This window comes from Serratia sp. UGAL515B_01 (assembly GCF_033095805.1).
Lineage (GTDB): Bacteria > Pseudomonadota > Gammaproteobacteria > Enterobacterales > Enterobacteriaceae > Chania.
Genome location: NZ_CP109901.1, coordinates 690,499 through 748,169, shown reverse-complemented (window position 1 = coordinate 748,169; position 57,671 = coordinate 690,499). Strand labels below are relative to the sequence as shown.

General features: G+C 46.7%; 44 protein-coding genes, 7 pseudogenes and 1 other annotated feature (2 of these 52 only partly in view). Of the genes and pseudogenes, 12 read left to right on the top strand and 39 right to left on the bottom strand.

The features are described from left to right. Together OK023_RS03490 and OK023_RS03485 are read right to left on the bottom strand one after the other, a co-directional pair. A protein-coding gene (locus OK023_RS03490) for a hypothetical protein (RefSeq protein ID WP_317694847.1) crosses the window boundary here: on the bottom strand, positions 1-153 show its start. It extends 183 nt beyond the left edge of the window; only the first 153 of its 336 coding nucleotides appear in the window; it begins with the start codon at positions 151-153; its stop codon lies off the left edge, out of view. Then, entirely contained in the window at positions 107-685 is a 579-nt protein-coding gene (locus OK023_RS03485; protein ID WP_317694845.1) for a peptidoglycan-binding domain-containing protein, read from the bottom strand. Before OK023_RS03485 ends, OK023_RS03490 begins: the two co-directional genes overlap by 47 nt. Before the next feature lie 512 nt (positions 686-1,197). Here OK023_RS03485 and OK023_RS03480 point away from each other — a divergent pair. Next, positions 1,198-1,455 carry a hypothetical protein gene (locus tag OK023_RS03480; protein ID WP_317694843.1) on the top strand — a complete coding sequence of 86 codons (258 nt, stop codon included), beginning with the start codon at positions 1,198-1,200 and terminating at the stop codon, positions 1,453-1,455. 65 nt (positions 1,456-1,520) lie between these two features. On the opposite strand, the gene OK023_RS03475 is transcribed toward OK023_RS03480, so the two are convergent. The 5 genes from OK023_RS03475 to OK023_RS19140 form a co-directional block, all read right to left on the bottom strand. Continuing rightward, positions 1,521-2,218, bottom strand: a protein-coding gene (locus OK023_RS03475; RefSeq protein WP_317694841.1) for an IS1 family transposase whose coding sequence is annotated in 2 segments (ribosomal slippage) — positions 1,521-1,960 and positions 1,960-2,218 — 699 coding nt in all. Because the reading frame shifts where the segments join, the coding sequence is not laid out codon by codon here. Positions 2,219-2,326: 108 nt separating this feature from the next. Next, positions 2,327-4,873: a fimbria/pilus outer membrane usher protein gene (locus OK023_RS03470; RefSeq protein ID WP_317694839.1), complete on the bottom strand. Its 2,547-nt coding sequence runs from the start codon at positions 4,871-4,873 to the stop codon at positions 2,327-2,329. A gap of 98 nt (positions 4,874-4,971) precedes the next feature. Then, positions 4,972-5,652, bottom strand: coding sequence for a molecular chaperone (locus OK023_RS03465; protein ID WP_317694837.1), 681 nt, complete (start codon positions 5,650-5,652; stop codon positions 4,972-4,974). Positions 5,653-5,742: 90 nt separating this feature from the next. Then, positions 5,743-6,267 (bottom strand): fimbrial protein, encoded by a 525-nt coding sequence (locus tag OK023_RS03460; protein WP_317694835.1) that lies wholly within the window; start codon positions 6,265-6,267, stop codon positions 5,743-5,745. A 336-nt stretch (positions 6,268-6,603) separates the two neighbouring features. Then, positions 6,604-6,894 (bottom strand): winged helix-turn-helix domain-containing protein, encoded by a 291-nt coding sequence (locus tag OK023_RS19140; RefSeq protein WP_411569384.1) that lies wholly within the window; start codon positions 6,892-6,894, stop codon positions 6,604-6,606. A gap of 268 nt (positions 6,895-7,162) precedes the next feature. On the opposite strand from OK023_RS19140, the pseudogene tnpA reads away from it, so the two are divergent. The 3 genes and pseudogenes from tnpA to tnpC form a co-directional block, all read left to right on the top strand. Then, positions 7,163-7,399, top strand: a pseudogene (tnpA, locus tag OK023_RS19135) (IS66 family insertion sequence element accessory protein TnpA); the annotation flags it as partial. Continuing rightward, positions 7,393-7,728, top strand: a complete 336-nt coding sequence (gene tnpB, locus OK023_RS03455; protein WP_317694832.1) for an IS66 family insertion sequence element accessory protein TnpB — start codon at positions 7,393-7,395, stop codon at positions 7,726-7,728. The pseudogene tnpA and the gene tnpB, both read left to right, overlap by 7 nt. Before the next feature lie 27 nt (positions 7,729-7,755). Further along, positions 7,756-9,213, top strand: coding sequence for an IS66 family transposase (gene tnpC, locus OK023_RS03450; RefSeq protein ID WP_317694830.1), 1,458 nt, complete (start codon positions 7,756-7,758; stop codon positions 9,211-9,213). A 217-nt stretch (positions 9,214-9,430) separates the two neighbouring features. Here the strand turns inward: tnpC and OK023_RS03445 are convergent, their stop codons facing one another. Beyond that, positions 9,431-9,796, bottom strand: coding sequence for a transposase domain-containing protein (locus tag OK023_RS03445; RefSeq protein WP_317694828.1), 366 nt, complete (start codon positions 9,794-9,796; stop codon positions 9,431-9,433). Positions 9,797-9,998: 202 nt separating this feature from the next. On the opposite strand from OK023_RS03445, the pseudogene OK023_RS03440 reads away from it, so the two are divergent. The 3 genes and pseudogenes from OK023_RS03440 to OK023_RS03430 form a co-directional block, all read left to right on the top strand. Beyond that, a pseudogene (locus OK023_RS03440) lies at positions 9,999-10,802 on the top strand (IS5 family transposase). Between the two features lie 431 nt (positions 10,803-11,233). After that, complete coding sequence (locus tag OK023_RS03435) at positions 11,234-14,278, top strand: autotransporter outer membrane beta-barrel domain-containing protein (protein ID WP_317694826.1); 3,045 nt, start codon at positions 11,234-11,236, stop codon at positions 14,276-14,278. A gap of 145 nt (positions 14,279-14,423) precedes the next feature. Next, positions 14,424-14,567, top strand: a pseudogene (locus OK023_RS03430) (IS1 family transposase); the annotation flags it as partial. Then, positions 14,549-14,662, bottom strand: a sequence feature (AL1L pseudoknot). It overlaps the preceding pseudogene by 19 nt. Before the next feature lie 421 nt (positions 14,663-15,083). On the opposite strand, the gene OK023_RS03425 reads toward OK023_RS03430, so the two are convergent. From OK023_RS03425 to OK023_RS03385, 9 genes and pseudogenes are all read right to left on the bottom strand, one after another. Beyond that, positions 15,084-15,686, bottom strand: coding sequence for a MepB family protein (locus tag OK023_RS03425; protein ID WP_317694824.1), 603 nt, complete (start codon positions 15,684-15,686; stop codon positions 15,084-15,086). Between the two features lie 149 nt (positions 15,687-15,835). Further along, on the bottom strand, positions 15,836-16,864 hold the full coding sequence (gene galE / locus OK023_RS03420; RefSeq protein ID WP_317694822.1) for a UDP-glucose 4-epimerase GalE: 1,029 nt from the start codon (positions 16,862-16,864) through the stop codon (positions 15,836-15,838). Positions 16,865-16,884: 20 nt separating this feature from the next. Beyond that, on the bottom strand, positions 16,885-17,919 hold the full coding sequence (locus OK023_RS03415; RefSeq protein ID WP_317694820.1) for a glycoside hydrolase family 43 protein: 1,035 nt from the start codon (positions 17,917-17,919) through the stop codon (positions 16,885-16,887). Between the two features lie 24 nt (positions 17,920-17,943). After that, a complete protein-coding gene (locus OK023_RS03410) occupies positions 17,944-19,044 on the bottom strand; it encodes a sn-glycerol-3-phosphate ABC transporter ATP-binding protein UgpC (RefSeq protein ID WP_317694818.1) in 1,101 nt (366 codons plus the stop codon). 83 nt (positions 19,045-19,127) lie between these two features. Continuing rightward, positions 19,128-19,949 (bottom strand): carbohydrate ABC transporter permease, encoded by an 822-nt coding sequence (locus OK023_RS03405; RefSeq protein ID WP_317694816.1) that lies wholly within the window; start codon positions 19,947-19,949, stop codon positions 19,128-19,130. A 1-nt stretch (position 19,950) separates the two neighbouring features. Then, positions 19,951-20,841 (bottom strand): sugar ABC transporter permease, encoded by an 891-nt coding sequence (locus OK023_RS03400; protein WP_317694814.1) that lies wholly within the window; start codon positions 20,839-20,841, stop codon positions 19,951-19,953. A gap of 65 nt (positions 20,842-20,906) precedes the next feature. Beyond that, positions 20,907-22,190, bottom strand: a complete 1,284-nt coding sequence (locus OK023_RS03395; protein WP_317694812.1) for an extracellular solute-binding protein — start codon at positions 22,188-22,190, stop codon at positions 20,907-20,909. 82 nt (positions 22,191-22,272) lie between these two features. Then, positions 22,273-23,690 (bottom strand): annotated as a pseudogene (locus tag OK023_RS03390) (carbohydrate porin). 230 nt (positions 23,691-23,920) lie between these two features. Beyond that, on the bottom strand, positions 23,921-25,018 hold the full coding sequence (locus OK023_RS03385; RefSeq protein ID WP_317694810.1) for a cellulase family glycosylhydrolase: 1,098 nt from the start codon (positions 25,016-25,018) through the stop codon (positions 23,921-23,923). A gap of 195 nt (positions 25,019-25,213) precedes the next feature. Between OK023_RS03385 and OK023_RS03380 the strand changes: the two genes are divergently transcribed. Together OK023_RS03380 and OK023_RS03375 are read left to right on the top strand one after the other, a co-directional pair. After that, positions 25,214-26,221, top strand: a complete 1,008-nt coding sequence (locus tag OK023_RS03380; RefSeq protein WP_317694808.1) for a LacI family DNA-binding transcriptional regulator — start codon at positions 25,214-25,216, stop codon at positions 26,219-26,221. 224 nt (positions 26,222-26,445) lie between these two features. Next, positions 26,446-27,426 carry a calcium/sodium antiporter gene (locus tag OK023_RS03375; protein WP_317694806.1) on the top strand — a complete coding sequence of 327 codons (981 nt, stop codon included), beginning with the start codon at positions 26,446-26,448 and terminating at the stop codon, positions 27,424-27,426. A 579-nt stretch (positions 27,427-28,005) separates the two neighbouring features. Here OK023_RS03375 and OK023_RS03370 read toward each other — a convergent pair. The 6 genes from OK023_RS03370 to OK023_RS03345 form a co-directional block, all read right to left on the bottom strand. After that, positions 28,006-28,410 carry a hypothetical protein gene (locus OK023_RS03370; RefSeq protein ID WP_317694804.1) on the bottom strand — a complete coding sequence of 135 codons (405 nt, stop codon included), beginning with the start codon at positions 28,408-28,410 and terminating at the stop codon, positions 28,006-28,008. A 174-nt stretch (positions 28,411-28,584) separates the two neighbouring features. Next, a complete protein-coding gene (locus OK023_RS03365) occupies positions 28,585-29,556 on the bottom strand; it encodes a TerC family protein (protein WP_317694802.1) in 972 nt (323 codons plus the stop codon). Between the two features lie 525 nt (positions 29,557-30,081). Further along, positions 30,082-30,867 (bottom strand): SDR family oxidoreductase, encoded by a 786-nt coding sequence (locus OK023_RS03360; protein ID WP_317694800.1) that lies wholly within the window; start codon positions 30,865-30,867, stop codon positions 30,082-30,084. 30 nt (positions 30,868-30,897) lie between these two features. Continuing rightward, positions 30,898-31,773 carry a 6-deoxy-6-sulfogluconolactonase gene (locus OK023_RS03355; protein ID WP_317694798.1) on the bottom strand — a complete coding sequence of 292 codons (876 nt, stop codon included), beginning with the start codon at positions 31,771-31,773 and terminating at the stop codon, positions 30,898-30,900. Between the two features lie 57 nt (positions 31,774-31,830). After that, positions 31,831-33,876, bottom strand: coding sequence for an alpha-glucosidase (locus tag OK023_RS03350; RefSeq protein ID WP_317694795.1), 2,046 nt, complete (start codon positions 33,874-33,876; stop codon positions 31,831-31,833). After that, positions 33,876-35,627 (bottom strand): solute:sodium symporter family transporter, encoded by a 1,752-nt coding sequence (locus OK023_RS03345; RefSeq protein ID WP_317694793.1) that lies wholly within the window; start codon positions 35,625-35,627, stop codon positions 33,876-33,878. The genes OK023_RS03350 and OK023_RS03345 overlap by 1 nt, the downstream gene beginning before the upstream one ends. Before the next feature lie 673 nt (positions 35,628-36,300). Here OK023_RS03345 and OK023_RS03340 point away from each other — a divergent pair. Next, the gene (locus OK023_RS03340) at positions 36,301-37,356 is read left to right on the top strand and encodes a LacI family DNA-binding transcriptional regulator (protein ID WP_317694791.1); all 1,056 of its coding nucleotides are present in this window, start codon (positions 36,301-36,303) and stop codon (positions 37,354-37,356) included. A 56-nt stretch (positions 37,357-37,412) separates the two neighbouring features. Here OK023_RS03340 and OK023_RS03335 read toward each other — a convergent pair whose 3' ends face one another. The 8 genes and pseudogenes from OK023_RS03335 to OK023_RS03305 all read right to left on the bottom strand — a co-directional run bounded on the left by OK023_RS03335 (position 37,413) and on the right by OK023_RS03305 (position 44,766). Then, positions 37,413-38,873 carry a 3-sulfolactaldehyde dehydrogenase gene (locus OK023_RS03335; RefSeq protein WP_317694789.1) on the bottom strand — a complete coding sequence of 487 codons (1,461 nt, stop codon included), beginning with the start codon at positions 38,871-38,873 and terminating at the stop codon, positions 37,413-37,415. Positions 38,874-39,022: 149 nt separating this feature from the next. Beyond that, positions 39,023-40,762, bottom strand: coding sequence for a 6-deoxy-6-sulfo-D-gluconate dehydratase (locus OK023_RS03330; RefSeq protein ID WP_317694787.1), 1,740 nt, complete (start codon positions 40,760-40,762; stop codon positions 39,023-39,025). 134 nt (positions 40,763-40,896) lie between these two features. After that, positions 40,897-41,652: a TSUP family transporter gene (locus OK023_RS03325; protein ID WP_317694785.1), complete on the bottom strand. Its 756-nt coding sequence runs from the start codon at positions 41,650-41,652 to the stop codon at positions 40,897-40,899. Positions 41,653-41,747: 95 nt separating this feature from the next. Beyond that, positions 41,748-42,551, bottom strand: coding sequence for an HpcH/HpaI aldolase family protein (locus tag OK023_RS03320; RefSeq protein ID WP_317694783.1), 804 nt, complete (start codon positions 42,549-42,551; stop codon positions 41,748-41,750). Between the two features lie 128 nt (positions 42,552-42,679). Next, a pseudogene (locus tag OK023_RS03315) lies at positions 42,680-42,868 on the bottom strand (IS21 family transposase); the annotation flags it as partial. Between the two features lie 382 nt (positions 42,869-43,250). Next, positions 43,251-43,370 (bottom strand): annotated as a pseudogene (locus OK023_RS19130) (IS21 family transposase); the annotation flags it as partial. Between the two features lie 225 nt (positions 43,371-43,595). After that, positions 43,596-44,252, bottom strand: coding sequence for a response regulator transcription factor (locus OK023_RS03310; protein ID WP_317694780.1), 657 nt, complete (start codon positions 44,250-44,252; stop codon positions 43,596-43,598). After that, positions 44,242-44,766 carry a response regulator transcription factor gene (locus OK023_RS03305; RefSeq protein ID WP_317694778.1) on the bottom strand — a complete coding sequence of 175 codons (525 nt, stop codon included), beginning with the start codon at positions 44,764-44,766 and terminating at the stop codon, positions 44,242-44,244. The genes OK023_RS03310 and OK023_RS03305 overlap by 11 nt, the downstream gene beginning before the upstream one ends. A gap of 629 nt (positions 44,767-45,395) precedes the next feature. Here OK023_RS03305 and OK023_RS03300 point away from each other — a divergent pair. Beyond that, positions 45,396-46,295 (top strand): transcriptional regulator, encoded by a 900-nt coding sequence (locus OK023_RS03300; protein WP_317694776.1) that lies wholly within the window; start codon positions 45,396-45,398, stop codon positions 46,293-46,295. Positions 46,296-46,499: 204 nt separating this feature from the next. Here OK023_RS03300 and OK023_RS03295 read toward each other — a convergent pair whose 3' ends face one another. The 4 genes from OK023_RS03295 to OK023_RS03280 all read right to left on the bottom strand — a co-directional run bounded on the left by OK023_RS03295 (position 46,500) and on the right by OK023_RS03280 (position 51,501). Continuing rightward, on the bottom strand, positions 46,500-47,966 hold the full coding sequence (locus OK023_RS03295) for a mechanosensitive ion channel family protein (RefSeq protein ID WP_317694774.1): 1,467 nt from the start codon (positions 47,964-47,966) through the stop codon (positions 46,500-46,502). A 578-nt stretch (positions 47,967-48,544) separates the two neighbouring features. Then, positions 48,545-50,440, bottom strand: a complete 1,896-nt coding sequence (locus OK023_RS03290) for an amidohydrolase (RefSeq protein ID WP_317694772.1) — start codon at positions 50,438-50,440, stop codon at positions 48,545-48,547. Continuing rightward, the gene (locus OK023_RS03285) at positions 50,437-50,715 is read right to left on the bottom strand and encodes a XapX domain-containing protein (protein WP_317697464.1); all 279 of its coding nucleotides are present in this window, start codon (positions 50,713-50,715) and stop codon (positions 50,437-50,439) included. The genes OK023_RS03290 and OK023_RS03285 overlap by 4 nt, the downstream gene beginning before the upstream one ends. Before the next feature lie 105 nt (positions 50,716-50,820). Continuing rightward, positions 50,821-51,501 carry a hydrolase gene (locus tag OK023_RS03280; RefSeq protein WP_317694770.1) on the bottom strand — a complete coding sequence of 227 codons (681 nt, stop codon included), beginning with the start codon at positions 51,499-51,501 and terminating at the stop codon, positions 50,821-50,823. A 591-nt stretch (positions 51,502-52,092) separates the two neighbouring features. Here OK023_RS03280 and OK023_RS03275 point away from each other — a divergent pair. After that, positions 52,093-52,971: a LysR family transcriptional regulator gene (locus tag OK023_RS03275; RefSeq protein ID WP_317694768.1), complete on the top strand. Its 879-nt coding sequence runs from the start codon at positions 52,093-52,095 to the stop codon at positions 52,969-52,971. A gap of 1,265 nt (positions 52,972-54,236) precedes the next feature. Here OK023_RS03275 and OK023_RS03270 read toward each other — a convergent pair. The 4 genes and pseudogenes from OK023_RS03270 to OK023_RS03255 form a co-directional block, all read right to left on the bottom strand. Beyond that, a complete protein-coding gene (locus OK023_RS03270; protein ID WP_317694766.1) occupies positions 54,237-54,551 on the bottom strand; it encodes a hypothetical protein in 315 nt (104 codons plus the stop codon). Positions 54,552-55,059: 508 nt separating this feature from the next. Next, the gene (gene nagZ, locus OK023_RS03265; RefSeq protein ID WP_317694764.1) at positions 55,060-56,949 is read right to left on the bottom strand and encodes a beta-N-acetylhexosaminidase; all 1,890 of its coding nucleotides are present in this window, start codon (positions 56,947-56,949) and stop codon (positions 55,060-55,062) included. Between the two features lie 122 nt (positions 56,950-57,071). Continuing rightward, positions 57,072-57,239: pseudogene (locus OK023_RS03260) on the bottom strand (IS1-like element transposase); the annotation flags it as partial. A 349-nt stretch (positions 57,240-57,588) separates the two neighbouring features. Next, positions 57,589-57,671, bottom strand: the end of a protein-coding gene (locus OK023_RS03255) for a phosphodiester glycosidase family protein (RefSeq protein WP_317694762.1). 4,939 nt of this gene lie beyond the right edge of the window; only the last 83 of its 5,022 coding nucleotides appear in the window; the start codon falls outside the window, past its right edge; the stop codon is at positions 57,589-57,591.

Below are 57,671 nucleotides of genomic sequence, written 5' to 3'. Positions count from 1 at the left end.
TACTTTTTCATAACTCTCAATATCATCTATTTTTATTGTTGTAGCATAAGAGCATCCAATAAGGAAAATGAAGGGTAATACAGCGATAAAATTTGTTTTTCTCATCTTATCTACCATCTGTTGACCAATGTGGTTTATCTTTTGAACCGCCATTATATTTTATGACGCCAAAACTTTTTTCAACTGCATGAAGTTCAATATTCATGCCATCCCTAGGTAGGCTTTTTATCGTTATAACTTTATCGTCTTTGTCTTTGATTTCTAAGTCACCGGTCCACGATATATCCATATCTATAGCATTACCTTCAATATGTCGCCTGGTTAATGCAGGAGCGACATTAAGGTTTATCATGCCATACGCACTCACCATACTTTTAGCTGCATTAGTACTTTTGCTAATGTCTACAGTTCCATCTGCTTTCTGATGAGCCCATTCTATGTTTACACCTGCTCTCGTTGGTATCTCATGAGGTTTTGCTAAACCTTTTGCTATTTTCCATGACCAATGCATAAGATAAGCCCTTTCTGGTGGCCTTAATGTCGCTGAAATCGTAACTTTAGCACCCGCATTCCTTAGAGCTAATAAAAACTCATCGATATTCTTTTTAAACAGCAGACTTAATGTGTTAGTAGAAGTACTGCCTTGGAAACGAGAAACCCACGCTACCCCACTTAGCTCTTTCATAGATAAAAAGTTACCCCTGAAGTATTTTATATCAGAAGATAGATAATGCTGCCTTCATCTATCAAATTTCAAATATTTTGGTTTTGTCTCATTAATAGTTTGTCGTGTAAAGCAGTAACCATTGTCACCAGAATGGTGATAACACATCATTACACCATGCGTTCCTTCGTAACAAGGGTTGCGGTAGGGATAGCCGTTACCGGCTACCCCCGCGCAGATCCGGACGTGCGCTGCTAACGCATCCGGCTCCTACTTCGGGTTCTGGCGTGGAAGCGTTGCATGGGATAAGGGTGCATTATTCGGGGTGACGGGATCCAGCGTTCACACAACCGGCTGAAACGAGCCCAGTTCATTCTGTGTCGCTGACTCCTTCGTCTCAGTGATTTAAGCCACAGACGTTTCACTTCCTCCACAAACTGGGTCAGTGCCCTGATGTTGAAGGGGACGCCATAGTAGTTAAGGTGTCCCTCCACCACCCGCCTTAGCCAGTGGCCGGTTTCTGCCGGCTTTTCATGAAGTCGTTTACGAAGCGTCTGTTTTATGGCCTTCAGTTGCGCAATGCGTCGGCTTCGTCTGGTTTTCCTCATGACTGCCGCCTTACCATTATGCAACTCACCGATGTAGTGGGGGAACCCCAGAAAATCGAACGTCCCCGGCTTCCCGAGTTCTGGTTGTTCTCTGTACTGTTTCAGGGCGTATCGCCCGAACCGAAGCAGGCGGGTTTTCCCCGGATGGACTTTCAGGCCGAACCTGTCCAGTCGCTGTTTTAGCGCATCCAGACATGCCCGTGCGTCACTGTGTTTCTGAAAACCCAGTACAGGGTCGTGACGCAGATTTAGTGGTAGTGGTTGATTGTCAGATACCAGCCTATGATCTTGTCGTGCATTTCTTCTGACTTTGAGAAGCATAGGATTTTGCGGGTAAGCCGCTTAAGATGTGTCCGCAGGTTCAGATTATGTCGCTCTATCCGCTGGGTGTATTTCTTGCTGATAACATGACTGGTTGAGGACAATAAAGTTCGGTATACCGGCCAGGCATCGGTCATGTAGAAGGCAATGCTAAACTGGCTCAGCAAAACCAGAAGACGCTTTAATGTCAGCGCATTTCGTGGGCCAAAGACATGGGCGATGACGCGCTTTCGGATGCGGTCATAGGCATAAAACAGCCAGCGTTGATTCCCTTTACAGCGGACATATGACCACTGTTCATCGGCTTCACAGCAGATAACGACTTCTGCGCCTGGCTCAACGTTTTGCGCTACCTGATGCGGTGCGAGTTTTTTAGATGACGGAAAACGGTGTTAAGACTTATCCGCAGTACTCTAGCCGTATCGCGGCATCCAGAGCGATTAATCATCATATCAACAATCGTTTGGTGGGTTTCGGGTTTCGCCCCGTTGTAGCGGTAGTGGAGCTGAAAGGTCTTCAGGCAATGCTTACAGCGATAGAGCTGCGCCCCTGAACTGGAATGACCGTTTCGGATGACCCCCTGAGTTTCGGAGCAAGGGGGACAAACCACATCAATCTTCGCCATCAATCATCCAAAATGCAAAGAGTACAACAACACTAAATCGGAGTCACGACTCCTAAACGATCACCTTTAATAGGCGGTCAGTTACACAGAATAATTTACGAGCTCCCTTTATAAACAAGTAGCCTCTAGGACTGATACACCAGAGTTATCAGTTGCCTGTTTGGCCAGAGTATACTTCACTTGGCATTGCTGATCAGCATCGTTACCCCATTTCGCTTTTAACACGCCGTTGTCGGCCAGACCAACCAGATAAACCTGCCCTTCGTCCCCCACAATAAAACCCTGTGTGTCTTGCTGAGTGAGTTCGGTCACTATTGCGCCAAAAGGAACGGCTTGTCCCCCCTTACGTATCAGCGTCATCAACATGCGTTGCCCTATTTTGGTATCAAAACTGACTTTGGCAACCGCCCCCCTAGTTGGCACTATCTCTTGCGCTGTAAGGGCCAGTTCAGTATTATCCGGCAACGTTTCCGCATTCAGCTGTATATTATTTTTTTTATACGGACTACTGTAAGGGATAATAGCGTAACCCCGCCAATCGGTTTTTACCCCTCTCTTGTTAGTCACACCAACTCCGCTGGCACCTGGCGCTTTTACTAACACTACCGTTTCTCCCAAAGGCTGGCCAAAGGTCACACCTTCACTGTGTGCAATAACTCCGCCGGACAACGCATAATTCAACCGCTGATTGTTAGGGCTATACGCATACCCTGCAACAGTCTCAGCATAACGCCCGCGATAGTCGAGATTAAGATTGCCACTGTTTCCCATGTCACGACTGCCATAACCTTGTTGCACCATCCAATTCAGGTTCTTATCTTCCAAAGCCGTACCTCTGAAACTCAACCTATTGTTACTGCCGATGTCCCTGCTGCTATTCAGGTAATAGCTGGCATAGCTATTCTTCAGCCAACGATCTAGTGGGACACTGATATTAAAGGCAAAAATTTGATCTCTAGCATAGACTTGTCCATTACGACCACTGGTTGAGGAGCTTTGGTTGTTGCTATAGCTCAGTTCGTAACTGATACCTTGCCAGTAGTTGTTATACTGTATGCCTAGCGAACGTGTCGTGCGTTCACTATTCCAGTAATCTTCACTTATCCAGCTCAAAGACAGGTTACCTGCTTTTTCCCAGAGTTTCTGGTTCAAGGTCAGTTCAGAACGGCTGCGCCGACGTTCACGTACATAGAGATTCTCGCCTTCCCGGTAGGTGTTCAAAACGTCCTGCAGATTGTAATAACCGTCGGTTGAATAACGATAACCAGCAATCGCCAAGCTGGTCCCTGTCTGGGCAATGCTCTTACTGTAACGGAGACGCAATGACTGGCCGCTTTCTTTGGACTGATCTTTAAGGCTTGCCCAGCTCTGGGTGATATCAAGAGATAGACCCCCAAAGTTGCCGAGGTTTTTTCCTATTCCTAAAGCCAAAGACTGGTAAGGATGAGCAAACTGACCACCGCCGTAGACTGTAGTACCTTGTGGCAGGCCATAAATTGCTACCCCTTGACCGAATGGCGTTTTATCAACACTTCCATTGTAAGAACGATACTGACCACCAGTTAATGCGTACTTGAACTGGCCTTCGCGTCGTAAAATGGGCAATGAAGCGAAAGGCACAACGATATGCTGTTCATTTCCATCGGATTCCTTAATGGTTACGTGCAGATCTCCACCACCGCCAGTCGGGTACAAATCATTGATTTCAAAAGCTCCTGGTGACACAAAGCTTTGGTAAATCAGATTGCCGTTTTGGCGGATGGAGATCTGCGCATTGGTACGGGCAATTCCCCGGATTACCGGGGCATATCCTTTAAGGCTGTTCGGTATCATGTCATCATCCGATGACAGTTGTGCCCCACGAAAGGAAACGCCGTCAAATACATCACTGGGCGAGTTACTGTCACCCAGGGTTAATTTGCTTTTCAGTCCAATCAAATTGCGTTGCGCGTAGGTATAAAGAGTATTCCACTCGCCCGGCGCATTGCTGTTTTTGCTCCAGGTCGTATAGTTACGCAGTCGCCATGACCCAACATTAAGTCCTGGACGGAGATTGGCAAACTGATTACTCATGTTGCCCCTACTACGCGTCACGTTATTAGCTCCACTCAACTGATAGTTGAGCAGTAGAGCTGGGATACCATTATCCCATTGGCTTTCTGGTATAAAATCACGCGCTGTCTGAACGATTGCCGCTTGTGGTATGCTCAGCATCAGCTGTTGCCGGGCAAAATCGAAGTGGGTATTGGCTTGCGCAATGGCATCCAGCTTGACACATTTGGTATCAGCATCGCCCAGGTTAGGAAATAGTTCAGTCTTAACCCCCATGGCTTGCAGTTGTTCCAGGGTCAAACAAGGTTGCAGACTTTCTTTGCCCTCAGCCCCCTTTACCAAGCGAAATTCAATATCACGGGCATCCTGCGGTCGATCGTTCAAGGAGATACCAACCCGGTAAGTGCCTGCAGCCAGGTTATTCCCCGCTTCAAAGGCTGACAGATCGCTATTCCCCTGCTCTGGTTCCCCAATCGCCAGCAATGCCGGGTCAAAATACTCCTTTGCCTCACCCATAAAGGATGAACAACCCAGTAGTAGAGTGATTAACCGAGCTAACTGGCTGACTCGTAATGAGGGGGTTGGTATTTGACGCTGGTTCATTGATTGGATTTCCTATCGGCCACACAAACCTGTGCTCAGGTACTTTAGGCTCCCGATGGTAGAGAAACTTAGGGTTTACAAGGTGTTCTGTATAAGGCTTACAGCGCTGCACTGTGTTCCTGACCAAAGGAGCCGTAATCGCTGATAAGCGTCCAGCTTACATTGCCTTCATTCACTCCCGCCGGCAGTATAAAATTCGCTGTGCTGCCTGGTGCAACATAAGTGACATCTTTAATCTGCTTGCCAGCGACTTTGACTTCATAGAAGTTCATATAAAACGGTGTTGGGTTAGTCACTTGCAGTCGATTACCATTACGCTGCCAAGTCAGTTTGCCAGCAACATCTTCAGGTATTCCTTTCACTCCTTCCGGGCGGTAGATCAGCTTGATATTGCTAGTTAGTGCAATTTTTACTTGGTTCTGGTCATTATCTTTGGTGGATGAAGCAATAGACTTGATCGCTATCCAGTACAACGATTCTTTATCTGTTGGCAAATTTCCACTTGCACGAACCACGCGCAAAGTATTCTGCTGTCCGCCGTCAAGACGAAAGAGCGGTGGTGTGATGAGAAAAGGAGGATTTCCGCCACCTTCTATACTGTTTTTAATTTTAGCTTGGACAAGGTATGGCACCTGTTCTGGATTATTGACTTTTAATGAAACTTCTTTTTTATCACCAAGATAAACAAGACGCATAGCGCCAATAATTACTGATGCCTGAACGATATTACTGATGGTAAATATTGTGATAAGGAGTAATAATTTAGTAAAAAACTTCATATTAAAATCCGTATAAGTAATAAGAGGCTGACAAATGAAACGTCAGCCTCAACTCTAACTAACTTGCCTTATGCTGAAGCATACAAATTTTTACTGATAGGTAACTTCAACACTAATTGCAGAATTGATTGAACCGGCTTTAACCTCTTTAGTTGAAACTAAGTCTACTAAAAATGAGGCACTAGCTTCCCCATTAGACAACGTATAGTTACTAACTCCACCAGGAGAAACAACAGCATCATTATTATCTCTAGCCTGAACTCTGACACCAACTCCCTCTGCAGAACCATTGAGTTGATTTAGTGAAAATAAATCACTGTTATCCTTATCTGGACTGCCTTTAATAGTAATTGCAGCTGTATTCATCACTGCCGGACAATTTTGGATAGTAACAGTAAATTCATCACCGTCTACCGACGCGCCTACAGAATCAAAGTCATTTTTATTAACAATACCCATGTCAAGGGCTTGTTTACTTACTGTCGCAGCACAGGTTGTATCCGTGATATCACCTTCTACAGCCATCTTAAAGGTGTTAGCGAATGCAGGTACTGCGGATAGAGAAATTGAAGCCACCAGTGCAGCAATAAGTGTATTTTTTACTTGATATGTCATAATATTTTAATCCCTTTTACAGATTTATTTTTCAATGGAATACTAAAGAGCTGCGTCCATCATATCTATACTCATCACTTTTAAGCTGGATTCATGATGCTTGAGCTTATCAAGAAAATTGATAAGCTCACTACAACCCTAGTGTTGTGACTTTTTAAATACATTTGGTGTGTATTTTCACTATAAAATACAATTAATGTTATTAGGCGCAGCTGTTTAGTGATTTTTAATTTACCATAGCTAATATTAGTCATATTTGTCATGGTATTGCATTACTCTTCACCTCGTAACTTCTCTGATTTTTTATTTTTGTTGAAAATATTTTTTTATCCACATTTAAATAGAGTTTCCTTCACAAAAAATAGGGTGCACGTCATGACCTTTTAAGTAATACCCTATGCCATGTGCATTTGATATAAAATTTTCGGATATACCTATCGATGTGAGTTTATTTCGCAAAACCTTAATTAAATACCACAACCTTTGATTGGTTTGATATTCATCACACCCTCTCCAGACGCTATCCATAATATCATTTTTTAATACAACGGTTTCAGTCTTGTTATCTAATAACAGTAACAACAACCGTAACTGAGCATCATTAAGAGTGACTACTTTAAAATACATTGCATCTTCAGATGTCTCCAATAGCAGTTTAGAATGTAAAACTATTTACCCTTTTATCTGAAGATAATCCCAAAATTTTTTGTCGTGACGCAGATTTATTGATAGTGATGAATAGTCATATACCAGCAGATGATCTTACGTAAGCGTCCGGTAGCCTCACCTTGCTGCAGCTAATAAACCCTTTCATTATTCTCGGTATTGAACAATCTGCTTGAGAATGGACAATGCAATACAGCAAAGAGAATAAACAGCAGCATCTGAACACTGGAGAAAGAGTGGACTCTCCCAATCCGCTTACTGCCGTGAAAATAGCGTGAAGTTAGCCACTTTTCATTATTGGAAAATGCAGGCTGATAAAGCTGTTAAAAGCCCGGTGACTCCTTTTATTCCCACGACAGTGAAAGTGTCATCGGGCATCATCTCAGTTAATACACCTGGCGGGTTATCTATTTCCTGCCAACTACACCAGTTGCCCCAAGTTCTTCAGGCACTCCAGACATGCTGATCCCTGAACACGTCTGGATTGCTCGCCAGCCCGTAGATATGCGGTGTGGGGTGGATAAGTTAACTCAATATGTTGCCGAACATCTCGGTCAGACCTGGCAAAGTGAAGCTGCGTTTATTTTCTGTAATAAAGCACGCACTCGCATCAAGTTGTTGCGCTGGGACAAGCATGGAGTCTGGTTGGCGGTACGTCGATTACATCGCGGTCATTTTGCCTGGCCTCGAGAAGGGGACACCACCTGGACACTGACCACCGATCAATTTTCCTGGCTGGTAAAAGGCATTGACTGGCAACAAGTCGAAGGCCAAATCTTGGCGAATTGGCAATAAAAGTAATCACATAATCGTTTGATTTAAATGATGATATTTAATCAGTGTGGTAATATTGCTGCCATGATGACATTGCCGTCCGACCTGACTAATGACCAATTACGCACGCTGGTGCTAAAACTCCAGCGTGAGAATACTCGTCTGGCTGAGTTGCTGGCTCAGGCGCGTCAAGCCCGGTTTGGACGCAAAGCAGAAAACTTCTCACCCGCTCAGCTCAGCCTGTTGGATGAGGACAATGAGACCGATATCAGCGCGCTGGAAGCCGAACTGGAAAAAGCCTTGCCCGCAGCACCACCGGCTACGGTAAAGAAACCCAAGCGCCAGGCATTACCGGCTCACTTGCCGCGTGAAGAAAGCAGGCTGGAGCCGGAGAGCACAAACTGTCCACAGTGCGGTGATCCACTCCGTTTTCTCCGTGATGAAGTGAACGAGACACTGGATTATATCCCGGCGCAATTTATTGTCAGGAAAACGGTACGTCCACAATATAGCTGCCCTTGCTGCCAGACGGTGCACAGTGCCGAGTTACCGGCACAGGTTATTGATAAAGGTCAGGCTGCACCGGGCTTATTGACGCATATCACCATCAATAAATGTGTTGACCATCTTCCGCTGTATCGGCAAAGCCAAATCTTCGCTCGCGAGGGGATCACACTGTCTACCAGTACCCTGTCTGATTGGATGGGTAAAGTAGGTATTGCCCTTAAACCTCTGGTAGAACGGTTGCAGACGTTACTCTGTGAGCAGAAGGTGTTGCATGCTGATGAAACGCCACTCACCTTGCTGGCAGGTAAAAAAGGCACCGCACAACGTGGTTACCTCTGGGCATACGCTTCACCGGCAGTGGCAGTGGCAGTGGCAGTGGCAGTGGCAGAGCAGCGTATGGTGATGTTTGATTGCCAACCCGGACGCAATGGGGGCTATGCACAGACTTTTTTGACCGGTTTTACCGGTACGTTGGTTGTTGATGACTATGCTGGCTATAAAGCGCTCTTTGCTTCTGGCGCAATAAAAGAAGCCGGGTGCCTTGCCCACGTCAGACGCAAGTTCTTTGAGCAATACAAAGTTAACCATCACCCACTGGCCAAACGCGTACTGGACGGCATCCGCGAGCTGTACAAATTAGAGCGGTTGATAAAAACGCGAACAACCCAAAATCGGCAACGATGGCGAAACCGTTATGCCAAACCGCATCTGGCTACGCTGCATGCACTGTTATTAGCACAACAACATCAAGTTCCGGGTAACTCGGGGATCCACAAAGCCATCCTGCATGCCTTGAAACGCTGGCCAGCTTTACTCTGCTATCTGGATGATGGCGGGATCCCGATTGATAACAACCACATTGAAAACTGCATCCGTCCTGTGGCTTTGGGTAGAAAGAATTGGCTCTTTGCAGGTTCACTGCTGGCCGGGCAGCGCCTGGCCGGTATCATGAGTCTGCTACAAACCGCCAAACTCAATGGTATAGACCCCTTTACCTGATTGAGCTTCGTTCTTACCCATATTCCGACATGGAAAAATAGCCAACTAGACGAGCTGCTACCCTTCGCAAAAAACACCTTCGCCCAACCAGCACCAATAGAATAACCGATGAGTTTATTCACTCAAGGTGAGATCACCGGATGCATACGGCGGTCTTGGGGTTGCGGTAGGGATAGCCGTTACCGGCTACCCCCCGCGCAGATCCGGACGTGCGCTGCTAACGCATCCGGCTCCTACTTCGGGTTCTGGCGTGGAAGCGTTGCATGGGATAAGGGTGCATTATTCGGGGTGACGGGATCCAGCGTTCACACAACCGGCTGAAACGAGCCCAGTTCATTCTGTGTCGCTGACTGCCTGGCGTTTTTAACCGCTCTGGCGGGTTATCATGGTAGCGAGCCAGTTCACTCTCACCGGCAAGGGCTGGCAGTTGGGTAAACACCTGCATCAGGTAGTCAAATGGAACAAGCCCATTGGCTTTCGTCGTTTCAACCAGGCTATATCGACCGCGCACCGCTACGCGTGTAAACGGGTTCAATGACAGCAAACATTCTGGGCCATCGGAGTAGAGTGTCCGTGCGAGCAAAAAATATCTCTTTACGGATTTTGCGGCGCTTACCCATTGAACTCGCTATCCGTGAAGGTGAGTTGCTGATTCATGCCTAACCTCATCCCCTGATGCTAGGGTGTGCCTCGTAACTATTTTTTGTACAATTTAGCGATATTTAGCCGACAAGAGGCTTTTGAATTTGGCTCGTTATGATGTCCCTGATGAGGCTTAGGCGTTCATTTCCACCCTGTTGCCGCCTGAACGTAATCGTGTTAGCAGTGGTCGTCCCTACCTTGAACATAGGCCTGTAATGAACGGGATCTTTTGGGTGCTTTGCTCTGGTGCTCCCTGGCGAGATCTTCCTGAAAGGTATGGCAATTAGAAAACGATTTACAACCGTTTTAATCGGTGGTCAAAATCTGGAGTAATAAATAGTATTTTCAATAATTACTCCAGATTTTGGATGAGAACAAACTCATCAATTGGGATGCTATAGCACTGGATGGCAGCAATATCAGGGCATTAAAAGCGGCAGCAGGAGCTAAAAAAGTACCCCGATGAACTCAAGGAGCATGGACTTGGTCGCTCTCGAGGTGGTTTTGGCGCCAAAGTCCATTTGGCGACAGACAGCTCAGGGTTGCCGTTAAGCTTTTGCCTGAGCGGTGGGCAAACTCATGAGAGTCAATATGCTGAAACGTTGTTAAACCGAGTTGGTATTATTAGAAAAAGTGGACACCTAAAGTCCCGTCCTAACGCCATGTTAGCCAATAAGGGCTATTCGAGCCAGAAGCTTCGTAATCACCTGAAAATAAAAGGCATAAAAGCGGTTATTCCTTTTAAATCGAATGAAAAAGCCAGTCGAGATGGACGCAGAAAACTGGATACTCAGCGGTATAAAAAACGCAATGTCGTCGAGCGGTGCTTTGGGATGTTAAAAGAACATCGTCGCATTGCCACTCGCTCGGAAAAAACCGCCAGAAATGACCTTTGCATGCTTAAATTAGGCTCTGTTCGGTTGTTTTTAAAGCGACTATTGGGTTAAGGGACACAGCCTAAGAATTTCACTATTGACTATATGGAAATATTTAAAGAAGATAGTTTTTTGGTAAAAATATTATTGTAAGCATCACAAACGATAGGCACACATCCATTGAGGAAAATCCTTTCTTCGACTTGTTTATATGCATTAAAATTGCGCCCTGAAATACTCAAACAACTGAAAAATAAGTAAAAAAAACAAAAATATAAGCATTGGCACTATTTGAATTATCCAGGTTAATTTGAAAGTATTTATATTTTTTCTTGAGTAATTGGCTATGTCGTACGAAGGGATATTCTGAAAAGTCAATTACTACGCGTTTTATTACTTGCAAGTATTAACTTTTTTTCTCGTTTTCCCACATATTGAACATATGTTCATTAAATATTTTAAATCAGTAAGAAATTCAGACTTATCAAGGAAATAGTCTCAAGATGGTAAACAACGATCGCTTTTTATCAGTTCCCAAAAAGGGTTTTTCAAAGAGTTATCTCTATAAACTAAAAGATAACCATCAGTGGTTGTTAAGATTATCGCCACTCGCTTTGGCGATTTCATCACTGCTTGCCATCCCAACTCAGGTATTCGCTGCAGATGATAGAATTGTAGAGTCGAGTGGTAGCACTACGACATTGAATGGTAATATTCTGCATTCCGATGCTATCAATGATAGTGCCGCAGATGGCCTTGTGAACGTTTCTGGCAAGAACAGTGTCATCAATGCTGATAACGTAACGATCAGCACTACAGGCAAAAATATCAATGGGTTATATGCGTTCAGTTATGGCCAGGCTAATTTCAACAACGGCCTTATTACTACAACAGGGCAATTTGCCTATGCTTTCCGAGCCTCTAGTAACTCAAACATCACTGTTTCGAACAGTGAGTTGAATGTGTCGGGGCTGAATACTGCTGGTTTGTTTGCAAATGGTAACAGCAATATCGTAGCAAACAATCTGAAGATTACGTCTAGCGGATCAGGTATACAAAATAACGGTAACAGTGTTATTACCATGACAGATGGTACAATCACTGCGGCTGTCGGTGCACAAGCGATAAATGGTAACGCTCTTGTTACTATCAAAAATGTTGACATCAATGCCACTAACTATGGCGCCAACTCTATGCCCGGCACAAACTCGATCCTCATCGAAAATGGCTCTATAAAATCCGGTAACTTTGGCCTATATGCCAATGGTGCGAATACATTGATCGACCTATCTACCGGTAATACCGATATCACCAGCACTAGTCATGCAGCTTATGCTCTGTCAGGTGGACATGTTTTACTCAACGGTGACACGCTGACAACTACTGGTAAAGTAGGGCACGGTTTATTCGCTTTTAACGGTAATAATGACACCGCGCAAAGTCTCATCACTGCAGATGGAACGACGATAATTACAGCAGGGGAAGGTTCCTATGGTGCTTATTCCCGCTACAACGGTAAGATTGAGTTGCGCGATTCTTCAATAGAAACGTCCGGGCAATCGGCCCATAGCCTGGCTGCTCTCGGCAATCATGCGACGATTAATGCCAATAACGTCAATGTAGTAACAGACGGTATGGCGGCTCATACCGGTTGGGTACAAGATGGAGCGACATTGAACTTCACCAACGGTTCAATGCACAGCACCGGATTGAACGCCGCAGCCTTATCCATCGCCAGCAGTACAACTGATATTAGCAGCGCAAATCTTAACAATGTCAGCATCGTATCCGAGCAAGGAACGACAATCAACGCTGACAAAGGGAGTTCGCAGGTCAATTTATCCAATTCGCGTGCTCTCGACAACAATGGCACGTGGCTTAATGTCGCGAACGGTGGTCACACGCAGGTGGCACTAGACACCAGCGAAGTGAGAGGTACTGCACTGACCGCGGAAGATAGCACAAGCACGGTTACGCTAAGTAATGCTTCATTGTGGACAGTAACAAGCGATGCCAATGTGTCGTCTCTAATTAACCAAAACAGTGCCATTACATTCGCCTCTCCTAGCTCTGACATTGCGCAACAGAGTAGCTATCGCGTCCTGAAAACCCATGACTATACTGGCACAGGTGGCGTCATTAAGCTCAATACCTACCTCGAAGGCGATGACTCACCAAGCGACCGCCTACTGATCGACGGTGGGCACGCCTCAGGTAATACTACCTTGCATATTATGGGCACAGGTGGTCAAGGTGCTCTGACAATAGGCGATGGTATTCGTGTGGTTGACACAGCAAACGGTGCAACTACAGATGCAGGCGCTTTTGTGCTGGGCAATCGGGTTGCTGCAGGTGCTTACGAATATCAGTTATACCAAGGCGGACGTCAGAATACAGGTAGAAATGCCAACGATCAGAACTGGTATTTGCGCAATACCGTCATCGTTAATCCACCTGAAGTCGAACAACCAGAAGTCGAACAACCAGAAGTCGAACAACCAGAAGTCGAACAACCAGAAGTTACTGAACCAAAAGGCAATGTGCAGGAATTACCAAACTATCGACCTGAGGTACCAGTCAGCATGGTTGTACCAGCACTAGCCAATCGCCTGGGAGTCGCTATGCTGGGTACCTATCATGATCGACAGGGTGAGGACCTACGCTATAGCAAAGCCGATACGCATGCTGCTTGGGGACGTATCTTCGGCGAAACCGGCGATCGTGGTCACAAGTCGGGTAACATGAGTGAACGCTATCAACACTTTGAACAGAATGGGCCAACCTATGATTTTGATCTCTACGGCTTCGAGACAGGCTTCGATTTGTTGAACAAACAGGATAAACAAGGCGTTTGTGATATGGCTGGCATCTATATCGGCGCATCAAGGATTGACAGTAATGTCGACAGTGTCTTTGGTGGGCATGCTGGTACTGTTGCGATGAAAGGCTACTCATTAGGTGCTTATTGGACGCACAAAAACTCCAAAGGCGCTTATGTTGATGCCGTCATGCAGGGCACAATCTATGATGATATTGATATCAGAACGTATGCTAGTAGCCGTTCCAAAACTGATGGGAGCGGGTTTGCAGCATCGTTGGAAGGCGGCTATCCTTTTGCCCTTGATAATAACTGGGCAATCGAACCACAGGGACAGGCAATTTATCAGCATGTATCGCTGGATAACTTCCATGACGACTACGGCCAGGTACAATACGGCAGCACGGATACGTTGGATACACGTATTGGTACCCGTCTGACCAAAACCGTGATGACTCAGACTGAAGATAAGGTCATTATGTGGGGGCGGGCTAACCTGTGGCACAAGATGGGTGCAGATGCCAAAACCACATTCCGTGATCTCAATGGCAATAATGCGGTCAGCCTAGATACAAAGCTAGGTAGCACTTGGGGACAGGTTGGTGTAGGTATTTCAGGTCAAATTAATAAAAACTGGACAGTCTTTGCCACAACTGATTATAACCATGCTCTTGATGGCGGTAAGGGCAGCAGTGTTAGCGGTCGCCTCGGTGTTAAAATATCATGGTGATTTAATATCATCTTAACTTCATTAAGCATGAAGCGCCCCAGAAACTCTGGGGCGCTATTGCAAAATAGAAGACTGAATTGATTTTTGGGATGATGCCTCTAATGAGTTGAATCTGATGTATAATGTAGGCTTCTGAGGTTCTCTCATGGCTAGAGTTAATGCCTGTTGTACGTGCTGTCAGTCTGCTCAGATTTACCACCATAGTCAGAACCCTAAAGGCCATGACAGATTTCGTTGCAGTGACTGCCACCACCTCTTTCTGCTCACTTACACAATATCCAGCTCGCGGCAGATTGGCCCGCTCCCGTATTCGCCACTCAGGCGTTCGATAAGTGGCATTATTTTTTCCAGTGTCGCTCGAACTCCGCCGGAGCAAAATAAGCCGAGACCTGGCTTGCTGCGAATGCCGTTTTGTTAAGGCACCACCAGGCCCGCAAGGTATCGTAATGGCGGCCTATCTTGGATGAAATGGCGGGATGGCTTCCTGCTCAGAGACATATTCATCGCGATGTTCCAATAGCATTCTTACGGCACGTTCACGCAACTCGGATGGATAACGGTTTGCGGATTTTGATGTGATTTCGGATCTCCTTTCATTGAGCGTTTAGTCTCCAAGAAACCCAAGGTGGTTCATTTTTTGCCAGATCGATACCGAGGGTTGTCATCTTCATGATAGACTCTCCCAGCTATTAAATGGTCGTGTTTGACACAGTCCCATATTGGCACACTGATGCTGTTTAAGTGGGGGGAGCGTCCATTCCATTAGAGCCAACTCGTGTCGCACCACAGGATTACACATAGCCCCTTAGAAAAGACTATCTATTGTTAGGGGGTGTCCCTTAACCCAATTATCTAGTGTTAGCAACGCCTTGAGCTTATTAAAATTGACTTCACCGGAAGCTGCTGAAACGAAGTGCTGCAACTGCCATTCTTGCGTTGTAATCGCTTGTTTCACAATGGGTTTAACCCAAGGAGCATAAACGCGAATGGCTCTTTTCCCCTCTTTGCCCTTCACTGACATGACCCCCTTTTTCGCCAGCACATATTTGTTGAAGATAAAGAGACCCCGATGAGTATGATCAAAGACGCTCACTAATACGAACTCAATGCCATCGTCATAATCGATGGGCATAATCTCATCCTGTGCACGCGGTCTTTTCCACATGGTCACAAATTGCCCGAGTTTAGTTGGGGTTGTATTAGCGACGCGGAATAAGACTCGCTTGCCTTCCACCTCAAACTGACAGGCGCCATACTCGCCGCTCTCAGTTTCTCGTTGAGGTTGCGATATGCAGATCCCGGCGGGCAATAACACGTCGTTTATTATATCGGAAAGTTGAACGGGAATGCTCCCCTTCATCGGATCGGCAAACCAAGTCCCTTCAACGTCTTTACTATTTCCCAACATACCTAATTTCCCTCTTTCGCCTCAGTGTAGCGATCAGCAAAAGTTCGATTTATCCATAGATGCTCGCCTCCTGTTTGCCAAGCTAAATATGCCAATAACCATGAGTACATTACTCGGTATTCAACCCTGAATAGCATGCTAAATTAAATTTAGCGATCATGGTGATGATGATAACCCTTCGGATTTTTATTTTGCCAATTCCAAGTATCTCGCATCATGGTATTAATACCACGAGACACTTCCCAACCGAGTTCCATCTTGGCTAACCCTGCATCGGCCCAGAAAGCAGGGAGGTCACCATCACGACGCGGCAATATCTGATAAGGAATAGTCACACCCGACGCTTTTTCAAAAGCCTGTATCATTTCCAATACTGAGTACCCAACCCCGCTCCCCAGATTGTAGGCCCTAAAACCTCTGAGTATTCGCAACTTATCCATCGCTATACAGTGTCCTTCTGCCAGATCCATGACATGAATATAATCACGTACCCCTGTACCATCCCTGGTAGGATAATCACCACCAAAAACCCCCAGTTTTTCCAGTTTGCCGATTGCTACCTGCGCAATATAGGGCAACAAATTATTGGGTATACCATTTGGGTCTTCACCGATCAGGCCTGACTCATGGGCACCGACAGGGTTGAAATAACGTAAAGCAATAGTTGAGAATTGAGGCTCGGCTTTGGCAAAATCTTGCAGAATGTGCTCAATAAACATTTTGGAAGTGCCATACGGGCTGGTAGTACTGCCGATGGGAGTCGTTTCGACATAAGGAACTGGGGAATTTGCGCCATAGACGGTTGCTGAAGAACTGAAAATAAGTTGATGCACATTAGCCCGGCGCATTTCATCCAAGAGAGTGAGAGTCCCAGAGACGTTATTTTTATAGTACTCCAAAGGGTTGTGCGTGGACTCGCCTACCGCTTTCAGCCCGGCAAAATGGATCACTGAAGAAATCTTATGGCAATCAAAAATATGCTTTAGGCATGTGTCATCCTGAATATCGCCCTCATAAAAAATCACCTCTTTTCCTGTTAATTGCTTCACTCGGCGCAGTGACTCCTCAGACGAATTCGACAGATTGTCTAGAACTACCACATCCTTATTCAGCTCAAGTAGTGATAGAACAGTGTGGGAACCAATATAACCAGCACCACCTGTGACTAAAATTGTCATACTAACTCCCTCTATTTGATTTAATTCGGCTTGGCTTGTTGCACTTGAGAACCAATGGCTTGCCCAAAAGCAGGAAATCCATTGGACTGCCAGCCAAAAGGCTGCATATGAATTTCACGCGCCCAGCCCGCGCCTTTGAATTTTGCTACGTGGTAAATCAGCCAGGATTGTCCACGATTGTCGGTAAAAAAGCCGTTATGTCCAGGGCCATAGACATCGGCGGCTTCATTCTTGCTAAAGACCGGCGTCGGATGCTTGCTCCAATTGGCCGCTACCATCGGGTCGCCCCCTTTGAAAAGCAGCAAGCCAAGGCAATAATCATCTGTCCAGCTTCCGCTAGCTGAATAGACAATAAACACTTGGCCTTTAGAATTGATTAATACCTGAGGGGCTTCGTTAACCAGTGGTGTTCCAACCTGTTCCCACGTAAATTCTGGCCTGGATAATTCGACACGCTCACTAGTTAATTGCCATGGTGTCCCCATTCTGGCGATATAAAGACGTTGCTGTTCATTAGTATCACCTTCCCAACCCGACCAAATAAAGTAACGTTTTCCTTCAAACTCGAAAATAGTGCCATCAATAGCCCATTTATCACTGGCATCTGCTATTTTTCCTGACTGGGTTGCCGCAGGATAATGATATTCACTGAACGGATCGCTATTTTCTGATTGCAGCACATACATGCGTTGTTGGGTCATATCACCTGCAGACGCGGCAAAATAGATGTACCAACGGCCATCCAGATAATGTAACTCAGGTGCCCAGACGTGCTCGCTATTCACGCTATTGGGTTTAGGCATCCAGACGACTTTCTGTTCAGCATTATCCAGCTCGCTCAAATCCTTTGTGCGCCATAGCGTAATATTGCTCGCCGTGGTTTGGGTGTAGTAGTAATAACCATCAGTATGACGAACCACCCATGGGTCTGCTCCATCACTCAGTACGGGATTAGTAAACGTTGTGTTTGCCTGTAATGACATGATATTTCCCATCATTAATAAAAAAAAGACCCCCATCCAATGCATTAACGGATGTTTCATATTCTTTTGCATCTGTATACATCCTTCAGCATAACGTCAGTTACGTAGCGTTTTACCGTCTTTATCAAACAGGTGAATATGCTCAAGCGCGATCGACAAAGAAATAGCTTCATGGCATTCGGGTATACGGGAGTCGGTATTTATTTTTACCAACAGCAAGGGGTCTACGCCGGGACATTGAACATGCAAAAATGCTGAATCCCCGAGATTCTCAACCAACGAAACGTGGCCTCGAAGATGACATTCTCTACTATTCTCCCCCACTACAGTAAGGTGCTCCGGGCGGATACCCAACTTTATTTGTTGATGTTCAGTGCAGTCAAACCTGGCCTTGGCAATCTGAATAGGGGCATCATTCCCTAGTTCAAGATGCCATACGTCATCTTTTTCTGCGTTTACTCTGGTTGTGAGAATATTCATTCTTGGGGTTCCCAGAAAAGTCGCAACAAACTCGGTAGCAGGACGTTGATAGAGCGCGACCGGGGAACCCACCTGCTCGATATATCCTTTATTGAAGACTACAATCCTATCGCCCAGGGTCATGGCTTCCACTTGGTCATGGGTGACATAGATCATGGTGGTGCCCAATTTCTGATGCAAGCGTGCCAACTCTGTGCGCATTTTCCCTCTCAGCGACGCATCCAGATTAGAAAGCGGCTCATCAAACAGGAATACCTCAGGCTCACGGACGATGGCTCGGCCAATCGCTACCCGCTGCCGCTGCCCACCGGAAAGCTCTGCCGGTTTGCGCTTCAGCAAATGTGCCAATTGCAGGGTTTCTGCCACCTTATTCACTTTAATGGCGATCTCTTTCTTCGATGTTTTATTGAACAGCAAGGAAAAACCCATATTTTCCTCTACTGTCAGATGCGGATAGAGCGCGTAAGATTGGAAGACCATCGCGACTCCCCGTTTTGCAGCTTCAAGCTTGTTCGCCAGTTTGTCGCCAATATGAACCTCCCCAGCAGTAATCTCCTCCAGCCCCGCAATCATCCGTAGCAGCGTTGACTTACCACAACCGGAAGGACCAACAAAAACGACAAACTCCCCCTTGTTAATTTTTAGATTAACGTTATGAATGACTTGATTTCCGTCGGGATAAATTTTCTTCACATCGTTCAATATTACACTAGACATTCTCTTTATCTCTTTTACCAACCTCAATAAGGCTGTAATAAAGTGGGGAACCGATCAGGTTACCAAGCTAACCCAAAAAAAATTTAACCTTTCAGCCCAGTCGCGGCGAGAAAACCCGAAGCAACCCTCTTTTGGAAAAGCACATAAATAATCGCAACTGGCATACCGCCAATAAGCGCAGATGCCATATTCTGTGCATATCTGACCCCATAGCTGTCATTTAATTGAGTCAAGCCAATAGGGATCGTCATATTCTCGGTAGAACTGATCACCAGGAATGGCCAGAGGAAATTATTCCATGCACCGATAAAGGTAATAATCGCCATGGCGTAAATAATATTCTTCGAAAGTGGAATATAAACTTTCAATAGAACCTGGAATTCGCTAGCACCGTCAAGGATCGCCGCTTCACGAAAATCCTTGGGAACCTGATCAAAGAAGCGTTTGAATACAAAAAGCACCATGGGCGAGACAATCTGCGGCAGAATGATCCCCCCGAGCGAGTCAACCAACCCCATATGATAAATCTGTCGAAAAAGTGGGATGACCAACGCCTCAAAGGGAAAAATAATCCCGAACATGCAGGTCCAGAAAATCAGGTTGGCGCCCCGGAATCTGAGTTGCGAAAAACTATAGGCCGCCAGCACGGTAATCAGCAAAGTCACCCCCGTAATCGCTAAAGAGGTGACGACGCTATTCATGAAGAACGTGGGTAAGCTCCCGAAGGTCAACACACTAACAAACGCTTCAACGGTGGCAGGATCGGGTAGCCATTGTAATCCGGAGACAGTTTGAGCCTCTGAACGCAATGCCGTGCTCAACGCCCACAGCAGTGGGCTGCTCCAAAGAAAGCACAGCAGCAAAGTTAACATCGCGGCCAGCAAGGAACTAAGCTTTATATTCATCTTAACTCCGACGGTTTATAAAATGGCTAAACAAAGATTGCAGTAACAGGATCAGCAAAATAATCACTACGAAAGTCACCGCGATAGCCGACGCATAACCGGCATTTTGATTGACGAATCCCGTTTCATACATGTAATGAAGCACGACTTTCGTACTGTCAAAGGGTCCGCCTCCGGTAAGCAAGTAGGTCTGACCAAATATTTTCAACGATGCAACCAATTGCAAACCAAAAACCATCAAGGTAACCGGACGTAATTGTCGCCAGGTAATGTAGCGAAATGTTCCCCAGCGTGTCGCGCCATCCAATCCCGCGGCTTCGTAAAGATCTTGAGGAATATTTTTTAATGCTGCGAGGAACAGTAATACGTTGAAACCAACCGTCCACCAGATGGTGGCAAGTGCCACCATCTGCATGGCAAAATCAGGATCGTTAAACCACGCAATCTGGCTGCCAGCAACCAGGTTCACGACCCCAAAGGTTGGATGTAACATCCAACTGGAGATCATTGCCATCACTGCGATCGGCAAGATATTGGGAATGAAAAAAATAGCCTGCACCGTACTGGCAAAGTAGCTCAAGCGGTTGATCAACATTGCCATGACCAACCCTAGAGCCGTGAGTGGAACCACCGTCAGCAGCGAGAAGTACCCGGTATGCAACATCGCATACCAAAAATCAGGATCCTGCAACAGTTCTACATAGTTGGCTAACCCAACATAACCGTGAGTTTCTGTTAAGCCGCTATCGGTAAAGCTGAGCTGCAATGTCTGCAGTGCAGGCAATACAAAAAAGAGCACAAAGGCAAGTAAGAATGGCATTAACATCATCCAAGGTATCAATGCCTTACCTGCACTGGCTGAGAGTGTTTCTTGTCCGTGTTGGTTACACATACTTGAGTACCACCGTTTAAAAAAGCTGCCTGCTCACAACCCTCTGGCTTTCACCATGTTATGTATTAGCGAGCGGGGCGGTTCATAAATTTACCCGCATCGCGCTCAAACATTTGCAGGGCCTTTTCTGTTGCAAGCTGGCCTGTCAACGCGGCTGGAAAATACTTGGAGGCGGTTGCCTGTAGAGGGCCGGCTGCGCCACTGTACCAACCATCGGGTTCATAGACGATGTGGCTTGCGGTTGCGGTGGCATAGTCATTCACCAATGGCATCGCTTTAAATGCTTCAGTATTCACCGCTGGCTCAAAAGCAGGAATGTGGCCACCTTCCGCCCAGGTAAGCGCATGTTGGTTAACATAGGTGGCAAACTTCACGATACCCAGCATCTTCTCTGCCGTGATCGGCTTCCCTTTGTTATTGGGAATAGCGATAGCATGCGAGTCAGCCCAGACGGCGGGGTTGCCATTAAAGAATGCAGGAAGAGGAGCAACACCAATATCCAAAGCTTGCTGCTTGTTACTCATCTTATCCATGACCGAAGGGATCTCCCACACGCCGTTAAGCATGAAGGCTGAATGCCCGGTCAAGAATTCAGTCGTTGAGGAAGAGTAATCCAATCCCTTGGTGGCATAACCCTTTGAGTACCAATTTGCCATGGCGTCCATCGCTTTTTTACCGGCTTCACCGAAGACGAACTGGTTGTTCTGGATGGTTTGCGCGCCTTGCTGGCGAATCATTGATGACCATAACCGATAGGGCATATAGGACATGGGGGAGGTTTCCATGCTAAGCCCGACGGCACCTGTTTGTTTGACACTCTCGAGTGCCGCATTGAACTGTTCCAAAGAGTCAATCGGTTTAAGTTTGCCCTGCTCATCCAAAAGACCGGCTTTACGAACAATATCTTTGTTGTAATAGAGAACTAACGCATGGGTATCAATCGGCAAGGCATAGTTTTTACCTGCGACGGTACTTTGCTGCCAAAGCAATGGAAAAATTTTGTTAGGGTCATAGTTAGCACCTTTTAGCGCTGTTATTGTGATGGGTTCTAAACCATTAGTTTGCGTAAAACCGGAAATCTTGGACAAATGAATAGTCGCCATATCTGGGCCACTGCCCAGTGATGTCGCTGTTTTCAATTTAGTGTAGAAAGGCTCCCCCCAATTCAACACGGTTGTTTCGATTTTATATTCGTCTTGGCTGGTATTAAAACCTTCAACCAAGTTTTTCATACGCGCGCCATCACCACCATTAAGTAGTGTCCAGTATTGGAGGGTAGTTTGTGCCATCACTATCGGGGATAATATTGTCCCCATAGCCAATAATAACCACAATTTTGATTTATTCATTTTTTCATTATCCTTTTATTAAATCAGAAAAATAACTTCACTTACTTGGCATACAGTGATTGCAAAAAACAGCCCACGACTATTACCACCATGCTTCCCACATTGCCCCAACGTTTAAAGCATTCAGCCGGGTATCATCATTATTAAGGATATTTCTATTACGCTTATTATCTACTTCACCTGCGGTTACATAGAAACGCAACATCGGTCTGAAGCTTGGCCCCATACCAATTGAGATATTTTGCGAAAGTGTCGCTTTCCAACCTGAGTTCCTACCACCTTCTGAATAATCAACGATCTGATAGCCTGTTTCAAACCACGTAGAATGAACGTCATTCCAAAAATACATAGGACGAACAATAATTCCGTAATTAGTTCTATTATCTTTTTCATTACCATCAATATGGAAATCATGATAGGCCAGTAAATACTCAACAGAGGCTTTCTCAGAGAAATTAACGCTCCCTTCTGCACTGGTAAAAATAGTCGTCAGATCTTCTGTTTTCCAATAAACGCTATTATCAGCATGATTACTGTAACGCACTATCAGCCGGTTATACCCATGTTCCCAACCGCGCCCAAGCACCAACGCACTCTGCCAGGCATTCAACCTTTTATCTTTATCAACCGCTTTTGAATCAAAACCATAGTTGCCATATAACTCAAGATCGGCAAAGCCTAAATCGATGTTATACAGCTTCGACGTCAGTGCATAATGCCCGCTGTCGCCAACACCTCCCCCCCCTGTACAGGTAACTCGCGAAGGATTAGGGTTGTTGTTATCGCTGATTAGCCGTGGATCACACCATTCCACTGCACTGACTACTCCTAACTCCAGTTTGCTCGAGCCTAATTCAAGATTCTTTATACCAGCCCCCTGACCATCATAATTCATCACCATGTAGTCATTGATGCCCTGCTGTAAACGCTGATGGAAATCGCGGCCAGCCCAAATATAAGCATTAGGCTGAGAATCGAGCACCTGAGTCACACCAGCGTAACTTTTCTTCAGATTGACCTCATCCCCCCAGTGGTCAATCATCACGTTCACATCCCAGATAGCCCCCTGCTCGCTACGGAAAAATTTGGTAACCTGAAATTCCCCCCGTTACCTTCATTACCTAATCGCCCTAGCGATGAAGCACCGTTAAAAGAACCATCAACGCCTACATATTTTAAGTCATCCGCCTGATAATGAGCTCCATAGCGTGCATAGCCTGAGAACACCACTCTATTTGGATCTTCCTGAACAGGTTTTTCTTTTGGTTCGGGCTGAACGTTAAGATCGGACACTTCACCATATACCGGCTTCTCTTCTACGGCTTTTTTATCTGCCATTAAGGCATCCAGCTTTTCCTGCCTCTCATTCAGGGCTTTTTCAACCGCGGCGGCAACTATTTTATTCAGTTCACTGCGCGAAATCATGTCATCACTTGCTGCACTAGCACTAGCGGAAAACAAAGCCGTAACAGCTAGCGGTAATACTTTCAAAGAAGCCATTAGATATCCTTTCTGTTCGGTTATTTCCGTTACCATTTTAAAAAGGCACGGTAAGTGGTTGTGGGTAATTTGCTCGTTTCACAATCTCATTCTGTATGCTGGCGCAGTTTAAATATGCGCTACTGATTTATCGTCCAGAAAAGCCATTGACTGACTTCAATGGCTTAAACCGGGCCTGTTACGGTCTGGTAGGCCTTGAACTATTTGGGATATGACTAAAGCGGTGTTAATTATCCAGCTCGTGGATGTAAACCAACTTTACTCAAGCGAGTGACGAGCTCCATCTCCGTCTTACGAAAAGGAATACCATGCTCGTCAAAAACGTCATGGAACCAAAGATGGGCGTAATCTTCACGCTTCTGCAACACCACCGGCCACGGCATAAAGGTTTGGGTTTTACCGCGTACCAACCCCCATTGATAAGGCACAACATTGCAGGCATGCATCAGTGGGAGTTGTTCTTCAAAGTTGCTGCCAACGTGGCGTGCCAGCCATTCAGTGCAGAATATCGGACGTTCGAACTGCTCCATATAGCGCAGTACTCGAACCATTTTGGATGTGGCAACATAGGCATGAAAACTGACCACATCTGACAACTTGAGAGCAGCCTGATCGATCGGATGCTGAAAAATCTCTTCATCAGGTTGATCCTCGTCCAGCGGCAGGTGCCATGCCCCCACGGTCAAAGGTTGTGTCGGGTTTTCCTCACGTGCCCAACCGAATGCCCGCGTCATCAGCTCCAACGCGAATGTTTCCAGCTTTTCGTGATATAGAATTTCTGTTATCCCGGTGGCAAAGGTGCCACGGTTACCCGGTTCGTTGTACAAATCCCACACCACGATGCGTTTATCATCACGGAATGTCCGCACGATGTCGCGAATATAACGTTCAATTTCCGGCCAGATACTCTGATCGCAAACCTTATCACGCCCTGGGCTGGCCGCAGCCTGGCTATTATGTTTGCCTGGAATAGGGGCTTTCTGAGGGCCAAGGTAAGGTTCATCGCCTGAAAAACTGCAGTCATCCATTAGCGTTAACATTACGCGGATGCCGTGTTTCTCAGCAATCCCGAGGAAAATGCCAATACGCGATAACAGCCCTGCTCGGTCATGCTGCCAGACAATAAACGGCAGGTTGATGCGCAAAGTGTTGTACCCCACCTGTGCTGCCCAGCTCAGTTCTTCATCGATAATCGGCGCATTGAACGTCTCAGCCTGCCAAATATCGGTCCAGTTTACTGCTGAACGTGGCAGATAGTTAAAACCGCACATCCATCCCTGCTGCCGATACCAGTCATTTGCCTGCTCTTTACTCCACTGTTGGTACATAACCACTCCTGTCCTATACTCATTATAATAATTAATATTATTAGCTAATATTTATTAGCAATGACTGTAGACAGCAAGGCTGTGATGGTGAAATTGTAAGCACAGTCACACTTCTGCTATTCCCCTGTCGGTGAAATGTGACAGCAAACTCACTGTGATATAGTGCGGCCAGATAAGCAGAAGATGATGAATGCAATGGAAAAGAAAAATAAAATCACCATGAATGACATTGCACGCGAGGCGGGCGTGTCACAGTCTACGGTGTCGCTTATCCTAAACAATGCGCAAAGCATCAAGCTTAGTGATGAGACACGTTTAAGGGTTATCAACACGGCACAAATGCTGGGTTATAAAAAGATCCCCTCACCGCAGAAAGTGGGAGGGCAAGAAGAAGTCGCAATTATTATCAATTCGATGCCAAGCTATGATCCTTTTGTTGATGCACTAAGCCAGGCTCGTGATGCGGCGTGGCGCAACGACACGTTACTGACGATTTACGATTACGGTGATGATATCGATCTGGCGTTGCGTATTATCCAGCAGCTTGAACAGCGCCGTTGCACCGGGATCGTTCTTGCCTCGCCGATTACCCGCAGTATCGATTTTTCGCTTTTCGACCATTGCACTGTGCTACCTATGGTATTGCTAAACGTTTATGACAGTGCCTATCCCCTTCAATCAACCTTTTTACCGGACGATTATGCCAACGCGTTGCAGGTTACACGGCATCTTATCAATCAGGGCGCACGGCGCATTGCACATATCATGGGGGATGACTGGATGGATGCATCGCATCATCGCCTCTCCGGGTATAAAGCGGCTCTGGAACATGCGGGTATCCCATTTGATGACGCGCTAGTGATAAAAACCAACTGGCGACTGGATGAAACGCATCAGGCAACCTGTCAGCTTATGCATCTTCCTTCTAGGCCGGATGCAATTTTTTGTTCAAGTGACTGGATAACACTGGGGTGTTATCAGGCTTTAGCTGAGATGGAAGTGAAGGTGCCGCAGGATATTCTGATCGCTGGGTATGACGATCAGCGAATTGCTGAACAACTGATGCCCAAGCTGACAAGCGTGCAGTTACCGTACACAGAATTGGGCCGTATGGCAGTAGAATACCTTTGCCAAGGGGAATGCACCACGACGCATGTCAGGATGGCGGGGAAATTACAAATCCGTGGTTCGACAACACGGTAATTTATTTAGATTCGCAAAAATAACCGGTTGCTCCACATTAGCAAGGCAAGTCCGCAAAAGTTGCTGTGCTGCTTGTTGGGTAACCAACAGATAAAATTGCTCCTTGGGTGAAATAAAGGCTTCACAGTTTAAGTAGCCTGAACTCCCAAACGCAAACTTTCCAAGTAAACCGGGACAGTTCAATTTCTTGCTTAACATTCTATACTTAGGTATTACTCAAAATATTGGATAAAAACATGCTTTTAGCTACGCTTGCCATTATTGTTGGTTTTGCACTGCTCGTTTGGAGTGCAGACAAATTTGTCGAAGGGGCTGCCGCTAGCGCCAACTATGCAGGAATGCCTCCTTTATTGATTGGTATGATCGTTGTGGGATTTGGTACATCGGCTCCCGAGATGGTGGTCTCGGCTATGGCTGCGATGGAAGGTAATCCGGCTCTTGCTCTTGGCAACGCACTTGGATCAAATATTGTCAATATCACCTTGATACTAGGTGTGACAGCTATTATCGCCCCTATCGCAGTTCATTCGAGCATAATTCGTAAAGAGCTGCCCATTCTCTTGATAATTACTGCAGTGATTGGGGCCATGCTATGGAACCACCAAATAGGCGTTGTTGAGGCGTGGGGACTGATCGGTGGTTTTTTATTGCTGATAGGTTGGTCAATCTGGAGCGCACTTCGTTCGAAAGGTGACCCTTTAGAACAAGAGTTTGACAAAGAAATCTCAACAATTGCGATAACACTCAAGGCGGCTCTTTTCTGGCTGATCGTAGGTTTAGCTCTATTGATTGCCAGTTCTAGAATTCTGGTTTGGGGAGCGGTTGAAATTGCCCAGCAGCTCGGTGTCAGTGATTTGCTGATTGGATTAACAATTGTTGCTTTGGGGACGTCTCTTCCGGAGCTGGCAACATCAATTATGGCGGCTCGAAAAGGTGAGCATGATATCGTAGTCGGAAACATCGTTGGTTCCAACATGTTTAATTCATTAGCGGTTATCGGTATCGCAGGTATCATTGAACCGATTACCAATATTGGTGCTGAAGTCTTCTGGCGTGATTGGACATCAATGCTGTTTGTCACTGCACTTTTGATGTTGCTCGCAGTGCGTTTTGGTAAATCACAAAGCATTAATCGTGCCGAAGGTACTTTGCTTTTACTGTGTTATCTAGGCTACAACACTTATCTGCTCTACGGAGCATTATAAATTCTACAACTCAGGCAAGGGGTTCAGCCTCTTTGAGGGGGCATATCAGACAGAAAGTAATCAACTTTTGCTGCCCCCTCAGCAACACATTTCACAATTTAAATTACAGTCTCATGCGGCCTGTTTTCCCTCTCTGTCTTGAGGTTGTGCCCGTGCGCCGTTGTGGCTGAGCGTGAGCTACACTGCTATCCTCAGTTTCGCGTCCGCCCTGGCCTACGTTTCGGGTTCTCTGTTTGATATACGTTGTCTCGGTGGGTCAATAACGCCTTGTCCCACCCACACAAGCTGCAACGGGGTTGCATAACCTATAACCACTGTGCCAGTGCTCTTCGTTATACCAACGGGTTATACCCTTCATTCTTCAAGTTGCATGGGTGTTGGCGTCGTCCGTTCGCACCCGTCACAGAGTGAGCTATGCTCCTGACGACTCTCCGACTTGCCGCCTACATGCAATTCGCATTATTTTGGGTATAAACCAACCGGATTAAAATCCAAAGTGACACACTACACTGGCAAAGCTCGAACTACGCACCGGAGAGAACAGGATAAGCTTGTGGTACGCAACACAGGATCAACCTGTTACGGGTTCTCTGATTTTTCAGGCGAATCGCTTTCGCCATCTGTTTGTGGTGCTTCGCCATTGTCCCCTTTTTGGAAGGCTTCGACCTGCTGTTTAGCTGAATCCAGCAATGATTGCGCTTGGTCGCTGAGATCTCCTTTCAGCGCCTCAGTGTGTTTCAGCGCATCTTCCTTCATGCTTTGTGTGTGTTCAGTCACTTCTGCCTTTAACGCGTCTGCTTTCTGTTTCAATTCCTGAACCTGGCTGGTGCCAGCCTCTTTAAGAGCACCGATCTCACTTTGCACTTTTTCGCTCAGTGTGCTGGCTTTTTCCTCTGTAGTGTCACTGTTTGAACCGTCGTCGCATCCTGCAAGCAGTAAACCAACCAGGGAAGCCAGTAGAACTTTGTGTAATGTTTTGATCATTTTTAATATCACCTCTGGTTCTTGAAGTTGTGCTTACGAGCCGTTGTTAACGTATTTTAGTATAAATAGACAGCATGATGTTGATTAAGCCAATTGATGACTCAATGCCCAACTTAGGACTAATCTCACTCAATATTCAATTCTTATACCTTCATTTAAATTACCTATAAGGGATTATGAAGATGGATGGGATGAGCGGCGATGGTTAACCCAAACGTTAATCAACAGAGTGACAATCAAAATTGTGACGACCACGCTCAAAGAGATTGCGACAGGGATATGGTAGAGATCCACTATCAGCATTTTTATACCGATAAAGACCAGGATCAATGCCAAACCATATTTCAGCATTGAGAAGCGCGTAGCAACATTCGCAAGCAAGAAGTACATGGCGCGTAAACCTAAAATAGCGAACAAGTTTGAGGTAAGCACGATGAAAGGATCTGTGGTGACAGCAAAGATAGCGGGAATACTGTCTACCGCGAAAATAACATCACTTATCTCTACCATTATCAACACCAGTAACAATGGGGTAGCGAACAGTACGCCGTTACGACGCACGAAGAAACGTTCTCCCTCAAGATGTTCAGTCATACGCAGGTGTTTACGCAGCCACTTTACTACTGGCTTATTGCCGATCGCAGTTGGGTCTTCTCTGGTTAATGCCATTTTTATCCCTGTAAGCAGCAGGAAGGCACCAAACAGATAGAGTAACCAGGAGAATTGAGAAATCAGCAAGCTTCCGGCAAAAATCATGATGGTTCGCAGTACAATTGCCCCGAGTACGCCGAGGATCAGTACGCGTCGCTGCAAGTGAGACGGAATAGCGAAATAACTGAACAGCATCAGCCAAACAAAAACGTTGTCAACGGCCAGCGCTTTTTCGATGAGATAGCCAGTGAAAAAAGCTAATGCCTGAGCATCAGCTATCTCTCTGCCTGCTGTTTGATTCAGGTGGTACCAAAAACCAAAATTAAACAGCAGAGCCATGCTGACCCAAACCAGTGACCAGCAGGCAGCCTGCCTCATTGTCATGGTTTTTTCACCTTTTCTGCCTTGCAGCAGAAGATCGATGGCCAGCATCACGAGAATGATGGTGGAAAAAATAGCCCATAACAAGGGGCTGCCAACGCTGTTTATCGCCATACACCTTCCTCAACGAAACGTAAAAAGCCACAATAGTTAAAAGTTATCAATAGGTTTGATAAATGCCAGAATACTGCTAGAGCGTAGTCAACAGGCGGCGATTTTGAAAGATATGGTAACGATTAATAAAGGCCCCAAAAGGCATGTAATGTAAAATTCAGTGCTGATAAAGGGAACGAGGGCACGTTACACGTCAGGAATAAGCTATACCCAAAATAATGCGAGTTGCGTGTAGGTGGCAAGTCGGAGAGTCGCCAGGAGCATAGCTCACTCTGTGACGGGTGCGAACGGACGACGCCAACACCCATGCAACTTGAAGAATGAAGGGGATATATCAGTAAATTAATGCCTACCAAACTGCACACTGAGTCAGCCTGCAATGAGTCGTAAACTCAGCAAATGATGGCAATGAGTGACCGTTCCACCTTTTGTCAGACCTCTGCGTGGATCACACTTTTATAGAAATAAAGAATCGAACACGATGCCTGCCCGGTATCCTTCACCCGCTGCAATCAGACACTGTACTTACTGAATCGACAACCCGGCATCAACGACAAAATTCTGCCCGGTACAGCCACGACTGTCGTCAGATGCCAAAAACAGCGCCATGCGTGCGCAGTCTGTTGCGTCCAATCGAAACTTGAGCATTTGCATTTCGATGAAATTCTGGTTAGCCAGTTCAAAACCGGCGGGATCCTTGGCCCACATGGCATCTTGACGAGCCGTGCGGATCGCTCCGGGCACTAGGCTATTGACACGAATGCCACTGGCTCCCAGTTCCCGTGCAAGCGTGCGGGTCATGCCATTAAGCGCCGCTTTTGCGGTGGTGTAACAAACCATACTTGGGCGCCCCCGCATCCATGAAATCGACCCCATATTGATAATTACCCCACTGCCTCGTTGGGTCATGCCGGGCACCACAGACTGTACAGCGAAGAAGGCGTGCCGCAGGTTAGTTTCCATGCGCTCATCCCAGAACTCGACGCTCACGTCCTGTAACGGGTGGCGATCATCCCTTGCTGCATTGTTGATCAATACATCGATAGCGCCCCACTCGGCTTCCACGGACCTGATGCAATCTTGCAAGCTTGCAATATCACGAACGTTGCATGGCATAAACGACACACGCTCCTCGCCCAGTTGGCTTGCTAATGCCTGACCGCCGATGTCGTCCATATCAATGAACGCCACACGTGCGCCTTGCTCATGAAAGGCTTCAACAAAGGCTGCGCCAATGCCCGAAGCACCGCCACTGATAAATATCACCTTGTTGTTCAACGAGGGGTAACGTGTATCGGTGTGCTTACTCATGAAAATGTCCTTAAAAATAATTGATCAAACTCAACCAGCAAACGTCGGCTCCGGGTTGCCGGGAACGTTAACCTCAACGGCAAACACACAACCTGAAAGCGGCCACTCTGCAAGCTCCTCGGCGCTACGGTTTTCCCGTGAACTGGTGATATACAACGTCCTTAGGTCAGGCCCGCCGAACGCAACCATGGTCGGCCATCGGGTAGGAACCCGGATTTCGTCCAGTTGAGTCCCATCCTGTGCCAGCCGCAGAATGCGCCCACCGTCAAACTGCGCGCTCCAGTAACAACCCTGGCTATCAAAAGCAGCGCCGTCGGGGCGTCCACCCGAGCCACGGTTAAAAGTTCGCACCATCTGACGTGCCCCTGGATCCCCATCGGCATCCAAGGCATAGCGATAGAGCACATGATTCGGAGTATCACTGTGATACATCCAGGCACGATCCGGGCTAAAGGCCAGCCCATTCGACACCATGACATCTGCGGCCATGACTTCTGCGCGCAAGTGCTCATCGATTCGCATCAACACTGCGCCATTGCGATCGCGAGGTTGCCAGATCGTCCCGGCCCAGAACCGCCCCCATGGGTCGACGCGACCATCGTTAAAACGACTATCTGCGGGGTTGCAAGGGTTATCGGCAAGTTTTTTGCCGAGCGTACCGTCCTCCGACAACAAGTAGATACCGCTACGCAAAGCGACGATAAACCCACCCTGACGGCGCAGCCCATAACAGCCGATCTCTTCAGGCAGTACGATACTGGCAACCGCTCCGGTTAACGGGTCGAACCGGTGTAGTTGTCGTCCCAGAATATCAGCCCAATAAAGAGCCTGTTCCCTAACCGACCACACTGGGCATTCCCCCAGTTCGCTGACCTGTTCGACGACACATTTAACGGTGTAACTCATGCCCTATCTCCTCAAGAACCCTTTCCTGCTCCACTGCCAAAAATCTGTGAGGTTAATTCATTTGGCTACATCAGCGAGGGACTCAAAAAGATCCTGCCACTGGCTGCCAACACGGATGAACACCGGTGGTTGACCTAACGGGGCGGCTACGGTCACGCGCTGGCCACCGGCAAAGCGTTTTCCACTCCACAAGTGCTGCCACTGTTCACTGCTGGGCAGATAAGCACTCCATTCGTTTTTCCCTTCGGCGTGTACCGGCGCCACCAGTAAATCCCGGCCATAAAGGTAGTGATCCTGAATGGTGTAGGTGGCCAGGTCATGTTCGTAATGAAGGAACAATGGTCGCTGTAACGGCAACCCCTTGGTCTCAGCTTCGTCGACAAGACTTTGCAGGTAAGGCCGCAGACCAACGTAGATACGGGTCATACGGGCAAAATGTGCGTAAGTGTCAGCATCCTGCCAAAACTGCACGTTGTGATCCGGTCTGTTACCTTCATGGGTGCGCATTACCGGCGTGAATGTGGCCATCTCAGCCCAGCGCTGAAACAGTTCCGCCGTGCGTAGGTTGCCGTAAAGGCTGGTATAACCGCCGATATCACTGTGGTGGTAAGCATTGCCCAGCAATCCAGAAGACAGGGCACCGCAAATGACGGTTTGCAGGCCGTCGTGACGGCTGAAATCGACCGACTGATCCCCCGCCCACAGTAGCGGGCAGTGACGCTGCACACCGCTGTAGCCCGCACGCATAAAAAACAACGCCTCGCCGGTCTTGCCAGCGGCAGCAATTGCCCGCGCGTTGACTTCTGCCCAGCGTACTGGCCAGGCGTTATGTTCAAGCATTGGGTCTGCATCGCCGGCAAGTTTCAGATCGATAGGCAAGTACTCGCCAAAGTCTGCCATCCAGCCAGATAACCCTTTATCGAGCATTTCGCGGCGTAAAATACGTTCCTCGAACCACTGCGCAGCCGCGGGCAAAGTGAAGTCAACGACGCCGCAAAGGAACTCGCCGAAATCGACCAGATAGGTGCCGCCTTCAGCACGCGTCGCCAGGTAACCGGCCTCCTCCGCTTCCAGAAAGAGCTGACCGTCGTTGCATAAGTATGGGTTAACGTATCCCATGAAACGAATGCCCTGGGACTCAAGCTTAGCAACCCATGCTGCGTGATCGGGATAACGCGCGGCGTTCCATTGCCAGTCCCAGAACAGTCTTTTACCGAATGAAGTAATGCGCAAGCCTTCCCAGTCTTCACACCAAAGCGCGCTGACGGCGACACCTTTTTCCAGTGCGTCGTTGAGACGCGACTGAGCATGTTCGTAACCGTTCTTAAGGCCAAGGATGGCACCGTTCATCACCCACTCTGGCAGGCGTGGCTGACGACCGAAATGGCTCGATACCTGACTGACCAGAGTAGGGAAATCATCACCCAGCATAAACTCGAATGCTTCAGGTACTGCCCAAAACTGTAATTCGTGAAAACTGTCATGACGGAAATCGAAATCCGCGTATGCCGTGGTCACTGCATGCAGGCAATAACGCTGAGACGAAATATAAGTCGGCTGGGGATAATTGGTGTGGTAGTAATCACCACCAGCATTGGCTTCATTGTCGGCCTGCAAGGTCAGCCACGTCGACTTATCGCGTCCAACCCCGGGTTCTGAAGTCCACAACGGGAAATGTCGGCCACGCAGGTCGAAATAAGACATCTGCTCGCCGCAGCCCCAAACGTGCTCATCAGCCAATGCCGGCACGCGTAGCCAAAAGCGATTGATAGCGCCATCAACATTCAGCGGAACCAGTCGCAACAGGTTACCGTTCACCTCCAGTTTCAGGCTGAGGATAAGCGGGCCGTCAACCCATACGCGAAAATCAATACGCGCTGCCGCTTTATCCAGCCAAACGTGACGTAAAGCAATCCGTTCGTGAACATAGTCATTAATGGAAAAATTGCCGCGTTGCATGGTGATATCGGCTTCACCGTGACCAACATAAATCGCTGGTGTGCTTTCGCTGTGACGGAACAACACGCGACCATCGACAACCAGTTGAATTTCGCTATTCGCTTGTACAAAGCCTGCGGTGATCATTGAAGTTAAAGACGACATTAGGACTGCACCTCGTAAGCTGGCTGGCTAGACTCATTCGCCTTCTGGCGCCAGCGACTGTGGGTAACGCGTGCCGCGATAAACGCCAATACCCAGACCGCAGTCAACAGCGGCACATACCAATCGCTCGGCCCGGTGCTGCTGGCGACGCCCAATGGGGAAAAGGTCAGGTAAATCGACACCAGTGCGGCGACCAACATGACGCTGAAGCTTCCAGCATGGCGCCAGGGAGTCAGGTCCATGACCCGGCTTGAAGTTTGCGCGACGTAAGGTTCGGCGCGGGCAAAGCGTTTACGCAGGGCGATCAGGATCGCCATTTCAATGGCGAACATAATGCCCATGACATGAATAAAGCTGATACCCAATAACACGTCGATCTTGAAGCCCAGTACGAAAACCCCGTAGCAGAAAGCATGCAGCCCCAGTACTAGCTTGGCAGGGAATGCGCCGCCGCGAGCATTGAAGAAACCAAACAGCATGATGGCAATGATCGGCATGTTAAAGAAACCGGTGAAGCGGCGCAGCACGGCGTAAATACCTTCTGGTGTGTACATCAGCATTGGAGCTACCAGTAACGACACCAGAGCGGCGAGGATGCTGATGCGTTTACCAAAGCGCACAAGCGCTTCATCGTTGGCCAATGGCCTCAATGGCTTGTAGAAGTCGTAGGTGAGCAGTGTTGCGGTGCCGTTGATGATGGCATTGAAGTGACTCATCACGGTACCGAAAATCACCGCCACAAAGAAACCTTTCATCCACCAAGGCATCAATGACGATACCAGCGCCGGATAAGCCATGTCGGAATTCGATAGCGGCTGCTCCCGGAAAAGATGCCAGGCAATGACGCCAGGCATCAGCATGGCCAGCGGCACCAACAGCTTCAAGCAACCAGACAGCAGCACCCCCTTCTGACCCTCAGCCAGGTTTTTAGCCGCCATGCTCTTTTGTACGATGGCCTGATTGGTACACCAATAAAACAGGTTGGCAGCGATCATCCCGGTGAACAGTGCACCGAACGGCACCTTATCCTGAGGGCCGCCAATGGCGTTCAGCTTCTCGGGGGTATCGTGCATGATGGTCTGAGCTCCAGACAGCACGTTTCCTTGGCCGAGGGTCCACAAACCAATGATCGGGATCAGGATCACGACTATCAGTAAGCCAATACCGTTGATGGTGTCCGACACCGCCACAGCGCGCAGACCACCGAGTACAGCATAAGCTGCGCCAATCACTCCAGTGCTGACGATCAGTAGCGATATGGTGGCCGGATAAGACCAGCCCAAAATACTTTGTAGATCAAAAATCTGATTGAACGTGATCGCGCCCAAGTAAAGCGAAGCGGGATTGAGGACCAATGTGTAGGTAGCAACCATTAGGGCACTGACGACCCTGCGAGTAGAGACGTCGTAACGTTTCTCAATAAACTCCGGCAGTGTTGAAAACCCGCCTCGCAGGTAGCGGGGCAAAAAGAACATCGCCAGTGCGATGGTCGATACTGCGGCTGTAGCCTCCCACGCCATAGAACTCAGGTTATGTGCATACGAATCACCGTTAAGGCCGATCAGTTGGTCGATGGACAAGTTGGTCAGCATCATCGAACCTGCGATAAACCAACCATTGAGGCCACCACTGGCCATGAAGTAGCCATGAGCACCAACGTCCTTTGCCTTACGAGTCAAGGACCAGGAAATGGCGGCGACAAGACAGGTAAAGAACAGCATGCTAATGAAGGTAAACAGAGATGTATTCATTTTTATAAGTGTTCTCCAACATGGGTTTCCTGGCTGCTCCGATAAAATCGCAGCGCTGCTAAAATGCACGTGAAGAGCATAAACCAATAAAAATCGCATCGCTACGATTTTTGTTTCATTTTGGTTAAATAAATACACATCGATAACAAAAATGACTTATCTTGTTGTTTCTACGTTTTTTATCGGCTCGAAGGTCGTGGCTGACCAGTAACTTTGCTGGCAAGATAGCGGTCTACAATCAACCGTAATTGCAAGGATGCTTCTCAAGGTTGAGGGCGAGGCGTTTTGCGTCATCCCACCGGCTTTAAACGTAAGTGGGTGCATACTAAGCGCAGGTATTTGGACGTTACCAATACGTAAAAAACTCTACCATGCAGATATTTTATCAATGTCCCTATCCAGAATGACGGGGACCGTTACCGAACCATAACTAGCGTCGGGTGTGAAACCACTTTATGATTAATTACCCTATACAGGTTGCAGAGTATTTATAGCCAAGTGACTTCAAGTTGTATGGGGATGGGCTACTGGCAACGATGAGCATACAGGCCCGCACTTCAGATCCAAGCGTATTTTTGGTCGAATCCGAATTTTCAATTCTGATGGCGACTCGCGATTGACGTTGTAAACGTCCCGCTTTCATTATCCTGAGCTTTTTCATCCGAGGTAACAGATGAGCGACTTACCGCTAACCGTAGCCAATCTCAATCTGGGACGTCGCAAAGGAAACCGCGTAACGATGAGTGCAGTAGCTAAACGGGCAAATGTTTCACCCAGCACCGTTTCGTTGTTCCTGCGCGACCCCGATGCGGTATCCAGCAAACGCGCCGAACGCATACGCAAAGCGATTGCCGATACCGGCTACACCATCAATCGGTTGGCGGGTGCACTCGCGGCTTCGCACAGCCGCACGGTGGCAGTGATCGTCCCATCGATGGTCAACGCATTTTTCTCTGAAACATTGCAGGCCATGCAGGACATTTTCGAAGAACGGGGTTATCAGTTGATGATTAGCAACAGTAACTACGATCCCGAGCGTGAGATGGAACTTCTGCGTGCACATTTATCCTGGTCGCCAGCAGCACTGGTACTGACCGGAAACCAGCATGCTGCCCACCGCTCGATGCTTGAAGCCACCGGCATTCCGGTGGCTGAAATGTGGGAGTTGGGTGACGAACCCTTTCACCTTCAGGTCGGTTTTTTCCATGAGGCGGTCGGTGCTGCGCTGGCCGAACACATGCATTCACTCGGCCTGCGGCGCTTCACCTATATTGGTGTGCGTATGCACCTCGATCATCGCGCTCGCAAGCGTGCAGAAGGCTTACGTGCGTGGCTGGAAAAACAGGGCTGTATTGTCGATATCATTGACTTGGAAGAAAATATTTCCGAGACGGTGTTAACTCAAATATTCGATCAATTAGCGCTGATCGCCGCTCAACCTCAAGGGCTATGCTGCTCCAACGACGTGTTGGCGATTGCCGCACTGTTTGAAGCTCGTCGACGTGACATTAAAGTCCCGACCGAACTGGCGATCGCGGGTTTCGGCGATTTGCCATTGAGTAAACTCAGCGTACCTAGCCTCACCACCGTACGCCCTTATCCCATTGAGATCGGACGCACCGTAGCCACACGGCTGTTACAGTGGATTGAAACGGGGACACTGCCCGCAAGGCCGGAAACCATTGATCTGGGATTCGAGCTCATTGTGCGGGAGAGCACCCGCCAATAACTTGAGCTCGGTGCTGCAAACTGATGCGGGATCCGTGGAGACACCCCGCGAACGGTTTAACGATCAATACCACCCAGGCACACGTATTTGATTTCCAGATAATCCTCAATCCCGTACTTGGACCCCTCACGCCCCAGACCGGATTGTTTGACTCCACCGAACGGCACCATTTCGTTGGCAATCGCTGCCGTGTTGACGCCGACCATACCGTACTCCAACTCTTCGCTGACGCGCATGACTCGACCAATATCGCGAGTATAGAAATAACTCGCCAGGCCGAACTCGGTAGCGTTGGCCTGCGAGATGACCTCCTCTTCAGTGCTGAAGCGGAACAACGGTGCCAACGGGCCGAACGTTTCTTCTTGTGCAACCTTCATGCTGTCGGTAACGCCAGTCAATACGGTGGGTTGGAAGAAGCTGCCACCCAGCGCGTGACGTTTGCCCCCGGTCACTAGCCGCGCGCCTTGCGCCAACGCATCGCTAATATGCTCTTCGACTTTACGTACCGCAGCGTCGTCGATCATAGGCCCTTGGGTCACGCCTGCCTCAGCCCCATTACCCAATACCAGTTTCTGCGCCGCAACGGCCAGTTTTTCAGCGAACAGATTATAGATACCGTCTTGGACGTAAATACGATTCGCACAAACACAGGTTTGCCCGGCATTGCGAAACTTGGACAGCATTGCTCCCTCCACCGCCTGATCCAAATCGGCATCATCAAACACAATGAACGGTGCGTTCCCCCCCAGTTCCATCGAAACTTTTTTGACCGTGTCGGCGCACTGCCCAATCAATAATCGTCCCACGGCGGTTGAGCCGGTGAAACTAAATTTGCGCACCAGTTGATGCCGGGTCAGTACGCCGCCAATTTGCGTTGCGCTGCCGGTAATAATGCTGAACACGCCAGCAGGAATGCCCGCACGCTCGGCCAGTGCGGCCAAAGCGAGTGCCGACAACGGGGTCTGGCTGGCCGGACGCAAGACCATAGCACAACCGGCTGCCAGCGCCGGCGCGACTTTGCGGGTGATCATCGCGTGCGGGAAGTTCCACGGTGTGATCGCTGCAGTCACGCCAATCGGCTCCTTGGTGACAATAATGCGTTTATCGCCCGACGGCTGCGGAATGGTGTCACCGTATATGCGTTTGGCCTCTTCGGCAAACCACTGTACAAACGAAGTGCCATTGGCCAGTTCACCACGGGCTTCCGCCAAGGGTTTGCCCTGCTCGGCGGTGAGTATCAATGCGAGATCATCAAGGTTTTCCTGCATCAATGCGTACCAGCCTTGCAGCAACTCCGAACGTTGCTTGGCGGTCTTGCGCTTCCACTGTTTAAATGCTTTGTGTGCTGCAACAACTGCCCGCTCGGCTTCAGCCTCACCCATCTGCGGAACTCTGGCGATGACTTCACCGGTGGCCGGGTTGGTCACCTCAAAAGTGGCCCCGCTGTCAGCGGCGACCCACTGGCCATCGATGTACGCTAGCTGTTTTAACAGTGAAGGATCCTTGAGGTTAAGCATGAGATGCGAACTCCTGTGTATGTCGAAAAATGGAAAGTTGCATGTGCGTTGGCTTTGTTACTCGGCCCATCCGTGGGCCTCGCCCCTTCGGGGCCGCTGCAAACAGCGTTGCCGCCTTCCTGCAACTCGAATTATTTAGAGTACAGTTATCAATGGATCGGCGGTTCGGGCACGATTTCCCCGGCTTGCAGAAAATCAAAATCACAGCCTTCATTCGCCTGAGTGACGTGTTGCTGATAAAGAGCCGCGAAAGAACGGCCATATTGTCGGTGAACCGGCACATGTTCGGCACGGCGAAGCGCCAGTTCAGCATCGCTGACGCGCATGTTCAGCGTGCCAGCGGCGATATCCAGGTCGATAATGTCGCCGGTACGCACCAGACACAGTGGCCCACCCACGGCGGCTTCCGGTGCCACATGTAAAACACAGCTGCCATAATGGGTGCCACTCATTCGCGAATCAGAAATCCGCAACATGTCGCGTATCCCCGCCTCCAACAGCTTTTTGGGGATCGGCAGGTTACCCCATTCTGGCATGCCTGGCGCACCGACTGGCCCGGCATTACGCAGCACCAGTACCGTGTCTGCGGTCACCGCCAATGCCGGGTCGTCGATCATTCTGCTCAAAGTTTCGTGATCGTCGAACACCAGTGCCGGGCCCGAATGTTTGCGCAGCGCCGGGCTGGCAGCGGAAGACTTCATCACCGCGCCGTCCGGGCACAAATTACCGCGTAACAAAGCCAGCGTGCTGCCTTGTTCAAGGCCCACAACCGGGTTGTCTATCGATCGAATGATGTCAGTGTCGTAACATTTGGCCTCGGCAAGTAAAGTATCCCAGGTTTGACCGGTCGCCCCGGCACAATCCAGTGACAGAAACGGTGCGATCTCACGCATCAGTGCCGGCAGGCCACCAGCGAAGTGGTAGTCCTCCATCAAAGCATTACCCGACGGGAACAGGTTCAGTAGTACCGGGATCTTTGCCGCCGTTTCCGCCAGTTGCTCAAGGGTCAGTTCGATGCCTGCACGTCGAGCAATGGCAATCAAGTGAATGGCCGCATTGGTTGATCCCCCCATTGCCATGTATACCGCAACACCATTAGCAAAGTGCGCTGAGGTCAACCAGGTCGATGGACGGCGGTCGCGCCAGACCAGGTCAACGATTGTTTCGCCGCATTGCGAGGCCATGCGTGGATGTGCGGCGTCAGCAGCAGGAATACTCGACGCACCTGGTAACGTGAAGCCGATGGCATCAGCGATGCTGGTCATGGTGGAGGCTGTGCCAACGGTATTACAAGTGCCGATAGACCGGGTCATCGCCCCTTCCAGCTCTTCCCAAGCCACGGTATCGATCAGCCCCATACGGCGCTCATCCCAATACTTTTTGGTATGTGTACCGGCCCCGGTCTTTACCCCGCGCCATTGCCCATTTGACATAGGCCCGGCCGGACAATAAAGAACCGGTAAATCCACACTCAGGGCACCCATCAATAAACCGGGTGTAGATTTGTCACACCCTCCAAGTAGCACCGCCCCATCGATTGGCAGTGAACGTAGCAGTTCCTCGGTTTCCATCGCGAGCAGGTTGCGATACAGCATTGTAGTGGGTTTGACCATCACCTCACCCACGGACTGTACGGGCAGTTCAACCGGAAATCCACCGGCTGCCCATACTCCCCGTTTCACTGCTTCCGCACGTTCACGCAAGTGAGAATGGCAAGGCGACAATTCGCTCCACGTGTTGAGGATGGCGATCACCGGCTTTCCCATGAACTCCTCACGCCGCAGCCCAATCTGCTGCATGCGCTGGCGGTGGGCGAACGCCCGAATGGTATCCGGGGCGAACCAACGCTGGCTGCGTAGCTCTTCCAGTTTTTTTTGATTGTCTGACATAACATTGTTCCCGCTGGGTTTAAAAGGCCGACAACGCCACCAACACGTCCTGTTGAGGAGTTCTGTGTCAGCGGTGCTGGTTTTTAAAAACTCATCGTGCAGTTTTTGTAAACGTACTGAGGGTCCCGCTTGCTTTACAAAGCCAGCATTGCGGGACCTGCCAGGCTTACACCGGACAGCAACAACAAAATAAATACTCCTCTTCTTAGCGTCTGGGGAGCAATTGCAGGCGGATGGCGACGCATGTACCACGTTAAGGCAAACACGACCGGAGCAGCTTCCAGCGCCAGATAAGCTGCCTGCAAGTCGAAGCGATGGGTATAGGTCAATAGCGTCAGCCGCAGAAAAGCATTGACTGCAAATACCATAATTAATGTGTCGCGCACCACCTGGGCGGCTAACGGTTGACGATAGAGTTGATAAACCAGTGGTGGGCCAGCGCTGGAAAATAAGCCACCCATGATCCCGGATAGCGTTGAGAAACCACTGAAACTCAGCCAGCCGGAAAGTTGCTGAAGGTGTCGTGAACGTACTATCAGCATGAAGCTGCACACGACAATCGTTAGGCCCAACAGCAGTTGTAGTAATTCACGCCCATGGGCACCCAGTACGTTCAACAGCTCTACACCGATGAATACGCCTAACAGGCTGCAGCACAGAATCAACGCGACCAGTTTGGATGCCAGCTGTGGACGCCGCCGCAGCAGGATAAATGCGTTGATCAACGTCAGCACCGAACTGACGTTGGCGATGGTTTCCGTGGGTGCCAACTGCAACAGCCCAGTCAGACCCAATAACAGTAAACCGAAGGCAAAACCCGTGGTGTTTTGTGCAAACGTGGCAATTGCGACACACAGCAAAAAACCAACGTGAGGCCAAGCACCCGTCATACGCACACCGCATGGAAACGGTCGATCTTGTCGGGCCTTATGTTTGCAATGACCATTGAGACTCCTTATGGCTCAAACCGCCTGCACCGTCAGTTTCAATAAGGAGTGGCAACCGCTGCCGGAGCCTGGTGTGCTTTGAGCGTGGTCAGGAACTCGTTGGCCTTTTTCATCATCATGGCGATGTCCGAAGCCACGGCGGCGAAGGCGTAACCTTGTTCAAGATAACTTTGAACCAGTTCTGGCGTACCGCCGACGATCCCCATCGGCATACCGATCTTTTTTGCCCGAGCGATGGCATCACTGATCATCATTTGTACCTGCGGATGCCCCGGATTGCCGATATGACCGCAGGCTGCCGAGAGATCGCCTGGACCAAGAAACAACGCGTCAACGCCCGGTATCGCGGCGATTTCTTCCAGGTTTGCTAGGGCATTCGGTGTTTCGATTTGCAGGATGCAGGTGACTGCGTCATTCGCTTCCTTGCCGTAATCTGCCCAGGTGCCGTAGCGGCTAGCTCGGTGTACCGCAGCAAAACCACGAGTTCCAAAAGGGGGATATTTGACCGCATTGACGGCCGCTTGCGCCTGCGCTGCGTTTTCCACGAACGGCACCATGACATTAAACGAGCCCAGGTCGAGCGCGCGCTTAAGCAATACCGGATCGTTTGCAGCTACTCGCACAATCGGTTGTGCGCCGCCGCACTGAATGGCCTGAAGCAGATGCCACAGGTCACGATATTCGATCGGCACATGTTCCATGTCCACTAAAAGCCAATCAAAACCTGCGTATCCCAGTGCTTCAGCGGTGCTCGCCGACCCCGACATCAGCCATGTGCCAATGGGGGCATTTGAGCCGTTCAAGCGGCTGGCAAAAGTGTAGGATGAATGTTCACTGGGCATACGTGGCTCCGTTCTAGGATTTAGGTATCAGCGCTTGGATTTTTTTATCACGGTGTTAAATCGCAGCGCTGCAATTTATACGGGAAGCATATTCCAAAAATAATCGTAGCGCTACGATTATTGATTTTATAGCGGTAAAATTCACCAGAGGTGCGTTCAGTATATTCTTCCCAAAGCAACTGCAGAGTGACTATCTTGTTACGCAGCTCGTTGTGCACCAGGCCCAGCAAGGCAGTGTATGCTGCTTCACCTGCGTCTGAAGAAACGCATTGTGTAATCCATTCTGGTGGCAATAGCCACTGCTTTATGCCCAGTTGAGTTCACAGGATTCATAATACTAGGCTGTGTCCCTTAACTGTCCGTGGTGCCGTCGCAGCCCCAAAAGCCCATTATCAATGGCTGAGGGTGAAGGGCTGTGTGTGGTCCTCTGTTCGAGCCCGACAACACAGAGAATGGGCTTTTGGGACGCGGCCCTACGGGCTGACGCCATTGGCGTGAATTGCTGCGTTGTTCCCCGCTTATTGGGTCCACCCAACCTCGCAGCTCACGCCTTGCTCTGCGCGTAAATGATCGCCAGCGGCGCTCGCATACAGTTAAGGGACACAGCCTAGTGATCAATATCAGGTGCCGTTTTACCCACTTTTTCCAGCTCTCAGGGATAAATTTTACCGGCGCTGATGAAAGAACCTTGCGGAGTTGTTTGCGGTACCTTTCTCTGACGGTGCGCTCAGAGCATCCCACCTGAGTCGCAATGTCGACAATGTACGCCCCTTGCTTGCGCATTTGCTTTATCATGTAAAAGTCCTCTCTGCTCAGCATGCGGTTGTCCTTTCTGGTGTGAGAACCTCAAGGAAACAACCTGTTGGGTGGAGTGGACAATCCAAATGGTGAATTTTCGGATGAGAGACATCGGCAGGTAACATATTAAAAAATAGCATTGTTACCTGACGACGCCTTAATGAGACACAACCGTTTTTGGCGATTGTTCAGATCGCTCAAACCGGATGGAGTTCCCTTCAGTGATCTACTATTTGGCGCAGGTCTTTAGAGCAAGTTTAATAGCTCATCTTTTTTTGAGACGAGCTCAGAGTTGTTTTTTAAGCCGAGTTTTTTCATGGCGCTGCATTTCTGGGTGCTGATGGTCTTAATACTCCGAGATAACGAGTGGGCAATTTGACGCTGGGATTGCCCATTCAGCAACAGTAATAAGACTCTTCGTTCACCGTGTGTTAATACTTGGTTCAGTCGCATTACTTCCTTAATAACATTCTGCTGGTCGGGTATCACTGCGGGATGGTAATAGCGGCCACCATTCAAAGTTATGGCAATGGCTTGATGCATTTCCTTAAGTGGGGCTTCGTGCGGTAAGATGCTCACCTGCGGGCAATGTTGTAATAGAGTATGTACTTCCGACGTCAAAAAACGGCTATAAATAATAACTTTCAGTCGGGGATGATGTTGGCACATGGTCAATAATAATGCGGCATTCTGTTCCTGCATATTCTTTCCATTATACATATCTGTTAACAACAGGTCTGCGGATACTTCAAGAACAGTGAACAAGGCTTGGTTAATACTATCGATATCAGAATAAATACGGGCGTCAGGCACTGACAAAGAAGTGACAGTCTTCATGCCTAAGCGGGTTAACGGGGCTTGTGCTGAGATGACAATATTAATCTTAGGGAGTTTATTTTCCATAGTCATCTTCCTGCTGAGATAATGGTAAAGAATACGTCTTATTATGCGGTATCATCCATTGTGAGTGAGAGAGTATTTCACTGTCGTTTTTAAATCCTATTTTGCGCATAGCGCTTCTTTTATGTGTACTCACTGTACGGATGTCGCGGTGCATCAATTTGGCTATCGTCGTCACATTTTTGCCGGAAAGCAGAAACACCATGACTTCCAATTCTTTTTCTGTCAGAGGGCTATGAGTGACCTGCTCCATTTTCTGCAAAGAGTGGCTGACCATCGGACTAAATTTGTGAGAGCCATGCCAAGCGTTTTCTATACACTGGATCAATGTGTCTATCGGCTCCTGTTTCAGATAAATACCTCGCACATCCATAGCACGTAACAGTTGAAACAGGGGAGCATGGTGGAGTTCGGTACACACCACTACCGGTATATGTGGCCAATAGCGGATGCAATGGTTGATTATACGCAAGGCATCCAATACGGAGTCACCGTTGCCCATCAACTCTATGATCATGATATTGGGCCAATACTGGGTGATGAACTTCGGTATTTTTGATAATTGGCCAGTTTCACTAATCTGTATCACTGGCAATAATTTCGAATTAATGGCCTGATGAATTCCGACTCTAGTTACTGGGCAGGGATCTGCTAACAAAATTTTGAGTTCTTTTTTTAAAGGGTGAAACTCTGTGTAATTTGGCATGAATGGTAATCTAAGATAAAGAATTTCGTGGTAGGCATAACTATTTATACCCTTCATACTTCAAGTTGCTTGGATGTTGGCTGTGTAACTCGCACTAAGTCGGTGCTGAACACAAGTGCGTCACATTTTATTGTCAAGCAACTCGAATTATTGTGGATATAGTAGGGTATATCTTGGTTTGTTCTGCGTGAATTAATTTTATTCATTTATTTCATAATAACGGGGAGCTATGTCCTTGTTTTCTATCACCGATGGCGGAGCATGCCAAAGGGGTATTGACACTCTGAAGACAATAAAATTGTGTAATTAAGATTTTTATATAACCAACTGATTTTATATCATAATTTTACATTTTATATTTTTTGGTAATTGCCTGTTTTGTTAACTACAATTAAGAAAAGTCACAAGGGGGTGTACTCATTATCTATAGGCTACTGAGAATGAAAGATAAATTCATTATCAATGATATGGTTGTTTATCATCCTGACCAACACCGGCTAACCCCACTCGGAAGCCGTGGAAAAGAAACGGCGTTAAATGTTCCTAGCAGTCGCTGCTTGCTTTTGATGCTGCAACGTCCCGGTCTTAACATTACTCAAGAGGAATTTTTCAGAGAAGTTTGGGAAAAACATGGGCAATACGTGACGGCTAATACTTTTTATCAGAACATCAGCCTGATAAGAAAAGGGATCCGTAATGCGGGGATCAGAAACCCCGTGATCAGAACCTTACCAAAAATTGGGTTGTGTTTTACAGGGACCGTTCAGATTATCAGTCAGGAGAGTAATGAGAGCGATAATTCCATAGAGCAGTCTGAAGACAGTAATCAAAGTCCCCATTCAGTTACCCAACCAGAGGTTGTTTCAGGTACAAAAACTGACGCGATGAGATATACGGGGACAGAGTTTTCGGCAAGCGAAACAGACCCCAGTACTATTTTTAAAAAAATTACTGATACTCATACCCTGAGATCTTCTCTATTTAGACGCTGGAGAATTCCGTTCATCGCTACAATAACCCTGGTACTCTTCGGGCTTTCATCTTCTGTTTACCATTACATTCTTTATCCAACGCTGAGTGTTTCTCAAAGTACCGACTTCTTTGGCGAGCATATGCGTATATTTACTGTGAATCAGTGTGATGTTTTCATTAATCGGCTAGAGAACAACCTTAATCGAGAACGTTTCCTCAGCTCTCTGGAGTCAAAGAAAGTTTCCTGTAATCCTAATGAATTCATATATATTACCAATAGCCCCGTAACAATAAAAAGAGTCATTATGCGCTGCCAAGCATTTGTTGATAGTAGTTTACGCTGTGAAACCATTTACTCTTTTATATGAATCGTCCCATCGCATCTTAAAAAGATAAATATTACTACTTACCTGCATAATACAAGTTATTCAGGACATGCCACCATACTTCAAGTTGCATGGGTATTGGCTTTGTTACTCGGCACAAGTCTAGGCCGAGTCTCTTTCGGCAAAAAATTGAATTACTTAGGTTATATACAATTAAGTAAGAAGTTTTTAATTTATACGCACTAACTACAATTGATGAAGTTTATGCATTCCATCGAGAAGTCTATTAAGAACTGACTTGTTATTTTTTGATTCACCTGAAGCTAAAGCGACATTCTCTTGTGAACTAAGGATATTTTCACTTTGAGAAATAATCTGGCACATTTTTTCACCAGTTCCCTCATATGCCTTAAGTAAAGAAGTGAATGCACTACGTTCTAAGCGATAAACAACTGTGGAAACTAATGCTTTAGCAGAAAAATTAATTTCAATACCAGCTATCACACTGATTTCACCTATCGAATCACCAGGTGAAAGTCGTTTAACCTCTAACTTATCAGTGCCTTTTTCTGCTTCAATGGAAATAACACCAGATGCTACAATTAGCAAATAATCTAGCATAGAGTCTGGTGATACAACCACTTGGCCTGGCCCATAAATATGAGTGGTTATATTATCCGATAAAAAAAACACTTCCTCTTTTTTAAGTGATTGAAATAAATCCACATATGATAGCATTTTTTGTTTTCGATCAAAGGGTTCATTGTGATGCTTAAAAAGCATACCCAATGGTTTGAGTCCTATACCCGCAGAGGAAAGGTGTCTATGGCACAAGTCGTATAGCTTATTAATAGCAACTCTCTTTTTTTCAACCTCATCAACGAAAGCTGTAATCTCATACTGGAAAGAATTAATTGATGTTCCTTTAATAATATAAAATGGCTTAGGGTCTTGCAATAGCATGCTTATACCAATAAGTGCATTATCTAATGCAGAAAAAACAGTTTCAGGCCTCTCCTCTATAGATACCTCAATTGAGATAGATACACCATGTAATTTAGCAGGTCGATTATTATTGGTTATTTTAGCTTTTGCTATAAGACTATTAGGGGTAATGACTATATTTCCCTGAAGGGTGATTAAATGAGTTGCCCGCCAGTTTATATCAATAACCCTTCCTTCTGTAGTGTCTATCTTTATCCAATCACCAATCTCACAGGGAGATGTCGTATTGAGTATAATGCCTGAAAAAACATCATTCAGTGAGCTTTGGATTGCCAAGCCCAAAATGACGGCTAAAACACCGGATGTTGCGACTAACCCACGAATAGAGAAATTAAATACATTTGATAAGTATGCTCCCAATGCAAAGATAAATATCAATGCGATCGTCAAATCTCGAAAAATTCTGTTCCTTTTGTTTTTACCTTTGTTTAGTTCAAATAATAAGTGTGAAAATAATGACAGTAACGCAGCAGCACTAAACCACCAAAATGCTGTCAGAAAATACACCATATAATGATAGTGAAGAGGACTATTATCTCGAGGGGAAGCGAATGGGGTAATTCCTGAGTTAAATATAATCCAGTTAAGCAACCCAAAACTTACAATATGAAAAAGTAAATTAGAAAGCCTTCTTTTTAGAAAAGATGAATACCAAAAGAAGGCATCTAACACTACAAGAGGGATTGAGTATAAAATTAAGTTTTCCATAACACTTTAATACCTACACAAAATATATATATGAATTATGCATCCTATAGGTGTTAGTAATAAAAAATTTATTTTACTTTACACTCTAATTGTAATGCAGTTTGACTGGCATAGGATGATTTTAAAGAAGTATGAGGTAAGGAAACAAATGACGCACAATTTGGAGAGCGTCAATATATCGCTCAGATTAACCCACTATTATCTTTACTTATCAATCTACTAACCTTAAGATTTACTGTTCTAAATAAAAGCTTTAAATAGCGCTCCAATGGAGACTTCATACCGGTGGAGTTATGCGGAACACCGACACGCCGTGAACACATACCTAGAGGTTAGTATTATCTATATGCAACGGTCCGCTAATCTACATTACTCCACCTATTAACATTATTGGGTGCAGCTATTTTGTATATACCCAAAACAATTCGAGTTGCATGTAGGCGGCAAGTCTGAGAGTGCCAGGAGCATAGCTCACTATGTGACGGGTACGAATTGACAAAGCCAACACCCATGCAACTTGAAGAATGAAGGGTATAATCAATTAATAAGCGCTCCTGTTAGCCCCCATTCAATAAAGATCATACAGCCCAACAAGAGCAACCTAAAGCACCGAAGAAGCCTTTAAGATCAGAAATAGGTAACGTCGATGTCCAGGCTCCAGCATGGTCATGGCCATGTAAACCACAGTTATCTGCACACCCACAGGAAGCCATCGCCATCTGACGTACAGCCAGTGAATTCTTGCCTGCACCTTCTGGCTCCCCCCAAGCAGCAAAGCCTTTGAAAGTACGTACTGGTGACCAATCAGGCATCGCCGGTGGAACCTGGTTTTCATCGTATGATGCAAACGGACCTGCACCCCAGACCACTTTCCCCCCTACCATCGTCAACTCAGATGTCAGGAAAGAAATTTCATCTTCAGAACACGCAAAATAGTCCTTATCCGGTACCACCAAATCAGCAAACTGTCCCACTTGAATACGCCCTTTCTTCCCTTCCTCATTAGAGAACCAGGTAACGTTTTCAGTCCACATACGCAATGCTGTTTCCCGATCAAGGCAGTTGCTACGCGGATAAAGATTCATACCGCCCACGGTTTTTCCCGTGATCATCCAAGCCAGAGAAACCCAAGGGTTATAAGAGGCAACACGAGTAGCATCGGTGCCAGCAGAAACTTTGACACCTTTCTCCAGCATACGCGCAATAGGAGGCGTCGCTTCCGCTGCACCCGCACCATAGCGCTCAACAAAGTATTCTCCCTGGTAAGCCATACGATGCTGTACGGCTATCCCGCCCCCCAATGCTGCCACACGATCAATAGAACGTTCTGAAATGGTTTCCGCATGGTCGAAGAACCAGTTGATACCCTCTAGTGGAATATCCTGATTGACCTTCTCGAAGACATCCAGTGCACGAGAAATGGTTTCATCGTACGTTGCATGTAAACGCCACGGCCAACGGTTTTCTGCCAAAATCCTGACCACTTCTTCCAGTTCGCCTTCCATTTCTGGTGGCATATCTGGCCGCGGTTGGCGGAAATCCTCAAAATCCGCAGCAGAGAACACCAACATTTCACCAGCACCATTATGGCGAAAATAATCATCCCCCTGTTTATAAGTGACCGAACGTGTCCAGTTCAGGAAGTCTTCTTTCTCTTCCTGTGGCTTTTGAGTAAACAAATTGTAAGCCAGTCTTACTGTCATCAGCCCTTCATCAGCGAGTTGTTGCACCACGGCATAGTCATCTGGATAGTTCTGAAAACCACCGCCCGCATCAATCACACCACAAACACCGAGTCGATTCAGTTCGCGCATAAAGTGACGCGTAGAGTTGACCTGATACTCAATAGGCAATTTAGGGCCTTTTGCTAACGTTGCATACAGTACACTGGCATTAGGTTTTGCCAATAATAATCCTGTTGGATTACCTTTCGCATCCCGGGTAATTTCTCCACCAGGAGGTGCCTGTGTATCTTTGGTATAACCAACAGCACGTAATGCTGCAGCGTTTAGCAGTGCTCGATCATACAAGTGAAGCAGAAATACTGGGGTATCTGGCGCGATCGCATTGATCTCTGCCAGGGTAGGTAGGCGTTTTTCAACAAACTGATGTTCAGTGAAACCGCCAACCACACGTACCCATTGTGGTGCAGGGGTAATAGCGACTTGGCGACGAAGCATGTCCATAGCATCGGCTAAAGAGCGAACACCATCCCAACGAAGCTCGAGATTATAGTTCAGGCCACCGCGCACCACATGAGTATGGTTATCAATCAACCCAGGTAACACACGTTTACCTTTTAGATCAATGATTTTTGTGGCTGAGCTGGCAAAAGCCATCACTTCAGCTTCACTTCCTACTGCAAGAAACTTTCCATCTTTGACCGCTACTGCACTCGCTGTAGGATTGGATTTATCCAAAGTGCTGATTAAGCCATGATGTAAAATAACATCGGCTATAACAGGTTTGCTCATGAGTCTTTTTCCTCAATGGATGACTTTTTGTCTGCTGTTTGACGGCCAGGCAACTGACCAAAAATATGATTGATAGTTTCTGTTCTGGTACAAGCGGTAGAAAAAACGGTACCAGCAATCAATTGTTTTCCTACAGGAATAATTTGTTCGCCAATCAGCATACCTAATAAACCGAGAAGAGCGATTAAGGGAGGAGCTGGAGAGCGGACATTTAGCAAGCTATAAATAATGCCGACTAAAAGGCCCGCTCCTAATGTCAGAATATATATTTTCATCTTAACCTGAAAATAAAGGTATAATGCAAGCGATTTCATATAACCTGGATTGAAGAATATTCAAGTCAATAAAATATGCATTATACCTGTTGTTAGACTTAGAGATTATTTGGCTGGGTTAGGGCCAATACGCTCACCATGTTGTACACGTTCTTCTGCTTTGTGAACCATAGTATATGCGTAGTCAACACCGATGCCATAGGCACCAGAATGCTCTTTAGCTATTGCCATAACAGCATCATAAGTTTCTTTATGTGCCCAGTCGCGTTGCCATTCAAGCATCACTTGCTGCCAAGTAACAGGGATTACACCTGCTTGCACCATACGATCCATTGAGTATTTGTGTGCATCTAGGGTAGTACCACCAGAAGCATCAGCCACCATGTATATTTCATAGCCGCCTTCTTTCATTGAGCAAAGAGCAAACGTGTTATTACAAACTTCCGTCCATAAACCAGCAACAATCACTTTTTTACGACCATTGGCTGCCAGCGCATCACGAACATTCTGGTCATCCCAAGAGTTCATCGAGGTGCGTTCAAGGAGTTTGTTCTCTGGAAAAACCGCAAGCAACTCTGGATAGGTGTGCCCAGAGAAACCGTCAGTTTCCACAGTAGTAATAGTCGTTGGAATATCAAACGCTTTAGCTGCTTTTGCCAACGCAACTACATTATTTTTCAGGGTTTGACGGTCAATAGATTGAACGCCAAACGCCATTTGTGGTTGCTGATCGATAAAAATAACCTGGCTATTCTGTGGTGTTAATACATCAAGAAAATAAGACATTTAAAGACTCTCCTAAAATTATTTAAATTATGAATTAGAAAAAATCAATATCCACTTTTTTTGGAAGTCACAAGCAGTACTGATTTTTAATTACTCTAAAACTTTACCGCCTACATTTCCAATTAAATCTTCTTCACCTAAATAAGATGTTTTCTTATTTTATCTTAGGTTATTAAGAATTAAAAAAACCAGTTATCATACAATGACTAAATTAGCTCACAAAAATCTGGCGCACGGAAATCGATTTTTTCAAAAAAACATTAATGTCAGTTAAGTAGATGGTTTTCCCAGCCACTTCTGGCAGTTAATAATCATTTTAAAATCATGGCAATAAATTAATTACAGCTAAAAAAACCAATACTATGAAGCAAGTAGCGTATAGTAAAAACTCGATTTTTTATTGCTGAATACGACTCCAAGTTAAATGTGTATTGACTACGCCTACTCACCCTAGTCATCATGTAGCCTCTTTATCTACTTTGTTCCTAGAGGTTTTCTGTCCCCACACAACTTGGGTGCTTTAAAGTATATGTAAATTAATATTATTTTAAATATCTATTTCTGATAAACACTGTCCTGAACTAGGTGACAATGATGAATTTCGAAGATCTTCATATATTTACTACTATTGTTAATACTAGAAGCTTTACAACAGCTGCGGAGCAATTGGGCCTATCAAAACAATTTGTTAGCCGGCGATTAGCTGCCTTAGAGCAGTCCGTTTCTACAAGGCTATTAGTGCGTAATACTCGCAAGCTTTCTGTGACTGACATTGGTATGGCTTTTTTTCATCAAGCACAGCGAATTATTGATGAGGTGTACGCTGCAAATCAGTTACTTTACCTTCATCATAAAAAACTGGTTGGCTTTATGAGAATCAGTATACCTATGACGTACGGATTACATAATTTATATAAAAAAATTATTGAGTTTAAAAACCTAAATACTGATTTGATGCTTGATGTCGAAATGGAGGACCGCTTTGTAGATTTGGTTGGAGAAAGTGTCGATATTGCCCTACGTGTTGGAAATCTTACAGACTCAACACTGATTGCACGATCGCTTGGGAGCTTACCAATGGCGCTTTGCGCCAGTCCTGAATATCTTCAGCGCGAGGGCCCAATAGAAAAGGCAGAGGACCTAATTAAACATAAGTGTTTACTGTACGGGCATGAAGAACAGCGCGGTTGGAATCTTTGTGTGGATGGTAAAAGCAAAGTATTTGCAGTTACTGGACACGTTTGTAGTAACAACGGTGAATTTATTAAGGAAGCGGCAGAAGCGGGGTTGGGTATAGCTTTGTTGCCACTTTTCATTGTAGAACGAGCATTTGAAAAAGGAAAACTGGTTAAAATACTACCTTTCAATACTCCAATAGGGTTACCTATCAACATCGTTTATCCGAAGCACAAACAGAATTCTTTAATCATTCGGGAGTTTATATCCTTCATGCTAGGTAGTGTCTCTTAATGAACAATGATAATGCCATGTTTTATAATAAAGAATAACTCATATCTCGTTATAATATGCCGAACCCGGCTTGGGAATTAATCGCTTCTTTTTTGCCTCCTGGGGTCTGTCGCATTAGCGTAGAGAAGTTAGCAACAGTTGCGCTGCCGATTATTTAGGCAGCCAACAGATAAAATTATTCCGCAGGTGACAATCCCTCACTTGGCGGATATTGATATTACCCTTTACATATCATGTGGATCAATTCGATGCTGGCTAAATAGCTATATGGACACCTCACCAGTGCAAGTGTGGGCAGACCTTTTTCTGACAAGGTAGTCACAAACATATATTCGGCTTCGTGAGCCCTGATGAACATCCGTACTCTCTGACCTCATTAGCGCCATGGCTTCTGACAGCCAAGCTATTTGCCAGGTTTACAGAGCGTTGTTTCTACCTGTGAGTACATCAACGCTTTGACTTTACTTGATAAAGGCACTTCACTTCGAGACATAAACAGTTTTCTGATTCACCAGCGACCATGCTATTCGCGCATTTTTGTTCGCCAGTGCTACAACTGCTTTATTCACGCCGCTTCGGGTGATTATGCCCTTCAGCCAGCGTTGCAGTCCGCTGCAACGCTCATTCAGGAGGTTTACGACGCGATAGACCACTGAACGAGCGCCATGGATACCTGACGACGCCTTAATACGGCATCAACATATTGAATACGCTACCGTATTATTCATTAAATTCAATCAATTAGAGATTTTTCTATCCATTTTTTTACTAAATAGCCGCGTCTAATAGTGCTACAGGTGGGAGTGATGCAGGTTAGTTGAGCGCATGAATGCGCGATACGAGCCCCCAAGGATGGGTTCACAGCGTGTCGGCGTTCCGCATGATTCCAACCTACCTGAAGCTTACAGTGAAACGGTATTAAGCGTGGTTATTTAGGCTATCAATAGTTTAATTTTTCGAACAAATCTGCTGCTGAAGTATATTCATTTGATAAACATAAGTTTTCCTCTTCTATTTCCGCATCGGTATTTATAGATTCAAAAATCATTATTTTACATTTTTTATGATTGTATCATTCCAAGACTTTTCAAGTTCTAATATGCTTTTTTTCTTTTGGTAAATGTTGGTTTTTTTTTATTGTTTCATCTAATATTTTTTTCTTTTTTTTCAATTGACTTTTGTTTATCTCTTACAATTGACTTACTTCCGGCTCGGTAAACGCAGCACTTACATTGAAGGAATAAATTGAAATAAAAAATAGAACTTTAATTACTTTCATAGAATTCAACCCTTCTTTTAAACCTGTCATCAGGAACAGAAAGCCAAATTGACCTGTCCGCAATTACTCTCCCAAAACTCTGTAAATCACCTGAGTACGCTGGCCTTTGTATGTATTTTCTGGTTCTTGAGCTATAGTCTCCACGGTAACGTAAATCTATAAGGATTTCTTTTATCTTATCTGGAATAGCATCCCATGCGAGAGTCGATGATATATTAGGATTTGGGTGGTATTTTGTTATTGTGAACTTGTCTTTGCATATTTTCTCCACATCACTTTTTAAATCCTCGTAGGTTAACATGAATAAAGATAATTGCTGCAACTCGGTTATCTCACCAATTGAATCTCTATATTTAGCAACAAAATCATAAGCCTATCATCCTTTTAATCTAGCTCCTTCCGATATGGATTCTGCTTTTTCTTTTTCTATCCCTGCTTTCCTTAGGCTTATTAATGCACTTGTTCTTGATCTTTCACCAAGGTCAAACCCACGACCAATAGTCACTCCAGAGTTGCTTCTTCCACATAATGAAGACTTTCCTGGTCAATGTATTTTCCTTGAATAAAAACGACTTGATTTTAGATTATCACCCTCTGCTCTGAAGGTTAATATTCCTTTATTTGGTTCTAGCATTTTATGTAATCTACAAGGTTTTATTTATTATATATAACTCATTTTTTTATGATTCTACTTTTTTTCTTAGGTAGCATTGTGCAATTGGGGTATTTTCTTTATGAATTCGCATCAACAATGGCTGGTTTGCCCAGCCATTGTTATTTTGTGCAACTGCGGGCAATTTTGACCGGGATCAGTAGGTCAAGCCATGCCCAAAGGGGTAGATGATTTCGCCTTCAGGAGATTTGATATCAACAGGCAGTTTACCGCTAGGAACATTAAAGAAGTGGGTGTCAGTATCATTTTTAAACAATGTTCTGATGCCAGCCCGAATATTGGCTTCAAGAGAGTTACGATTGTTATTGGTGACATCAAATCCGGTGATACCATAAATCGCCAAGTTAGCGTTCACGTTATCCAGATAAGCAATGTCGTAAGGGTTGCGTGATGAGATAACAACCAGAGGCGTTCCCAGCTCATTCGCTTTATCAATAGTCTGTTGTGCAGCATGCCCTTTGGTCTTTAGATTGTAAGTAACCAAAATAACCAGATCGTTGGCTTTAATGCTTTCTTCCAGACTGGCTGGCACAGTTTCCTTATCCAGCTTATATGCCAGACTAGAAACTGTGATTTCCTGATTTTCAAGCCGGCTAGCAATGTTTTTCAATTCACTTTGGATAATGTCATTGCGTGTATTTTCATCAGAGATGATCAGCAGGTTATTCTGTGCATTAAGGGAGTAGGGCAACAGATTATCATTCTTGATAAGCGTAATGGCGTGTTCCGCCACGTTCTGTTCATCGCGTTTATGCTCTGGTGAAGCAACGACAGATTGAGCGAACTCCAGAGTGTGTGGATTGTGTGCAGTGATCTTTTTTGCCAATTTAGTTTGAACAACCCGGGTCGCTGCTTCTTGCAGGCGTGACGCGAACGCGGGGTTTTTATAGTGCTGTGTTTCCAGATACTGGTAAAGCTCTTCCAGTTGTTCAATCCCCTGCTGATCCCATATATGAACTGGCATCACAATGACATCACTACCCGCCATCAGTGCCATTTCCACAGCTTCAACAGCACCAAAGTTCTCAGTGATAGCTCCCATATCCATGGCATCAGTAAATATTAGGCCGTTGAATTTAAGCTCATCACGCAGGATACCGGTAATGATTTTTTGGGATAATGTGGCTGGCAAACCGATTTCGGTTCCATCTTTTTTAGAAACTACCTTGGTATCGTCAAGGGCAGGCACAATGATATGTGCCGTTATTACGGCATCAATTCCCTGATCGATAACATGTTTGAATGGCACAAGATCGCTTTGCCGCCATTCGCTTTCAGTATAAGGAACCAGCGGCAACCCAAAGTGAGAGTCGGTTTCCACGTTACCGTGACCAGGGAAGTGCTTTGCGGTGGCCAAAACAGAGTTCTGCTGCAATCCCTTGATATAGGCACCCGACATCTCATTAACCAGCGAAATATTGCTGCTGAATGAACGCACGCCGATAACCGGGTTATTCTGGTTGGTATTAATATCCACAACCGGGGCGAAGTTAATGTTCACTCCCAGTGCTTTGAGCTCCGAGCCGTGAACTTCACCCACATGTTGTGCCATATTGACATCGCGCGTTGCGGCCAGCGCCATATTGCCCGGCATTTCTGTGCCTTCGCGCAGACGCGTGACGTATCCACCTTCCTGATCAGTACTGATCAGTAAAGGCAACTGATAACTAGCCTGCTGTAAATCCTGAATCAGCTGATAGCTCTGTGGCGTACTAACAAAGTTTTCCCGAAATAGGATCACGGAACCCAGTCGGTAGTCATTGATGACTTTAGCCAGTTCCGTAGGGAGTACGGTGACGCTTTCCGGTTCCCCGGCAGCGTTTTTGCCCCAATTACGAACATCCAGCATTAGCACCTGGCCGATCTTTTCCCGAGGGCTCATCTGAGCGACTATTTCTTTGGCACTGGTTTGTGATGTTTCCCATAATTTATCTTGCTGGCTGGAAGAGGATTGAGAGTTATCGCACCCCATTATTGTCAAACTGGAAAAAAGCACAGCAACAGTTGTTACTCCTAGTATTTTCATTGCCTTCCCTCATGATGAATAGAAAATCCGTAGTATAGAATAATAAATTCGTGAAATTATAATAGAATAGAATTTAATATTCATAGGTTTCATCACACTTCTCATTGATTCGAGCCACCAGGGAGGCTGATGCCGAGAACCCGTGCGGTATCGCGACATCCAGAACCATTCATCGTCATATTAACAAGGGTTTGGTATGTGTCTGGTTTGGCACCGGATACTGAATGCCCGTTACATCGTACCCCCAGGGTTTCATTGCACTGAGGGCAGACGACATCAACTTTTGCCATGAATTTTATCCAAAGCGCGGAGCATACGCGATCAGCAAGTCTGCGTCACGACCCGCGATACCATCCCCCACGGAGGGGTTCACGGCGTGTCGGCGTTCTTCATCATTCCCACCTGTCAGAAGCGTGATGTGTCGCGGCATTAAGAACACCAATTAGATACAAGGGACACAGCCTAATTGGAGGACATCCCAGCAGTTGTGCTATGGGCACTGGCAGAATAGAGAAGGAATTTTGTTCTGCCATAGTAGAGTAATACCGGATCCAATACGCCCTGGGTGCTCATAACAAGACGCAGCTCACCCAGGGAAACCCTATCACTCCTCTACGTTGCTTATATCAACACTTTTTGTTACTGGTCAGGAGTGGCGTATATTGTATGACTGTCAACCAAGTCCCCATAGAGTGTGCGGGTTTGTATCTCCATTGCATCGC

What these genes read in the sequence shown, in the direction of transcription:
- OK023_RS03290 (WP_317694772.1), bottom strand. Translation starts at nt 50,440, where the DNA reads ATGAGCAAACCTGTTATAGCCGATGTTATTTTACATCATGGCTTAATC.
- OK023_RS03470 (WP_317694839.1), bottom strand. Translation starts at nt 4,873, where the DNA reads ATGAACCAGCGTCAAATACCAACCCCCTCATTACGAGTCAGCCAGTTA.
- OK023_RS03325 (WP_317694785.1), bottom strand. Translation starts at nt 41,652, where the DNA reads ATGACGGGTGCTTGGCCTCACGTTGGTTTTTTGCTGTGTGTCGCAATT.
- OK023_RS03415 (WP_317694820.1), bottom strand. Translation starts at nt 17,919, where the DNA reads ATGCAAAAGAATATGAAACATCCGTTAATGCATTGGATGGGGGTCTTT.
- OK023_RS03435 (WP_317694826.1), top strand. Translation starts at nt 11,234, where the DNA reads ATGGTAAACAACGATCGCTTTTTATCAGTTCCCAAAAAGGGTTTTTCA.
- OK023_RS03355 (WP_317694798.1), bottom strand. Translation starts at nt 31,773, where the DNA reads ATGAGTTACACCGTTAAATGTGTCGTCGAACAGGTCAGCGAACTGGGG.
- OK023_RS03405 (WP_317694816.1), bottom strand. Translation starts at nt 19,949, where the DNA reads ATGAATATAAAGCTTAGTTCCTTGCTGGCCGCGATGTTAACTTTGCTG.
- OK023_RS03330 (WP_317694787.1), bottom strand. Translation starts at nt 40,762, where the DNA reads ATGTCAGACAATCAAAAAAAACTGGAAGAGCTACGCAGCCAGCGTTGG.
- OK023_RS03380 (WP_317694808.1), top strand. Translation starts at nt 25,214, where the DNA reads ATGGAAAAGAAAAATAAAATCACCATGAATGACATTGCACGCGAGGCG.
- OK023_RS03340 (WP_317694791.1), top strand. Translation starts at nt 36,301, where the DNA reads ATGAGCGACTTACCGCTAACCGTAGCCAATCTCAATCTGGGACGTCGC.
- OK023_RS03385 (WP_317694810.1), bottom strand. Translation starts at nt 25,018, where the DNA reads ATGTACCAACAGTGGAGTAAAGAGCAGGCAAATGACTGGTATCGGCAG.
- OK023_RS03460 (WP_317694835.1), bottom strand. Translation starts at nt 6,267, where the DNA reads ATGACATATCAAGTAAAAAATACACTTATTGCTGCACTGGTGGCTTCA.
- OK023_RS03300 (WP_317694776.1), top strand. Translation starts at nt 45,396, where the DNA reads ATGAAAGATAAATTCATTATCAATGATATGGTTGTTTATCATCCTGAC.
- OK023_RS03400 (WP_317694814.1), bottom strand. Translation starts at nt 20,841, where the DNA reads ATGTGTAACCAACACGGACAAGAAACACTCTCAGCCAGTGCAGGTAAG.
- OK023_RS03370 (WP_317694804.1), bottom strand. Translation starts at nt 28,410, where the DNA reads ATGATCAAAACATTACACAAAGTTCTACTGGCTTCCCTGGTTGGTTTA.
- OK023_RS03280 (WP_317694770.1), bottom strand. Translation starts at nt 51,501, where the DNA reads ATGTCTTATTTTCTTGATGTATTAACACCACAGAATAGCCAGGTTATT.
- OK023_RS03365 (WP_317694802.1), bottom strand. Translation starts at nt 29,556, where the DNA reads ATGGCGATAAACAGCGTTGGCAGCCCCTTGTTATGGGCTATTTTTTCC.
- OK023_RS03275 (WP_317694768.1), top strand. Translation starts at nt 52,093, where the DNA reads ATGATGAATTTCGAAGATCTTCATATATTTACTACTATTGTTAATACT.
- OK023_RS03480 (WP_317694843.1), top strand. Translation starts at nt 1,198, where the DNA reads ATGAAGTCGTTTACGAAGCGTCTGTTTTATGGCCTTCAGTTGCGCAAT.
- OK023_RS03465 (WP_317694837.1), bottom strand. Translation starts at nt 5,652, where the DNA reads ATGAAGTTTTTTACTAAATTATTACTCCTTATCACAATATTTACCATC.
- nagZ (WP_317694764.1), bottom strand. Translation starts at nt 56,949, where the DNA reads ATGAAAATACTAGGAGTAACAACTGTTGCTGTGCTTTTTTCCAGTTTG.
- tnpC (WP_317694830.1), top strand. Translation starts at nt 7,756, where the DNA reads ATGATGATATTTAATCAGTGTGGTAATATTGCTGCCATGATGACATTG.
- OK023_RS03305 (WP_317694778.1), bottom strand. Translation starts at nt 44,766, where the DNA reads ATGATCATAGAGTTGATGGGCAACGGTGACTCCGTATTGGATGCCTTG.
- OK023_RS03270 (WP_317694766.1), bottom strand. Translation starts at nt 54,551, where the DNA reads ATGTTAACCTACGAGGATTTAAAAAGTGATGTGGAGAAAATATGCAAA.
- OK023_RS03485 (WP_317694845.1), bottom strand. Translation starts at nt 685, where the DNA reads ATGAAAGAGCTAAGTGGGGTAGCGTGGGTTTCTCGTTTCCAAGGCAGT.
- OK023_RS03360 (WP_317694800.1), bottom strand. Translation starts at nt 30,867, where the DNA reads ATGAGTAAGCACACCGATACACGTTACCCCTCGTTGAACAACAAGGTG.
- OK023_RS03345 (WP_317694793.1), bottom strand. Translation starts at nt 35,627, where the DNA reads ATGAATACATCTCTGTTTACCTTCATTAGCATGCTGTTCTTTACCTGT.
- tnpB (WP_317694832.1), top strand. Translation starts at nt 7,393, where the DNA reads ATGCTGATCCCTGAACACGTCTGGATTGCTCGCCAGCCCGTAGATATG.
- OK023_RS03335 (WP_317694789.1), bottom strand. Translation starts at nt 38,873, where the DNA reads ATGCTTAACCTCAAGGATCCTTCACTGTTAAAACAGCTAGCGTACATC.
- OK023_RS03395 (WP_317694812.1), bottom strand. Translation starts at nt 22,190, where the DNA reads ATGAATAAATCAAAATTGTGGTTATTATTGGCTATGGGGACAATATTA.
- OK023_RS03295 (WP_317694774.1), bottom strand. Translation starts at nt 47,966, where the DNA reads ATGGAAAACTTAATTTTATACTCAATCCCTCTTGTAGTGTTAGATGCC.
- OK023_RS19140 (WP_411569384.1), bottom strand. Translation starts at nt 6,894, where the DNA reads ATGTATTTTAAAGTAGTCACTCTTAATGATGCTCAGTTACGGTTGTTG.
- OK023_RS03410 (WP_317694818.1), bottom strand. Translation starts at nt 19,044, where the DNA reads ATGTCTAGTGTAATATTGAACGATGTGAAGAAAATTTATCCCGACGGA.
- galE (WP_317694822.1), bottom strand. Translation starts at nt 16,864, where the DNA reads ATGACAATTTTAGTCACAGGTGGTGCTGGTTATATTGGTTCCCACACT.
- OK023_RS03425 (WP_317694824.1), bottom strand. Translation starts at nt 15,686, where the DNA reads ATGTTGGGAAATAGTAAAGACGTTGAAGGGACTTGGTTTGCCGATCCG.
- OK023_RS03310 (WP_317694780.1), bottom strand. Translation starts at nt 44,252, where the DNA reads ATGGAAAATAAACTCCCTAAGATTAATATTGTCATCTCAGCACAAGCC.
- OK023_RS03320 (WP_317694783.1), bottom strand. Translation starts at nt 42,551, where the DNA reads ATGCCCAGTGAACATTCATCCTACACTTTTGCCAGCCGCTTGAACGGC.
- OK023_RS03285 (WP_317697464.1), bottom strand. Translation starts at nt 50,715, where the DNA reads ATGAAAATATATATTCTGACATTAGGAGCGGGCCTTTTAGTCGGCATT.
- OK023_RS03350 (WP_317694795.1), bottom strand. Translation starts at nt 33,876, where the DNA reads ATGTCGTCTTTAACTTCAATGATCACCGCAGGCTTTGTACAAGCGAAT.